Raw genomic sequence first — 57671 nt, 5'->3', positions numbered from 1 at the left:
GGCCACCACGAAAACGCCCAGCTACAGCATACGACAAATCAATAAAAAACTCGCCTGCTCCAGTCTCCTCAAGTAATACACCAAACAATATGAACAAGGCTACAAATGTTGCAGCTACGCCGAGTGGCGTCCCAAAAACACCTTCAGTCGTCCAAATCAAATTGTCTGATAGCGACGTCGCTGATACGCCCGTATGATATAAAATACCGGGTAAATAGGGACCAATAAATGCATAGCTCAGAAATACGGTTGCGATGATCGTCATCGCCCAACCTAGAACGAATTTAGTCGCAATGAGAATCAAAACAATTAAGGCCCATCCCTGAATAATTTCCATTTGAGAGGGTCCGATGACGCCTCGATCAAATTGGGCAGTTGGTGAAAACTGCGGCAGTGTAAGCATTGCAAGGACCAAGGTAACTACAAGTAATATCATATTGTACCATCGTATCTGTTTACCTTTGTAAGAATAAATCGAGAATGCTAGAAATAGTATAAGAAAAATGTGAATCCCTCGCTGCAACATCGGTGTGAAGTTGCCCATTACCCCTGTATAAATATGGAACAATGATAAACTAATTGCAGCGATGACGCCTATCCAACCTACGATTCTTACCAAAAGAATCCCTCCCGTACTTACACTGTTCATTCAGTTAGATGTACACTTATTAATTATATTCTGGTGGAATTAATTCCTCTGGAACGTCTACCCCTTTAGACTCATAGTACTCAACTGCTCCACTATGCAACGGGATCGTCAATCCTTCTAATGCGTTATCAAAACTAGTATCTGCTTGAACAGCTGCATGAGCATCAACCCATGAGCTTTCATTCTCCCAAAGAATTTCCATAATCTCATAGACTTGATCATGGCTTAACGTGCCATCATTCATCGTCACTAATATAATACGATTCGTAGGTGTCGGAACCGGCTCATCTTGTCCAGGATACGTGCCTGCTGGGACATCCATTACGTCAAAGTACGAATACTCTTCATAAAATGAAGGTTCATCGACAGGCAGTACTTGAATATCCTGAGTATTACTTAAATCCATTAATGTCGCGGAGTTGAGTGGATTCGTTAATAAAAAAGCATCGATCATCCCATCACTTAATCCCTCTGCCATTTCACTATCGGACAGATACTCTTCAGAAATGTCATCGTACGTGATCCCGTAAGAATTCAAGATCTTCCTTGCCGTATTTTCTCCACCACTGCCCGGAGCGCCGACTCCAATCCTACCCCCTGCCATATCTTCAATCGAATTTATTTCGCTATCTTCTTTCGTTATGGCAAGCGCCCATTGATTTATACTACCAAATAATGACCGCAGGTCTTCAACTTGATTCCCTTCGTATTGATCGATCCCCTCATAAGCGAAGTAAGCGATTTCAGAACTAGCAATCGCCATTCCTTGTTCTCCACTAATCATTTGGCGGATGTTCTCGATTGACCCACCCGATGTGATCGCAGACGATGAAAGTGAATCCGAATTGTTCGTGATTGTTTGGGCCATTTTTGTACCCATTGGAAACAGCGCCCCTCCTGAACCTGCTGTCCCGATATCAAATTCCCCTGATCCTGATGCTTGTTCCGTTGCTCCTGATGTTTCTTCTGAACTGTCCGAAGACCCCTCATCATTGCCACAGCCTGCAACGACGAGAGATAAACTTAGCCCTATACCCATTAATGTCTTTTTCATTCTCTTAACCCCTTTCAGATTTTCAAATATTTACTTGAAATTCATTGTTGCTGATCAATTGAACAAATGACGGTTTACTTTCTTCATCTTTTAATTGATAATCACTTCGAATAAAGCTTCCTCTTGTCTCTTTTCTCTGTATGGATACTTCAATATAGGCGAGTGATAACAACACCAGATTCTTACACTCACCCAACGCTAAACGCTGATCGATAGGAAGATCCAATATTTGGATGTTCAATAACTGTTCATATATCTCGCTTATCTCTTTGCGTGTATCCATTAGTCTTTCTTTATTTTTCGTAATTAAGATGTGATCCATCTTTTTTTGAACCCTTTTTTTAATATCGGGTACGTCCAAATCTAGCTTAAGTTGTTCTACCTTCATTTGTTCATTTTCATTTCCAGGGATCTTTTGTACTTCCTTTGCAAATGTTGCTGCAGAGGAACCTGATCTCGCTCCAAAAACAAGACCATCCATAACACCCGTTCCCATAAGCCTTTCAGCTCCGTGAAACCCTCCTGCTACTTCTCCTGCTGCAAACAGCCACGGAACACTTGTAGAGCCTGAACTATCAATTTGTACTCCTCCCAACAATTGATGGCAACCTGTACTCACTTCAACGGCTTCCTTTAGGAGATCTAAGCCACGTTCCTTTAGTTTTTTATAACTATTTGGAATTCTATTGACAATTTCCGCCTCTAAGTGCCTTCCATCCCAATAAACTCCATTATTTTCAGTTACATTATTCATATGAATTTGTTTTTGAATCCACATGCATGCATCCAATAATAGATACCCTTGTAGTTCCGCAGGCTCCATACTCTGATGACCAGAAGGATAACTCGGAATGTACTCTTCACCTAAAGAATTTTTCAAATAACCTTTTGTAAACACTGCACTTGTAAGATAGTAACCTTTAATTGGATTCACGATGAGAGGGAGAAAATGCAAGAATTCCAAGTTTGTAACCTTCGCCCCTAATTTCAGCGCCAACGCAACCCCATCCCCTGTCGATCCTCCAGGATTGGTACTAATTGAGAAAAGCCTTCCGCCACCACCTGTCGCAAGAACTAGGCTAGAGAATTGCATGCGCAGGTCAGTAACAATTCCTTTTGCCTTTAACCCTATGTATGCGATTCGACAGTCCTCTTCATCCTTTACATCATATAAGGTTGCGTTTTCTATGATGTTAACACCCTTTGTAATCGCTTCATTTTTTAATCGACTTAAGAGATTTTGACCAAAATGTCCAATGCCCTTAATTAACCTCGGTGCTCGGTGACTAGGGTATGTCTGGTCAATCTTTTCCATCGGAACGCCTAAAGCCTCGATATATTGATACTCTACATTTGAATTTGAAACAAACGTATTTACGAGATTTTCGTCATTAACATTCCTCCCAAAGTCAATTAAATCCTTCGCGTATAGCTTCTCATCGTTCTTCGTTTCACTAACACCGACGACTGTCAGTTCAATTAAATGATCAAGATACGCGGTTTCACTCCCAATTCCTATTGAGCCTTTATTTATTAACGTTACTTTTGCTCCTTCTACACTTGCTTGTATAGCAGCACGTAAACCACTAACCCCGCCGCCAACAACTAAAACATCCGTATGCACAAAACCCCTCCAGTTATTCACTAGGTGAACTTAAAGATTACTCTATGAACTATTGCTTCCATAATAGTAAATAAAAGAATAGAAGTCAATAAAAATGTTATCGCTTCCAAAAAATTAAAAAACCGCTCGTTTGGCGGTTTTTGAATTAGTTATTTAAGATTTTAGTAATCTCTTTAGCAAATTCCAACATTCTATTGATGATTTCCTTTTTTCTCTTCTCATCAATTTGGAACGATGGAAATAGAACACCGATACTCATCGTAAATTGCGCTCTAATAGGAACTGCAATGCCAGAAACACCTTGAGTGGTTTCGTTGATCATATATAAATAATCTTGATTTTTCACTTGCTGAATCTTTACATTTAAATGATCTATTTCCTCTTTATTTCGTACGAGGCTCAAGTGGTCAATCAACGTCTGCTGTTCATCGTCCGGCAGCGCTCCAATAATTGTCTTCCCTAATAATCCATAATCCGGCTCTCGAATCTTACCGACTTTTGAGCTGATTTTAAGTCCTTCTTCACTCTCTCTTTTATCCAAATAGATGAGCTGCTTGTCTCGTAGTGCCGCTAAAAGAATTGTATTCTTTGTTTCTTTAAAAAGCTCATCCATATATGGCGCTACTTGCTTTTGAATAGCAATATCCGAAGAGGCGATAATTCCCAATTGATAAAACTTAATCGATAATCGATACTTATCACTCGCCGGATCATATTGAATGTAATTCACGTCTTGCATGGTCTTTATAATACGGTACAGTGTTGCTCTGGAAAGATCCGTTTTCGCTACAAAATCTCCTATAGAAAGCTCACTTTCTTCTAACGAGAAACAGTTGAGCACTTGAAATGCCCTTTCGATGCTACGATTGGCTTTTACATTTAGCTCTTTCATAATACCCCTTTTGGCGATGTTTTCATTATTTCTAGGGTATACAAAATTATGCGATCAAGCAACTTTTTCTTTTCATACTACATGGTGCATTTTGAATAATTTACCATGAAACGAAGGGATTCACTCTAACACATACAGTCAGCATCCGTTTATCTTTATCTATTGCCTTAAATGAAATGTGGCATTGATCAAGTAACCTATTCTCTTAAAACAGAAAAAGACCCCCTTAAATTCTGGGACTTCCCTATTATACTCGTAAAGTCAGGGATTGCTACTGCGATTATTCCATCACTAATCGCAACTGCAGACGTATTAGGAGTTGCCATAACGTTTGGACAAATTCCACAAATGATTACGGACTAGATGGTCACCGTAACTGAAAATCCAATCGTATTTCTTCTATTGGCAATTGCATTTTTGCTCCTAATCGGTATGGTCATAGATAGGATAGCAGTACTAATCATTCTGACACAAATCCTTGCCCCCTTTGACTCTACATTCGGAATCGATCTCGTACACTTCGGGGTAATTATGTGTCTTGTTGTTGTAATTGGAAGTTTGACGCCACCTATCGGCACAGGACTTTTCATCGCCTCATCCGTAGGTGAGGTTAAGCTTGAACGACTCATTGTTACAATTATGCCACTCCTGCTTGTAGCTTTCATCGTAGCTTTGTTCATTACCTTTTTCCCTCAGGCTATTTTGTGGATACCGGAATGGGTAATGTCTTACTAGCGATTTCCATACAAATATACAACACGTCATACATCAACCTCCCATTTCAAGACATCTATTTCCATAAAAAGAGAAGCCGTCTTACCTCGGCTTCTCTTTTTATTCTCCGTCCCCACCTAATATTTCTGACATTTCCCGTCCTTTTCTTTGCAAATACTCTGCTAAATGATCATCTAGCGACGATGGAATTCGATCCTTAAACCCAACCATGATTACTGTACCGAGAAGCTGTGATCGAAAGTCTAAAATCGGTACAGCAAGTGATGAAACGCCGGGAGCAATCGGTTCATTTGCAAACGTTATTCTTTGTTGGATGATCTGAGGTTTTTGTTTCTTAAGCATACTTTGATCTTCTTTTGAGAGTTGTTTAAACTCGTATTCGACCCAATCATCCGCTTGTTCATTTTCATAGGCATAATATAACTTTCCACATGCTGACTTGAGTGGCAATAACGTACCGATTTGTGCCCCAATATTTAGCGTATGAGAACCACTTAAGAGCTTAACAACAATAGGACCGCGCTCGGCAGGAACCGCATATAACAGTGTTTCATTAGAGTAGTCGTTAATTTCCCTAAGATGCGGAGTTATGTGTTCTAAAATATTCTCCTGATTGATCGTTTGGTAGCCATATTCAGCTAGCTTAGGACCTAAAAAATACTTTAGTGAATACTCGTCCCGATACAGAATTCCGAGCATCGTTAATGTGTTTAAATACTTATATAAATTGTTTTTGGATAGCGATGTTTCACTTAGAATCTCATTATATTTTAGCGGGCGGTTTTTCTTTGATATTACTTCCACAATAGAAAGACCTACTTTTAATGACTGAATTGTCTCCGCTTTGCTCAATTCTTTTTTCTTACGCTCCATCTTTGAACAAATCCCCCTAACCTAATGTTCTCTCTTTTAAATTTAACACATATCAGCAGCCTGAGCATGACACGGCTTAAACGATAATTGATTATTGACAAAAAATTAAATCACAGATAATATTTTATAGTGAACTAATTACACTATTAATAAGAAAGAGGTCGTACCTATGAAAAAAGTAGCGCTTGTTTTCATGCCTCTATTGATATTATTAGCAAGCTGCCAATCTGGCGCTGTTGAAGTTGAGACTGACCTCAATAACAATAATGAAATTCAAGAACGAAACTTTGTAAGCGCTCACGTCGTTCCAGAAGGTCACGTCTGGCACCAAGCTCTCTTAAAGCTGGAAGAAGGAGCGGATGAGCGCACTGATGGAAAATGGACATTTGATTTCTATCCGCAAGGATCTTTAGGGCCGCAAAATGACATGTACCAACAACTGCAAGTCGGTTCCATTGACCTTGCCGTTCTCGTCGGACCCGAATTGAACAGTCACTCGGAAGCATTTGCATCCTGGGCAATGCCTTTTATTTTAAGAGATCATGAAGACGCTTTCAAGATGGGCGCAACCGAAGAAGCACACCAGCTTTTTGATACGTTGGACGGCGTAGCAGGACAAGGCTACTTCTTTGCAGGGATGCGTCACGTGCTTTCAAGCGAAACATCCCTTTCTTCGATTGAAGAATTTAACGGCCTGTCATTACGCATCAGTCCAAGCCCTGCAATCACTGACTTTTGGCAACAAGCGGGGGCTGGCCCAACGCCTGTTCCAGCAGCTGATTTGTATAGTTCCTTTCAAACCGGTGTTGTCGACGCAATTGACATCGACCTTGATTTAATGATGAACAATGGCTACTACGATATCGGCGACTATTTTACACCATTAAATCACATGAGCTGGGCAGCGCCAGTTTTATTAAATGAACAAGTGTATGAAAGCTTCACTAATAAAGAAAAAGAAATCTTCTCAGAATCACTGGAAGAGGCCATTGAACATAACAAACAGCTAGCAATGGAAAGAGAAGTGCAGCAGATGATTGATTTCGAAGAGCAAGGCGGAACGATCGTTGAAATTGAAGACCTTGACGAGTTTCATAACGTCGCTGAAAACATCCATGAACAATACAGTGAAGATCATGAATACATTGCTGATTTCATTGAGAAAGCTAAGGAAATTTCCGAATATGACAACTAGGGGGGCACGATGTGAGCGTACTTTCTAAATTCAATCACGGCATCACAAAAGTTGTTGAAATAGTATGCATGTTGAGTGTCATTGCCATCGCCATGATTACAATCTCAGCTTTCTTTTCCCGTTATGTGATTCAGCAGCCCCTTGTTGGGACGGACGAGTTGGCATTGTTTCTGCTCGTATGGGTCACGTTCCTCGGTGCAACGCTTAGCATTCGGAATCGAGACATGATCTCCTTAACATTCGTCATTGAACGGTTAAGCAGAAAAAGTTATTACATCGTTCAGATTTGTACGCAAGCTATTATTCTTAGTTTCTCCTTAATGGGGTTCTGGTTTGGTTGGAAATGGCTCGTGTCATCAAGCATTTGGGAAGCAACTTCCGTCTCTTTGGAGATGCCTTTATGGATGCCCATGATGATCTTCCCGGTGACGATGTTGATTATGACGCTATTTAGCATCGAAAGTATCGTATACACCGTCAAAAAACTGAATCGACCAGAGGAAGCGGGGGATTTATAATGATCATTTTTGTGGTTGTTTTTGCCATTTTGTTAATCATTGGGCTTCCTATCGCATACGTTTTGGGGGTATCGACCGTCTCTTACATCGTTGCGACTGATAATCTCCTACTGCTCGAATCCATCCCGCAACGAATGACGGGAGGTATTCAGAATTATGGTTTACTCGCCATCCCTCTTTTCGTCTTAGCCGGCGAGCTTATGAACAAAGGTGGAATTACGACGAGACTCTTGCAATTTGCTCGAGATTTAGTCGGACACTTCAGAGGGGGTTTGGCTTACGTCAATGTTATGACCAATATGTTTCTTGCATCAATTATCGCTCCGCCAATGCCCAGACAGCGATGATGAGCCGAATTATGGTTCCAGAAATGGAAAAGGAAGGCTATAAAAAAGAGTTTAGTGCCGCATTAACGTCCGCTTCGTCACTTCTCAGTCCCATTGTTCCTCCAAGTTTACTGTTTATCATTTACGGGGTCACGGCAGAAGTATCCATAGGAAACATGTTTATCAGCGGTGTTATACCAGGAATTTTGCTAGCGATTGGTTTTGTCATTTTAATTTCGTTTATTTCAATAAAAGAGAACTTCCCAAAACATGACCGAGTCAAAGCGAAGAAAGTCATGAAAGCTTTTTTTATTGCATTGCCTTCACTTTTCATTCCAATTCTAATCATCGTTGGTATTCTCGCAGGTCTAGTTACACCAACGGAGTCTGCTGCTGCAGCAAGCTTTCTAGCTTTGATCGTTGGAATGTTTCTGTACAAAGAGATTAAGCTATCTGACTTTCCAGGTATTCTACTCAACACTGCAAAGTTTACATCAATCGTTACGTTCATTATCGCAATGGCTACGATCTTCGGTTGGGTTCTCTCGTTCGAGCAAGTCCCTCAGCAACTGTCATCGATGATGGTTTCATTGACAGATAACGTATACGTATTCTTATTCCTCTGTATCGTTTTGTTATTAGTCATTGGTATGGTTATTGAAGGAATCGCTGCGATCATTATTCTCGTTCCAATCCTTCTACCCGTTGCAACAAGCTACGGTGTGGATCCGATTCAGTTTGGTATTATCATCTGTCTTACGATGGCGGTTGGCTTAATTACACCTCCTGTTGGTACTGCCTTATTTATCACATCGTCCATCACAGGGGTTCGCTTTGAAGTGCTCACGAGGTATGTTCTTCCGTTTATCGCGGTCGCCTTAATTGTGTTAATCATTGTCGCGTATATACCTACAATCACGCTGTGGCTGCCGAGTATTTGGCTCTAGTGTTGCATTTCCTAAGAATGGACGTAACGATTACGTCCGTTCTTTTTTGCATGAAAAAAGCATGGGACTCATCCTCCCACGCCATTCATTTACGCCATGGCACACTTTTCTTTTGATTTGATCACCGTGACCCAATATTCAATCGGCTGTATAAACGTTTGCACGTGCTCATAACACTCTGCTTTTTTCAACGTTTCGACGAGAAGATACACCGATTGATAATTAAGATCATTGACGAAAACATCCAACAAGGTCGCTTTCATATTCATATAGTCTTCATAATCATTAGTAACGGCCAGCTTTTTATTGAGCGGCGGCATGTATTTTTGAAAGTCATCCGCAGCCCGGTTAAGCTCCTCGGTTGTTTTACATTGTGCCGCTGCTATATTTAATTCGTCAATAAAGTGAAGGTATTCTTCATGCTGATTTCGTTTCACAGATTCACTGAGTATGTTCTTAAACGTTGTATGATCCATTTCTTACAAACCCCTTTCCTTTATTTCATTCGTGTTCTGACGCTCGAGGAACCTAACTAGTGTCACTCCCATCGTATCCAAATTTCACGCCTGCTAATTCACGTCTGTTCCCAACCGCATCTTCAGCCTACACCTTCTTTGCTCTCCACCCTACTTGCAATGCTCACTAATAAAAATGATTTGACGAATTCTCCATTAACCTATATATTGTTTGTAAATAGTGAACAAAGTTATCTATATATGAATTATAACTAAGGAGTGATGGATCTGTCTACGTTTATTGTATGGATTGAAAGAAAACCCTCCTTCTCCGGTGATACCATTGCCGGACACCGTGATTTCATATCACAGCTCAAAGAAAACGGCTTATTAGTTTTTGCGGGACCTTTTTCTGATCAAACTGGCGGCGCTTATGTGATTAAAGCAGCGTCTCTTGAGTCCGTGAAATCGCTAATCGGAAATGATCCGATGAACAATGAGGATTGCATTTATGAAGTCAAAGAGTGGAACTACTCATCATGAACTTAATTTTGAAAGGGGTATCATAAACCATGAAACTCGTTACATTTATTTATAACAATGAATCAAGAATCGGAGCACTTACAGAAGACAAAAGAGTCGTCGATCTGAATTATGCCTACAAAGCGCTGTTGGAAAGCGAAGGCAAAGTGCGTTCAGAATTAATAGCTGAAGCCTACATTCCAGCCGATATGGAAGGATTTATTGAAGGTTCTGATGACAGCCTCTCGAAAGCTCAAGAATCTATCACGTATGCATTGTCTAAAGATGCGGCGTATAAACATCCTCTTATCCATGCGTTCGACAGTGTAAAGATTGACGCACCGGTACGAAAGCCCGGAAAAATCATCTGTGTTGGGCACAACTATCGCGAACATATTAAAGAAATGGGTCGTGAACTTCCAGAAAACCCCGTCGTGTTTGCAAAGTTCGCAAACACAATTACAGGACCTCAAGACGACATTCCTCACTACCCGATTTCAGATCAACTCGATTACGAAGCAGAATTCGCGTTCGTTGTCGGCAAGAAAGCTAGAAATGTATCGAGGGAAGATGCACTCGAACACGTAGCTGGATACACCATTGCCAATGATGTGACGTATCGTGACATTCAACGTCGCACCCTTGAGTGGCTTCAAGGTAAAACGGTTGAAGGAAGCCTACCACTTGGTCCTTGGCTCGTCACTTCAGACGAATTGGATAACCCATCAGGATTGGACGTTCGTCTAACCGTAAACGGAGAAGAACGACAAAAAACAAATACGTCGAACTTCGTGTTTGATGTTCAAGAACTCATTGAGTTCCTTTCTAACTTAATGACGCTAGAACCAGGCGATGTCGTGCTAACCGGAACTCCTGGAGGTGTAGGCGTTGCACGCGATCCACAAACCTTCTTGACTGACGGAGACGTCGTTCGAATTGAAATTGATAAAGTCGGGGTTCTCGAGAATAAAGTCGCAAAAACGGAGTTGGCAAACCATGACAATAAAGTCCATTCATAATCAAGTGATGAACATCCAAGATGTGATTAATCAAATCGTCAATATTTCTGGCGAACTTGATGAAAAGACGATCCGCTGGAACCCAAGCGAAGAAGAATGGTCCATTATGCAAGTCTTGTCACATTTAGCCGAGGCAATCCCCTATTGGGTCAATGAAGTTGATCGTGTCGTCGAGAAACCAGGCAGCGAATGGGGCCGAGGTTTACAAGACCCCGCGCGCTTAAAAGCTGTCGAAAATACCGGTCAATTATCTGTACAAAAGACGCTTGGTGAAGTCGAAGCCTTGAAGACAATGGTAGAAAAGCTATCCACCATAAGTGAAAAACAGCTTCACGCAGAAAATCCACACCGAAACTTTCAGAAGTTCGGCAACAAACCTGTATCTTTTATCATCGGTCACTTCATTGAAGAACATGTTGAAAAGCACCTTAGTCAGATCAAGCGCAACCTCAGTAAATTAGACTAATTATACTTTTATAATGAGAGGCGGATGTTGAAATGGCAGAAAAGGCAGCATATTTAGAAGACCAAGATGTGAAAGACTTCACGAAAGAAATTCAAGAGCACAGCCTGGGACCCCTTTGGGAAGCGATTCCCGCTTTAATGAACAAAACACCGAAACCACATGCAGTTCCTTACCTTTGGTCGGATGAGCTCATGAAACAAAAGCTGCATGAAGCATCGCAAATATTCACCCCTGATCGCGGTGGTGAACGACGGGCCATTTACTTCCAAAACCCTGGCTTAACCTACCGTAAGCCGTGGGGTTGGGCATCGACAACGCAAACGTTGTATGCCGCAGTTCAACTGCTTTTGCCAGGGGAAGTTGCACCGTCACATCGGCATTCACAAAGTGCATTGCGGTTCATCACAGACGGCGAAGGCGCGTATACAATTGTTGAAGGTGAGCGAATTTTCATGCAAGAAGGAGATTTCCTCATTACGCCAAAGAACCTTTGGCACGGTCACGGGCATGTTGGTGATGAGCCGATGATCTGGATGGATGCACTCGACATACCAACGATCTACTCAATGGGAGGGACGTTCTTCGAACCTTACCCGGACCAAATTGAAACACCAACGAAACCAGATAACTTCTCTGAGCAACGGTACAGCGGCGGCATGGTCCGCCCAATTCACGATCGGCATTCAACAGTAGCACCACTCGCAAATTATAAATGGGGTGGCACTGAACAAGCATTAAAGGTTTGCAGCGATTTGAACCGGACCCGTTTGAAGGATATGCCGTGGAATACATTAATCCTTCAAATGGCAAGACTGCAAACCCAACGATGGGATCTTGGATGCAACTACTGCCAAAAGGATTTCATACTAAAGCACATCGCCACACGCACTCAGTCATCTATCAAGTTCATAAAGGCTCAGGGTATACAGTCATTGATGGCGTTCGTTTTGATTGGAAAAAAGGCGATTACTTCGCCATCCCAAACTGGGCTTGGCACGAACATGTCGCAAGTGAAGAATCTTACTTGTTCACAGTGAACGACATCCCTATCATGGATCGCTTCGATTTAGAACAATCCCAGGCTCTTGACGTAAATAACGGACACCAGAAAGTAATTAATGAGTTTATAGCATATCGTTAAGGACTCGTGCCCCCTTAATCGTAAGGGGGCTAACAAATTGATTACCATTTTATGAAAGCGTTTATCTATACGAGGAGGGGCTACTATGGCTCAAACAACAGAGACTCCATTGCTAGTTATTGGTGGAGGAATTGGTGGGTTAGCGACGGCACTTGGTATCGCTCAGTCTGGACGAAAGCTAAAAGTATTGGAACAAGCACCCGAATTTGGGGAGGTTGGAGCAGGCATACAGCTAGCAGCAAATGCAACAAACGTACTTCAGCGGTTAGGTGTCATGGAGGAAATCAAGAAAGTCTCTGTATTCCCTAAGAGACTCGTAATGATGGATGCCTTTAGTGGTGAAGAGCTTTCTGCACTAAACCTTGGTAAAACCTATGAAGAGCGTTACGGGGCTCCTTATATCGTCTTGCATCGCTCAGACTTACACCGTGTACTTTTAGACGCCTGTATCGAACACCCAAATGTAGCGTTAGAAACCAATCAGAAAGTAACAAATGTGGAAGATTACAATGATGGAGTAACGGTTACAACTGCAAGTGGCAGCAAACATCACGGAGAAGCGTTAGTAGGTGCTGATGGTATCTGGTCCGAAGTTCGTCGTTTGTTTAGCGATGATCAGCCGATCTGCTCTGCCTATGTAGCATATCGCGGAGCTATTCCTATTAATGAGGTCAAACAATCGGTCGCGAACATGGATGATGTATTCATGTGGATTGGTCCAAATCTTCACTTAGTACAATACCCTGTAAGAAAAGGGGAGCTTTATAACCAAGTTGTTGTATTTAAAAGTGAGAGTTATCGACCTGAAATTGAACACACGTATAACTGGGGCACCCCCGAAGAGATGGACAAGGTTTTTGATGGGGCCTGCGAAAAAGTCAAAAAAGCGATTTCCTTTATTTCTCGTCAGCGACGGTGGCCCATGTACGATCGAGAGCCGATAACAAATTGGACAAAAGGGAATGTTACGCTCTTAGGAGATTCTGCTCACGCAATGCTACAGTACTTAGCCCAAGGTGCTTGTCAGGCTTTAGAAGACGCAGATTGCTTAAAGGATATGTTTGAAGAACATGATGACGTAAATATAGCTTTTATTGAATACGAGAAAGAACGCATCCCTCGTACCACTTATGTGCAACAATCCGCAAGAACTTGGGGAGAAATTATTCACAGCACACAACCAGAAAGCATTTTGTTACGAGACACCATTATGAAAAAGAGAGCAGCTACTGACTTTGAGTTTATTGACCAATACCATGGACATCATCGATTTGTTAAAGTTTAAGGTATAGTGTATGAAGATGGTGTGGCTAACTCTTTTGCCTCGAGTGAAATACTGCACTAAGAGCGTTTCTAGATAAACTGTCCAATCTACAATTAGACGCTCAACCCTCTCATATAGAATAGAGGCACGGTATGATCGTTAAAAGCGCGTGAGCATTTCAAGTGTACTACTAATTACACTCCTTTTCGTACAGAGGTTTGTTTTCTATCACATGCTGCTTCTAAGTATGATATGTAGGGATAGCACTCACCAACTTGTCCCCCATCCCCAGCAAATAAAAAAGGATTGCCCAAAAATTGGGCAATCCTCACACGTTAGTTAATATTTAGACGTCCTTCTGCAGTCTCTCTCGTTTCATTTCCGTCAGCATCTGTTACTTTCACTTCGATTTCAGCGCCTTGAACGGAAAGGTTTCTTATGGCGGTCCAATAGCCGACATATTGTCCAGGCGAGCTCTCCCACATCGGCAATTCAGTAGGCGGTTGTGACTGACTTGTGAGCGGCAGGCGGATAGAGAACACCGCATTCAAGCCGGGGTCACTATCAAACGCAATTCTTACGGATTCACCTGCTGCAAGCGTCATATTTTCAGCTGGTTGCAAGTTGCGGATGAGCCCTTCTTCTGGTGGATCAACAGGTTCTCCTAGGTGGTCGTCGTCAGCATGAGGGGCACGTTCTCCTCCAACGCCTACACCGATATAAGCAAAGTCATTTACTGCACCTGGCGTGCTGTGTGAAAATCCTACGTGGCCTCCGTACATGTTGTCTTCGGTTGTGACGATTTGCCAACTGTCTGGCTCGTCTTCACCATCTGGCCAAACTTTGAGTTGCAAGGCCGCTGCATCTCTTTGAAGTAATACACGGTACCATTCATCTTCAGATACTTCAAAACCTGGCTCGCGATGCCAAGGGTTGTACTTGAGCCCCCGCTTCGTTGCATAATTCGGACGGTTCCGTTCTCGTACTCATCGTCTGGGAGCCGTGCATCTGCATAAATGCCATTCTCACTTCCTGGCGACCCAGACATATGGAATCCAAGTTCAAATACGTGGTTTTGAATGTTCGAGCCTTGAACGAGTGCGAAGATTTCTGTACTTCCATAAAGTTCTCCTACCGCATCCGCTGTAAAGCCTCTCACACCTGAACGAGCGGTATGCTCCAAGCGCAGTGGTTCATCAGCAATGGTAAGCTGCTCGTCTTCACCTTGCCAAATCGGTGACCACTCGTCAGGCTGTTCACCAACGACTTCATCGGTGAAATCAAACACATGTTGCTCAGGATCGCTCACTGGAGGCGTATCCGGCCAGTACTTCGGAATATCATAAAATGCATCGCCATCAAGCTCGTGCACTGAGCCATCCGTCATCGACTCCGCAATTCCCCAAAGACCTGCTGTAACCTTATCAATGAGTTCTTGATCATAAGGAACTTGAGGTTGTTGTCCTGCCATTTCAAATAATACCGCTCCGCTTCCGTTCAAACCGAATGCACCTAACGCAATGCCAGAAAGGTCAAAGGTTGACGGGTACGTGTACCGAGCCAGTCCCGCTTCATGGCCATCGTCTGCATGAGCATGAATGCCTTCTGCCGCTGCTAAATTATAGCGGCGCGACTTGTCTTGATCCATTCTGGGTAATCCTCCGCGTATTTAGGGTTGTTGTCTGGTCCTAGCGGCGGGTGGCTAAGCGCAATCGACACATCCTGATCCGTGCCTTCAAGTTGCGGCGTGCCCATATGGTGCAAATTCACATACGATTCAACAATGCCAAACTCTTCTTGTAGTTCTTGATATAAATCAGCAAGAGCGCGAGCTTCATTCGTTAAGTAGAATCCGTAATGAGCACTCGTTCCAGGCAAATCATCTGCCTCTGCTTCAAAGTCCAAGTCCGGATGGAAATCACGGTTAATATCAAAACCGTTACGGCTTTCATTATGATACCAAGCAGGTTCAGCGCCCTCTAAGTGGGGATGATATTCAAGGACTTCTTCCCAAGAGATGTCATTTTGACGTTTTACGAGTTCAGAGCCATCAGGGTTGAGCTTAGGAACGGTGACAATCGTTACTTCCTCTAGTATATGATCTCTTTCACCCGCTGCAAGTTCGTCCAACATATCGATAATGGCTTCTGTGCCTGATTTTTCGTTGCCATGAATCTCACTATCAATGAGTAACACTTGATCGCCATCGCCCATTCTCGTCGCATAAATGTCACGACCGTGATGGGATTCGCCTATCACATCTAATTCCAAAAGACCTTCACTCATCTCTTCGATACGGAAAAGCTCTTCAACCATTTCTTCGTAATTCGTCCAACGTTCATCTAACGCTTCAATTGATTGGGCACTCGGTTCTTCATACTCTTCCTCTTCAAGTAGAGCAAAAGATTCCGTTGGTTGCCACAGTGAAAGAAGCAGTACGAATGACAGTGAATATTTCCAAGCTGATGTTTTCAAATAAAAGCCCTCCTCCATTTATTTAGTCACCCTAAGTAATTTGAATACTAGCACAAAAATTCACTAAATTTAATTAACTAATTCGAATAAACTAAAAATAAACATTTATACTTATCTCCTCTACACAATTGATGCAGGTCGATGTTATCGGGTTTAGGACATTACACATGTAGCACCGCCCAATCCATCAACGAACTGGGCGGTTTAATTACAATTTTTATGCGTTAACGAAATGTCAATCTTCTCATCATTCCGTGAGCAAGCGCCAAACACGCACGCAGGAAATTCGGCTCGGTAATGTCATGTGTTCGTTTGTCGCGATCATCACCTTGCACTTCAGCTCTCCAATCAGAGTCGATCGCGTGTTCAATAGATGTATTGAAGCCGTCCACATCTGGATAATAATCTTTAATAAACCCATCCCACCAATCTTGAAATGGCTGGTCACCTTTCACATCTCCCGTATTCATCACAGGAATTTGACGACTGTAGTCGATGATTTGTCCCCCGTCATCAGCGATGTGCGTCGGCAGAGAAGAAAAGTCTTCCTCTCTTCTCACCGTCGTGTCTGGACTCAGCTGATTTGGAACCACCCCATGAACGTCAACAAGAACACGGAACCCTTCAGCAAGCTCATGCGCACCCGCTTGAAATCCACCTTCAACTGCCTCATAAAATTTTCTTTCATGGTTGCTTTTAAGCCATATTCCAGCATCCCTAAATGCATGCCCGTCCAAGACGTATACCCTGCGATAAGCACTGGCCGCCCTGCTCCTGTAAGATGCTGTTTCCCTGCAGTGAGATTCTTCGAAAATTGACTCACATCATAATTGATTTCCTGAATGTATGTGCCCATATTCTTGAATCTTCGGGCTGTTCTTCCATAAGGTTGGTCATACACTTGACCGTTGTGATTAAGGTAGCTGTCCATCGCCATTGCATAGGCATACCACATTACGCCATTCATCGGATAGCGCGCATTTGGAAAGGATTGCTCATCATCAACAATCAAATTATCGACCATATACTCAATGGTATGATCATCCATAAACGACCACGTATGTTCACGGTAATGGCGATCACTCCAATCCCAACACTGGTCAAGCATATCCTCCACCCGCTCTTTAACGTTATCGCAAAGATTCCCATTCAGTCCTTTAATAAAGACGAGGCTCGCCGTTAGTGCACTAATGCCAGGTGTACCACCATCCATTGGACCGTCTCTTAAATACCCTTCCATCTCGCCACCTTCACTTGTTTCATCGAAGATCGCATCGATGGCTTTCGATAACTCGCCGCCTACTTCAACAGCCAAACTGTCTTCTTTATGAACTTCTCTAGCCTCATATTCGAGTTGCGAGAGAAAAATCATAAACGAAGCCATGCGGTAATACCGTCCTCCCATATAAATTGGCGCATATTCTGGGTTTGACACTGATCCCCGGTTGTATTCCTTAACTCCTGGTGTAACCGCTGTTCCAACATGATTACGCTTTAAGAAATACTCCTCAAATACTCGTTTACTCACTTCATATGCATTTGTCATAAAATCACCTCTTTTTTCGTGTCTATCCCTTAAAGAGTGGTTTGTCTATAAAATTCAACATGAATGCCAGTATTTTTTGTCGGTCCAATTTTGTGCTGATCATCAGTGCAACATTCACACCCAATGAATGCGCTTTCAGGTTTTGAAAAAGACTATACTAAAATAGAAAGGAGGCATAGACATGCAAGATCAGCGGGCGGCTTCTCTGTTGCATTTTCTCACGACGCATCGAGCGATGACGATGAAACAATTGGAGACGGCTTTAAAATTCTCGAGAAGGCAAATCCAATACGATATCCAGAAAATTAATGCGTGGTTGAAAGATGAGAATCTACCTGAAATTTTCGTTGATCGAAATCGCGGGATTATTGTAGATGAAGCGGTCAAAGAAGCAATGATTGCACAGTTACACGCATTCAACAAGCGGGCGTATATTGCGTCACCAGAAGAACGCGTCGACCTGCTGCTGATCCAGACATTTATGTCACCGAAAGATTTATCTGTGAACCATTACACGTCGTTACTACAGGTCAGTCGAAATACGGCATTAACGACCGTCACTCAGGCGCGCATTAAAGCGAATGAAGCACGCGTTGCCTTAAGTTACTCCCGTGCGGACGGTTATCAATTGACGGGAGAAACGCGTGATGTTCGTCAGCTCATTATGACCGGTATCTCTCATTTCATGCACTATCGAGAAGGAAAAGAGATGCTCGCGGAGCTCTACGAGACACAGAGTCAGCAATCGTTTGATGCGACGCTTGCCAGCTATCGGCAAGTGTTGTCAGCTGTTGAGCGTCAACTTCACGTTGCATTTGTAGAAGAAAAAGCCCGGGATATGGCCGCCTTTCTTCTCATTCTTAGACAACGTACAGCTACGAAAACGACGATTACGTATGACGAAGATACGAAAGTAATCATTCGGGGCTGGACAGAATATCAGGCGATTGCACCGTATATAAACGAACTTGGCTTTAATGTTGAAAAAACCGATGAGCACTATTATGCAGCAGTTGCGCTGCTCGGGCTGCAAATTCAGGGAGACACTGAACTAAATGAGCCGAATACGCACAAGGATTTGTACGAATTGACGAAAGCGATTGTACAGGAATTTGAACTACAGGCGTGTGTGTCATTGCCTGACAAAACTGCTGTTATTCACTCCTTGTATGCACACATTAGGCCAGCCTACTACCGGATGCTTTTTCAAATACCAATTGTCAATCCGCTTTTACCGAGGATCAAGAAAGAATATCCTGAGCTTTTTAAGCTCGTAAAACGGTCGCTCAAGCTATTATCTGAGTATGTAAAGCATTCGATCCCGGATGAGGAGACAGGCTATATTACGCTACACTTCGGCTCTCTTATGGAAGAAGAGAACCTGCACATTACCAAAAAGCGTGCCCTAATCATTTGCCCGAATGGTGTCGGCGCCTCAAATATGCTGAGATACCAAATTGAAAAACTCATACCAGAAATTAATATCGTCGCTGTACAATCTCTAAATGACTATGATTTTAAAAAAGAAACCGACATTGATGTACTGTTTTCGACGGTAGCCATTCAGACAGAGCTTCCGCTCATTATCGTTAATCCCATTCTGTCTGCCCTAGATAAAGCACGCATTATACAAGAAGTTGATGATTTATTTATAGGTAAAAGAGGCGCAAACTTGCCTGGAACACGAAAAATTATGGAGATTGTACAGGCTCACGCGAGTATACACGACGAGTTGAAACTCCAACAGGCACTGTCGGCGTTGCTGGCGGAATCCGCCGTCGTACAAAACAGGAGGTATTCACCAGTGCTTTCAGATTTATTAAAGATAGAGATGATACAAGTACAAGACGGCATAAGCGACTGGCAAGCGGCCATTACGAAGGCGGCTGAGCCACTGCTTACAATTCAAGCAATTGAGCCTCACTATATTGACGCGATGATTAACAATGTTCAGGAACTGGGGCCTTACATCGTGATGGCACCAAACGTGGCGATTCCTCATGCCAGGCCAGAGGACGGCGTGAAAAAGCTAAGCATGAGCCTGTTAAAGCTCAATGAACCCGTTTCATTCTCACCAGGAGATGCGAACAAGGATGCCCAGCTTGTATTCGTGCTCGCAGCCGTGGACAATGAATCGCATTTAAAAGCGCTCAGTCAATTGACAGAGCTATTAGAAGAAGAATCACGCATCGATAAAATGCTCGAATTTCAAACAGCCGAATCATTTCTGCCGATGATTCAAACATTTAGCCAGGATTAAGAAGGGATGAGGCATAATGATTTCAATTGTGACCGTATGCGGGAACGGCATTGGCAGTAGCTAATGCTAAAAATGAAAATCGAAGAAATCTGTGAGGAACTAGGCATTGATGCCAGTGTCGAATCCTCTGACTTCAACGGTGCAAAAGGGAAAATTTGCGATTTAATCGTCACCGTCGATGAGCTAGCTAGTCAGTTTGATCAATCAACGCAAGCCATCGGCGTTGTGCGAAGCTACATTAACAAGAAGAAAATCAAAGCTGACGTTGGTCACTTGCTTCAGGAAGTCGCTAGCAAAAAATAAGGCATGTGTAAACAGGGGGAAACACTATGAATTTTTTAGTGGGCTTATTGGAATTTCTCAGAGACGTCTTTTCTGAGCCTGCGTTACTCATTGGTTTAATGGCGTTCGTTGGACTCGTCGCTTGAAACGACCGCTGCACAAAATATTTACCGGGACGCTCGGTCCAATTCTTGGGTATATCATGCTGAGCGCCGGCGCAGCCTTTATTGTCGCAAACCTTGAGCCACTTGGGGAAATGATTGAAGAAGGCTTCAATATACAAGGGGTCGTCCCTAACAACGAGGCCATCGTTGCAACGGCCCAGGCCGTACTAGGCGTCGAAACAATGTCCATTCTCGTTTTAGGTCTTATATTAAATATCGTCATTGCACGCATCACTAAATATAAATATGTATTCTTAACGGGTCACCACAGCTTTTTCATGGCTTGTTTACTATCCGCTGTACTCGGTGCAACCGGTATGTCAGGCATTCAGCTAATCCTAATTGGTGGTTTTATTCTCGGTGCGTGGAGCGCAATCTCTCCCGCAATCGGGCAGCGCTACACGAACAAAGTGACCGACGAAGACGGCATTGCTATGGGTCACTTCGGAAGTGTCGGTTACTACCTCTCTGCATGGGTCGGTAAGTTCGTCGGTAAGCCGGAGGACAGCACAGAAAAAATCGTTATTCCAGAACGTTGGTCATTTTTACGTAATACGACGATCTCTACCGCTTTAACGATGATGATCATTTATCTTATCGCAGCAATTGCTGCGGGCTCAGAATTCGTCGGTACACTTTCAGACGGGCAATCTCCATATTTGTTTGCGATTATGAGTGCCTACAGTTCGCCATTGGAGTAGCCATCGTTTATAACGGTGTGCGTATGATTCTCGCTGACTTAATTCCTGCATTCCAAGGAATTGCGACGAAAATTATTCCAAACTCAGTGCCAGCGGTTGACTGTGCGGTCTTCTTTCCGTACGCACAAACCGCGGTAATCATCGGTTTCGTTTGTAGTTTCGCAGGAGGCATCGTCGGGATGTTCATTCTTGGTGCAGCAGGTGCTGTCCTAATTATACCGGGTCTCGTGCCGCACTTCTTCACAGGAGCGACGGCTGGGATTTACGGTAACGCCACCGGTGGACGCCGCGGTGCAATTGTCGGCTCGTTTGTGAACGGTCTTGCTCTTGCCTTCCTTCCAGCGCTATTACTACCGGTACTTGGCAATCTCGGATTTTCCAACACGACGTTCGGTGATACAGACTTTGCTGTGCTCGGGATTCTCATCGGTCAGGCAGGCGAAGCCTTAAATGTTGCTGGAATTTATGCAATTGTAGCTTTACTCGTCCTTGTGTTGTTCATTCCTAACTTTGTAAAGACAAAATCAGTGACACTTAACCACATCGTAGACGATGAGGAATAAAAGTTTCGGAGGTAAGGATTAATGGAGAATTTAAACGTAAAGATTTATGCAGACGGCGCTGTACTCAGCGACATGCTGTCAGCATACGAATCAGGACAGATCAAAGGCTTTACAACGAATCCATCATTGATGAAGAAAGCTGGCATTAAGAACTATGAGCAATTCGCGAAGGAAGTTCTTGCGAAAATTACGGACTACTCCATCTCCTTTGAAGTGTTCTCCGATGATTTTGATATTATGGAAAAAGAAGCGGATCGCATTAACAGCTGGGGGGATAACGTCTATATAAAAATACCGATTACAAATTCTCTAGGCGAATCTTCGATTCCTCTCATTAAAAAACTATCTAAAGCAGGCATGAAGCTCAACATTACTGCGATCTTGACGCTTGATCAAGTCAGAGCGACGGTTGACGCATTGGCACCAGGTACAGAAAATATTGTTTCGGTCTTCGCAGGTCGTATCGCTGACACGGGTGTTGATCCAATGCCGGTAATGAAGGAATCAGCGAAGATTTGTGCCGAGAAGCCAGGTACTGAGCTGCTTTGGGCGAGCTCCCGAGAGCTGCTCAACATCTTCCAGGCCGAAGAATGCGGCGCGCATATCATTACGTGCTCACCTGACATCATTAACAAGCTCGGGAATGTTGGCAAAGATCTCGAACAATTCTCACTTGACACCGTGAAAGCTTTTAATAAAGACATTCAGGCACTCGGTTACTCGGTACTGTAAGACGCGAACAGACTGAACCGCATCGGTTCAGTCTGTTCTTGCTTTTCAGAAACTAGGTCTATATAGTAGCCAATGATTAGATTACCGCGGGCGTCATCTCAGCTTTCGCGCTGGCAATCAAGGACCTTCCGCAAATGATCATACAGCAGGCGACTCAGCCACACTAGCCAATTTTTTATCCTTGTATTATCTGCTTAGCTTGCTATGCTCGATGTAGATGTTTTTGAAGAGATTTTAAGTGGCTTAGTCACTTCGTGAAATTGATAATTTCTCGACAATCTGAACGAAGCTGGGACATAACTAGTCTCTGATACAAAAAGATCCTCGTCACTAATTTATCGGTGACGAAGATCTTTTTTGCTCCTTTGGGATTGAAAGTTGTTGGAGTTTGCCTTATTCTGGCGGTGAACTTCCTTATGTTCACCGCCATGAACGCGAAGCCTAATTCATTTCTCACGTTCTCTTGACCTCTTACCGAGACACGAGTGAAACGCAAATTCGCCTTCAAAATCATAAGACGGGTTTCACATCGATTTTACGTTTGCCTTAGAGTTCGCCGGTTTCTTTTTCGGCAAGGAACTGTTTCGTATACGCTTTTTGTTGTTCCCAACGCTCGTTGTCATAGATCTTTCGATGATTCCCATCTTTTGCTTTTGTACATTGAGCACGGAAGGGACATGACGAACAATCGTCACATTCGTACACTCGGTAATTGCGAAGAAACCCGGCTTTGTCGCGGCGTTCGGAAAGATAGTGAAACGGTAGTTTTTGATCATTTAGGCACGTGAAAAAATCACATTCGGCATCGTACGTCCTGATAGACAACTTAAAAAGGATCTTGTTTATATTTCTTTTGTTTCTCTTTTCGGTATTGAGTATAGGGAATCAGAGAGATACGTTTCCGTTCCCGATCACATCGTCGTAATTTGTTCACTGCCATACCCGGCATTTCCAACAATACAGGCAGGCAGCTCAAAGAAGTCCTGTTTAATCATATCCAGGAAAGCAATAAATGTTCTTGTATCGGTAAGGTTTGGAAACACCTCAGAAGCTCGGGCATACTGACCATCGGTCGCAAGCTGCACATTGTGGCCAGGCTTGAGCTGGCCGCTTTTCATATAATCGTCTTTCATGCACATAAAGGTAACGTCCGGATCCGTCTTAGAATAGCTGTTCCTGTTTCCGAAGATTTCCATATCTTTTTCGTATTTCCTCTTGGGAGCGATAAAATTGAGCCATTGCTTACGATGCTGTTTCGGTCCCTTGCTTTCAGCGCGCAGTTGCTTTCGTTCTACCACATCCTCACTTGCCGAAATTGGACGATCGTACGCCTTGCTACATACGACCACTGCTCTTTAACATGCAAATGGTTTAAAGGGTGAGTGTACTATATGAACTAAATAAAAATGATTCATTTCTATACAAATTGTATAAAATAACACTGTAAAACTATTAAGAGATTAAAATATGTCCAAAAAAGCAACCCGCACCACATAATAGTAGGAGCTGCTTTCTTACTTTCTTTATCAATTATATGGAGGTAAAACCAAGTAACGTAAAGCACAATTACAGCTTGTTTTTCTGTAAGAAAGCGCGAAGTCGAGCGAGGTATAATTCGTTCTCTTCATGATGAGGAGAATGTCCACTCTGTTCAAAAATGTGATATTCATGGTTTGGAATATGACTCGCTATCTCATCCGAGCTTTCCACTGGTGTAATCCAATCGTGTCTGCCAACAGTAATAAATACAGGGACTTTGATGCTTGGCAACTGATCAACAATATTATAATTAGGTTTATTGTATTTGAACGCCGCGTTATGTGTTTCATATCGGTAATAGATACTGTCCATCTTCTTTTTAACGGCGATTTCATCGTATTCAACGGTGTATAATGGCTGAATAGCGGAAAACACGCGTTTAAATTCCTCGTTTGATGCGACCTCCCCTGCGAAGAGACGGATGAGTTCGTCTTCGCTCACATCGGTAAGATTCGCATCTTTTGCCGCTTGAACAGAATCTTGATCGAAGCGTTTACTCGCCGCAGTATCACGGAGTAGTACTGCTCGGACAGATTCTGGATAGCGTAGTACATATTCTAGTGCAAGAAACCCGCCGTACGATCCACCTAATATAATAATCGGTTCATCGACGAGTTCTTTTCTCACCGACTCAATATCTTCAGTCCATTGTTCATGTGTGAAAGGCGGCTTACCTTCAGAACGACCCGACCCCCTCATATCCATGAAGATTAACCGATAATCGACACCCAGATCTGAAAATGCTTTAATGTCATTCCGACAGTCTCCAAGACCAGGCGCCCCGTGAATGAAAAAGATGGCTTTTCCATTTGGATTTCCATGTTCTTCAATGTATAGTTCATTTCCATTAATCAATCGTTTCATGCTAAACTCCTTCCTACTTTGTGTTTTTTGGGTCTAGTGCGTCTCGTAAGCCATCACCAAGAAAATTGTAGGCAAGAACAATAAGCGTAATTGCGATTCCCGGTAAAAAACCGAGCATTGGGGCTGTCCAAATGTACTGCTGGGCATTTTGCAACATGTTCCCCCATGTTGGTGTTGGTGGTTGAATCCCAAGACCAAGATAACTAATGGCACTTTCGGTGAGAATGGCTCCCGCTATACAGAGCGTTGCCGCAACAATTATCGACGGTGTGACTTGTGGCAGTACGTACCTTAGGAGCACCCTCATTTTTGTTGCCCCAGACGCAATCGCAGCCTCGACAAACTCATACTCTTTCCATTTAAGGGTTTCACCGTACACCACTCTAGCAATCTCCATCCACGTCGTGAACGCAATAACGAGAATGACCATTGTTGGCGATGTTCCGAGAACGGTTAGAGCAACAAGGACGAAAAAGTAGTTCGGTATTGCCATCATCGCCTCTGTAAAGCGCATAAGCACAGCTTCTATACTCTTACCGAAAAAGCCAGCCACTGCCCCGACAAGTACGCCGATAATAATGGAACAAATCATCGCGGCTAGCCCGACGAGCAATGTCACCTGCCCCCCGTGAAGGAGGCGGGCAAATACATCGCGACCCAGTTCATCTGTTCCAAATGGATGTGTGAGTGACCAACTTGCATGAATACCGATCTCTGCAATCCGATCTGGGTGATGTGGCCACACTAGAGGAACCAAAAATACAACAAGATGAAGCAATACGATAAAACAAAGGGAAAGGAAAGCTAGTTTATTTTGATATAGGCGCTGCATCAAACTCAATTTGGCTGGAGCGCTAACAGCAATCGGCCGGCCGTTCAGCCCAGTTACGTTCTCCATCGTTATTCATCTCCTAAATCTATGAAATATTCTTAACGCGTGGGTCTATTTTTGAGTAAACAAGATCAACGATTAAATTGGATAGAATGACGACAGAAGTAATAATAACTGTGACACCCATGACCAAAGGATAATCACGGCTTTGAGCCGCTTCCAAAATCAAGGTGCCAATTCCCGGCCAGCCGAAAATTGCCTCGGTGATTACGGCCCCACTCAACAGTCGAGGGATGAGCACTCCGATCATCGTAATCACCGGGATCAACGCATTTCTTAGCGCATGAACATAAATGACAGTACGCTCTCCTGCCCCTTTTGCACGTACAGTGCGAATATATTGCTGAGAGATCACTTCTAGCATTGAAGAGCGTGTGAATCTTACAATGTTCGGTAAGATCGTTGTCGACAAAATCAATACAGGCAACAACAAATGTGAAAGCCAGTTTAATAGATCAAAGTTTTCTCCTCGTGCACCAACACCTGAGGATGGGAGCCAACCAAGCTGAATAGAAAACCATTGAATAAGCATCAATGCCAACCAAAATGCAGGTACAGATAACCCGATAACACTAATAAAGTTAATCGAATAATCTGCAATAGTTCCACGCTTGATTGCTGAAATAACACCAAGGACGATTCCAATGGATATCGCGAGTGCGAGCGTGAATAAACTTAGCTCAATTGTATAAGGAATTCTTTCTAATACACGTTCAACTACGGGCTGGTTACTCGAGAAAGACGTCCCAAAATCTCCTTGAACAGCATTGAAGATCCACTCTCCATAACGAACAACCACAGGATCGTCAAGACCGTAACGCTCAATCATCGCTTGCCTCTCTGATTCAGAGGCATCCATTCTCATTACACCTGAAGGTCCACCAGGTGCAAGGTTGATAAGAAAGAACGTGATGACGGTAACAATGAATAACAAAATAACACTTTGACCAGCTCGGTTAAGTAAGAAACGTAACATCGGAATAGCCCCCCCTCTAATCAGGGTTAGTTTATTTTAAGCCCGCCCTTTACGGGCGGGATGTATCACTGTTCTAAATACCATTCATTAATGTAATGCAATGAATCTCCGAATGCGAGATCTGGCACACCTTGCAAAGCGTCTACCTTCACTTGCGCTTCCTGTGGATACCATAAAAAGTTATAAGGCTGTTCTGTTGCCATTAATTGTTGTGCTTCATTGTAGATTTCTTGCCTTTCAGACATATCACTTGTTTGCGCGCCTGCTTCAAGCAGTTGGTCCATTTCCTCGTTTTGGTAGCCAGGAATGTTATTGCCACTTCCAGCATTTTCAGAATGAATATATGGCTGTAAATCAGGGTCGCTTGCATAACGCCACCAGTTTAGCGTTACATCATAATCACGGTTAATAACAACTTGATCAATCATCGTGTTCCATTCCATCGTCTGAAGTTCAACATTAAAGCCGACCTCAATTAAATATTGTTGAATTAATTGAGCAATCTGCTCCAAATCACCTTGAATTCCGATTTCAAAATTGATGTCGAACGTTTCTCCATCTTTTTCGAATATGCCATTGTCATTTTGTTCCCAGCCTGCTTCGCTCATAAGAGAGACGGCTTCGTCTGGATCATACGCCAATGTTTCTACATCATCACGGTAATACTCCTCAAGTGCCGGTGATATCCCGTGATCTGCAATGGTTCCATATCCTTGTAAGACCGTATCAATGATGTTTTCGCGGTTAATCGCGTGTGTAATGGCTTGGCGAACGATCGGGTCTTGGTACTTTTCATGTTCTTGATTGAGGGATAACCAATAAAACTGTGTCGTTTCCCGAGGGTACACATCAACCCATCTTGCTGCTCAATCCGCTCAATGGATGCAGTATCCTCTAATGAAAAGATTGATAACTCGCCACTTAAAATTTGCGCAACGTGTGTATTGCTGTCTGCCAACACTTTATATTCCACTTCATCTAATAGAGCGGTATCTCCAAAGTAATCTTCATTTCTTTCAAGAACTACGGATTGACCGGAAGTGTATGTCGACATTTTGAACGGCCCGGTTCCTACGGCATTATCCTTATTAAAGGAACTCAAGTCCCACGGGTCTTCCCCGTTAAAAATATGCTCTGGGAGAATCTCTGAGTTAAACCCAAGGTAAGCGGGTAGTGCTGCTACAGGATTGGACAGCTTGAACGTGACTGTATACTCATCATCTGCGACCACTTCGTCTACATCACCGAAGAATGACGCCCCGTTTGCCCCTAATTCCTCATTGAGTACAATTTCGTTAAATGTATACGAGACATCCTCAGAATCAAAAGTTTCTCCATCGTGCCAAAGTACATCTTCGCGAAGTTGGAATGTCCACTCCAGTTCATCTTCCGAAGTCTCCCACGACTCCGCCAAGCTTGGTGCAGGAACTAAGTCTTCACCTGGTTTTGTTAACCCTGAAAATAGGACACGGTTCACGACATTCGATTCAGCATACGCGTTCGGGTGCCACGGGTTAAATGTCGGGTCAGCAACGATAGGAATGGAAACTTTCCCTCCTGATTGCCCACCACTTCCTTCTTCAGCTTCTTCTCCGGATTCTTCAACTGTCTCCCCACTTGAATGACCATCATCACCGGACGAATCTTCTGAACCATACGCACACGCTGATAAAATACCAAGACTAGCTACGATAAGTAAGCCTGATCTCGCTAACTTCTTCATGCCCCTACCCCCTCCTGCTTATTATTTTGCCCACGTTTCTTCAAGCACTCTGAATATGTTCTTTCCAATGACTTTGCGAATATCTTCACGTGAATACCCACGTTTCACGAGCCAGCGCACGATGTTCGGGAAGCATTCTGCTGGGTTCTCCAACCCTTTTACATAGTCAACCTTTACCATGTCAGATTTTTGCGCGGATTTAATCGATAATCTTGAAGCTAACAATTCATGTAACTTCACATGATCGCCAAACAGTGTATCTGGTCCAAAAGCAACGTGGTCAATTCCGACTAGGTTTGCTGTGTACTCAAAGTGCTCCATAAATGATTCAATGTTATGTTCTGGATGGTTGCTCGTAATCGTAGAGTGCGGTGCTGCCTCAATTGCGATAACGCCTCCACGCGCCGCACAAGCTTTAATCACTTCATCTGGTTTCATACGCTTTGAATCCCATAACGATCTTGCACCTGCATGGTTTATCGTGACCGGCTTCTCACTCGTTTCAATCGTATCCAGTGATGTTTTGTCACCTGCATGAGAGATGTCTACGGTAATCCCTAATTTGTTCATTCTACGTACAGCTTGCTTTCCAAAAACACTAAGCCCGCTATCGTTCGGCTCACGAAGTCCTGATCCTAAAGCATTTGCTTCAGAATATACGACACCCATCGTTCGAATTCCGAGCCCGTGCAATACGTCTAGGCGATCTAGCTCGTTCTCAATCATTGAGCAAGACTCTAAAGCACCTACAAATGCAATTTTTCCTTCCTTTTTTGCACGGTATAAATCTTCTGTTCGCTCTGCCTTGATGACCATATCTTGATGAGCAATGTCGCTGTACCGAATTCCGATATCGTGAATGACATCTGACCACTTCCAACCAGCTTGGGATGTGATCATCGCTGTGCCGTCCATAAAATTCTCAAAAATTACATCAAGACCAGAACGGCTTAACGCTTCAAAGCCTGTCCAATCTCGGCCCTGATGACGAAACTCATAAAATTGCGACAAGTCTTTAGGGGCGACAAACGTATGCTCATGCATGGAGACAATATGGTCTTCGTTTAAAATTTGTGTCGCTAGCTCTTCTTCCTCACTACTTACTGGGTATTCGTACTTCTCTACGCGAGTATCTTCCTCAGAAAGCTCATATACCTTATAATCTTCCCCTGCGTCAAGATACTGAAATGATTTGTACCCGTCATAGTTTTTAGGATTTGCAATTTCTTTTTTTGTTTGCATACATCATGCTCCTTCTTGATTTTGTTTTTTTATGGCGTCTTGCAGTGTTTCATATGGTTGTAGTGGATAATGACAGGCAACAAAATGACCTGGTGTCATTTCTGTTAGATCTGGTATCTCCTGTTTGCATAGGTTTGTTGCTAAAGGACAACGAGTTTGGAAACGACAGCCTCTAGGAGGGTTGGCAGGTGAAGGAACCTCTCCTCTTAAGATAATTCTTTCTTTTTTTACGTGGTTCGCTTCTGGGACAGTGGAGAGTAATGCCGCTGTGTACGGGTGCGCGGGTGAATCAAACACTTGATCCGTATGTGCCAACTCCACGAGTTTTCCAAGATACATAACACCGACACGATCAGAGATATGCCGGACTACGTTTAATCCGTGTGCAATAAACAGCAACGTTAACCCTAGCTCTTTTTTTAATCGCATGAGTAGATTAATAATTTGTGATTGCACAGAAACATCTAATGCTGATACGGGTTCGTCAGCAACAATAAATTTAGGATTCAATGCTAACGCCCTTGCAATACCTACCCTTTGTCTTTGCCCCCCAGAAAACTCATGTGGGTAATGATTCATTCTAGTAGGGTCTAACCCGACATACTCAAGCAACTCTTGAATTTTTTGTTCCTTTTCTTTCCCTTTATACAATTGATGAATATCATACATTTCACCGATGGATTGACCAATGCTAAATCTTGGATTAAGTGAGCCAAATGGATCTTGATAGATCATCTGCATATCTTTTCTTAGGTTTCGTAGATCTCGATTGGATAACGACACGACATCTTGGTTATCAAAAGTTACGGTTCCTTCCGTCGGCTCTTGCAATCGCAAAATGTTCCTTCCAAGCGTCGACTTTCCACAACCTGATTCGCCAACAAGCCCTAGTGTTTCGCCTTCATAAATATCAAAGCTAACACCATCAACCGCACGTAGTATTTTTGGTTTTGCAAACCCCTCTTTAATGCGAAAGTGCTTTTTAGATGGGAAACTTTCACAAGGGGTTTTGCGTCTGCTGCACTCATACCGTCACCTCACTCTTTGCCACTTTTTCTGAGTGCCAACATGCTACACTGCCAACTGCTGTCTCTTCCATCGATGCTCAGTCTGGATACATTTATCCGTGACGAAATCACAGCGAGAGGCAAAGCGACAACCGACAGGCATATCATGTAAACTTGGGATACTACCAGGGATTGAATAAAGAGGTACGCCTCGCTCCCCGTCCATTGAAGGTACCGATCGAAGTAATGCTTTCGTGTACGGGTGATGAGGGGTGTCAAAAATGTCTGATGTCTTCCCCTCTTCTACAATTTTCCCAGCGTACATAATGATCAGCCTGTCCGACATTTCATAAGCGACACCAATATCATGGGTAATGAGCATAAGAGACATCTTTCGCTCTTCTCTAAGGCTACGTAGAAGCTCCAGAATTTGCGCTTCAATCGTTACATCCAACGCCGTTGTTGGCTCATCGGCGATGAGCAATTTCGGCTCACAGGCGAGTGCGATTGCAATCATCACCCTCTGCCTCATCCCTCCAGATAGCTCATGCGGATACTGCTTGAGTCTTGTCTTAGCATCAGACAAACCGACTTGAGCGAGCAGCTTTTCCGCTCTCGTCATTGCCTCTGCTTTTGTTACTTTTTCATGAAAGTGAATAGCCTCTGTAATTTGTTTGCCTATCGTAAATACGGGATTCAATGCAGTCAATGGTTCTTGGAAGATCATCGACATTTCCTTGCCCCGAATTTTCCTCATTTCACTTCCTTTTTTCTTAGCCAAATCTTCACCTAAGAATTGAACATCACCTTCAATTCGGCCATTCTCAAATTCAACAAGTCGCATCACGCTTAAAGAAGTGACACTCTTTCCGCTACCGGACTCACCAACGATGCAAATCGATTCTCCCTCATCAACATGAAATGAAACGCCATCCACAACTTTTGTCACCCGGTCTTTGCTTTTATACGATGTTCTCAGGTTTTCAACTTCCAATATCCTTGTAATCGTTCCCCCTCCTCACCTTCAATTGACATAAAGTTCCGATAATTCACTGGGGCTCATTTTAATGATTGGTTGAATTTCCTTTTGGTATCGGAACAAGATGTGCGCATTTTTCATCGCATATTCTTCTGAGATTCGATACGGCGGCCCGGCAATTCCCAATGAACCAATCACTCTTGCGTCTCGATCAAATATTGGGACAGCCATTGCTGCGACATCTTCAAACGTTTCACTCGCGCTATACGCATAGCCTTGTTCACGGATAACCTTCAACGCCTCATGGAGTTGATTTGGAGACTGTATAAACTTCTCTTCAACAGCTCGTTCACCTACCCGAGCAATGGCGTCCTCTGGTAGGTACGACAATATGGACTTGTGTGTAGCTCCTAAATACAACGGTGAACGTCTGCCGATAGAATCAGCAAACCGGACAATATTACTACCTTCTGCAATGTTTATAAACACACCGTAGTCATGATCCCTTAACGTAAAAACACTACTCTCACCTGTCTCCATGGCTAGTTTCTGCATTGTAGATTGTATTTGTTCCGATAGCTTAAACTTTTCCTGCGCTACATGACTTAGCTCCAACAATTTAAAACCGACTTCATATTTTCCAGAGTCTTCATTTTTCGTTAAATACCCTCGGTCTTCAAAAGTCGATAAAAAACGATGAACGACTGTATGGTTCATATCAAGTTCTCTAGCCAATTCACGCAAACCCCAAGCTGGTTGTTCGACCGTGAATTTCTCTAAAACGGTTAACGATTTATGCACTGTTTTGGAAGTCAACAGCATCCCCCTTAGTAAATACGTTCATAGATTGGTTCTATATATGAACCAGTGTTTCTATTTTTAATTTTCGTACAAATAGCATAATCACGATTTACAATAACGTCAATAGAACATTAGTCATGCATACAAGCGCATTAGATGAATTGTTCAGAATTAAAAAACTATAACGTGTACATTTGAACATACAAAAAAAACCGCAGTCGCGGCATGAATGTTCGTTTTTTCTCTTTTCTCTAACTCGGTTTCTAGTACAGGTGTCCTCGGTATATTTGTAGATCTCACTATAAAGCAGCAAAGATACTCCCTCAAATTTCTGGTCGGTATTCTTCCTAGTTGCCGCACTATACAATGTTAAGTCTGAGCGGACTTAGCATCGGCGGGGTGTGTGGGGGCGAAAACCTTATCATAGAACGATCTATGGTGAGATTCTCGTTATTTTTATGAAGTGTATTTTTGAAAATTAGTGATTTCACTATAAGACGGAAGTGCCTCTGCTGGCCGTCCGTGGCATAGTATCAACATAGTTACCGTAGAAAAAGTGCTTATACTTGTTCATTTACGATGTTGAAGACCTTGTGTCCTCCACAGCAAGGATGTTCGTCTGCTTCAATGTCCGAACCGCACCTTTCATGTGGCACCACACAATCACATCTACGTCGTTCAAACGATAGACAGTAACGTCCCGTTGTGTTAGCTTTCCGCTCTTCGCTTGATAGATGATTTGAACTCGTCTTCTTTTCTCTAGAGATTGCCTCAATGCATACAGCATGAACTCACCTCGTTCGCATTTTTATACATCATATACGAACATATGTTTCTTTTCAACGGTTGATTCGAACTGTTGTTCGTGTATAATGAAATTAAGAACTCACTGGAGGTGCGATGTGGAAGATCTTGAACAGATGAAACGAGTGTTAGTGAAGTCGATTGCACAAGGGCCCAATATCGTCACACTCACGTATCGAAATGGGCGCAATACGACACAAGTAACCGGTAGGTTATATAAGCTTAGCGACGGGGACGAAGAGGTCATCGTTCAGGAAGAGGGGCACTTTTACGTTGTTCGTTACAATGATCTTGTAGATGCGTCCATCACGACGAATAAAAAGAAAACCGTTTAATTTACCGCTTTCTTCTTCGTTTTTTGCATACCATAGAACACGTAGCTGTAATCGTTTGGATGATCATGAAACAATTCGATCTCCATCTGTATCATTTCAATCACTTCTAATGCTTCAGGGACGTCGATGTACAACTCGGTCATTTCGTCGAGCTTACGTGCAAGCGGTCCGTAATAGTTCTCGGTCCAGTCTTCATAGGGCAATACGTACGAGAATGAGAACTCGTAACCTTTTTCTGTAATTTGACTCACCTTATTCGCTACAGTATCAATCTCTGGATACCCTTCTTCCCAAAAGGATCGGCTCGCTGAAGATGGAAATGAATGAAGCCAAGAAATTTCACTGCAAACAAGCTGTCCGCCTGGTTTTAACAATGCTTTCCACGCGCTCAATCCTTGTTGAAAGCCGATAATGTAAATCGACCCTTCCGCCCAGATGAGATCAAAATATTCATGTGGAAAATCCAACGCCAACATCGATTGATTGTGTACTTGAATTCTTTCTTCCAGTCCGAGTCTTTCAACACGGCAAAGTAACTCATCCAAATACGGCTGATGTGTATCTACTGCAATGATTTGGGCGTTCGGAAAGAGGTCTGCAAGAAGAAATGTGTGCACTCCATTTCCGCAACCGATGTCTAAGATTTTCATGTTGTTTGTTGATTTCTTAACGAGCGATGCTGCCTTTCTCGTTGATGCATCACTTCCTGGTGCCAGACGGCTTAAGTCTTCAAATGCTTCATAGAAATAGCTCTCCAATGCTAATCACTCCTGCTTATGATGATGAGGGTGGGTTCACTTCAAAAACCGTTCCTTCTTTTCGATACCCTAGCTTCTCATAATACTCATCCACGTCTGACATGACAAACACGGTATGATTTGGATACTTTTCATAAATGGCGGCCATAAGTTTTTCGCCATACCCGTTCCCACGCTTTTCTTGATGTACAAGCAAGTCGCATACGTATACATCAAACTCACCGTCAACAATTGACCTAGAGTATCCACAAAGCTCTTCGCCCTCATAAGCGAGAAGCGTTAATGAGCCTGCTAACGTCTTTTTATAGTTCTCGCGCCCTTCTTCAGTAAGATAGTCGTTCCACTCCTCACCTTCTGATTCAATCAATTGGAATAAGTCATTTTCGTCCTGTTTTCCATACCGCCTAAGGTTCAACATGCACATCCTTCACTTTTTACATTATGCTACTACGCCACATCAACTCATGGCAATAAAAAAGCCGCGACCCTTCAGGGAAGGGCCATGGCTCCATTTAACGCTCGATAGTTATTCTTCCTTCTGCAACGTCCCGATACTCTTCTCCTTTATCATTCACTGCGCGAATTTCAATCTGCGCGCCGTCAACGCTTAAGTTATTTGTCGCTGTCCAATATCCCTCATACACGCCTTCTTCAGCTTCTCTCATCATCACTTCTGTTGGCGGTGCACTTCTTGTAAATAACGGAACTCGAATTGAAAATGCTGCCTCTAGTCCAGGCTCCCCTTCAAAGGACACTTTCACGGATTCACCCGCTCGAAGTGTAACATCTTCAGCCGGTTTCACATTGCGTATCGGAGAGGAATCGTCGTCACCACCGTCACCTTCCGCACTATATTCTGCCAGCCTTACCGCGATTTCGTTCTCAACGCTCGTTGGGGAACTGCCCTTATAGTTGTTGAACAGCATGGCAAAGATCAGCTCATGGCCATCTGCATCTGTCACATAACCAGATAGAGAGGACTTAGATGTGAGGCTTCCCGTCTTCGCAGTAACGTTGCCCTCCGCCGCTGTATCTACCATTCTTGTGCGTAGCGTCCCACCAACATAGTGGTCTGGTTCACCTGCGACAGGCAAAGAGTCATAGAAAACCTCGTACCAATCTTCTGTCTGCACATGACTGAGCAGCTGTGTCATCTGTTCTGCCGGAATGGCATTCAGATGAGACATTCCAGAGCCGTCTCTTAGCTGGACAACGTCCATGTCCACGCCCGCTGAATCAAGATATTCTTCAACAACAGCTAATCCAGCATCCCAGCTACCTTCGTCTTCAACGACTTTTCCTAACGTTTTCGTCAAGTGTTCTGAATGATTATTTTGACTGAACTTCATAAAAGGAATCATTAATTGTTCCAACGTCATTGACTGTTTATGCGCCAGTTGTTCGGCATCTTCAGGGGTTTCTCCAAGTACGAGTTCTCCGTGCACTTCAATGTTTTCATCGCCTAAACCGTCGTGGAATAGATTGAGCACAAGCTCCGTCGGTTCCCAAATTGAGACGTATTGTGTAAATGGATTGGCTCCAACAGGAATTGTCCCGTCAAAATGAATGTCATTCGTTCCGTGCGCTCGGTCCCAGCTCGTTAACGCTCGTTCTCCACCTTCTTCAACCGTTGTCATCTGATTATCGATCGTAAAATAATCGGACTCAGGCGTGACACGAATATCTGCCGCATCACCCACTTCCTCTCCTGGATGAACTTCAACATAAATGGAACCGGTGTTGTAGCGATCAAGAGCGAGATCTGAGATGAGGGTAGCATCGGGAGCAACGCTAAGCGCTGATACTTGTGCACCGACATGACCACGTTGATTTGCCCACGATAAATCCAAAGATAATCGCCGATCATCAAAGTAAGAGTCATCAGCGATAATATCGCCGTGAATCTGTTCAATTCCAGCTTCACGTAACGCTTGGGCAAATTGTTCATAATCATCAGGAAGCATCGTCGGATCACCACCCCCTTTTATGTACACATTGCCGTGCAATTCATTTCCTTGTAAATCACCGTCGGTGTATACACCTGTCTCGAATGTGAAGTCCGGACCGAGAACGTCTAGCGCCGTTGCCCCTACAAGTAGCTTTTGTCCTGACGCTGGTGCCAAGCTCGTATGGCTTTGATGGGAAAACAACTCCTCTCCTGTTTCAGCATATTGAACATGAACCCCTGCTAACGCACTATGTAACTGTTCTTCGTCAAGAATGCTCAAGAGGTCTTTTCTGAGTTCAATTTCTGGGCTCACCTCATCCTGGCCGTGTAAATCCGTACCGGAACCTGCCGCTACCGTACCGACAATCATGACGCCGACAAGGGACCATTTGAACGTTTGACTCGCGTTTGCCATACACATTCCCCCTTCAAATTTTCACCATCGTAGCACTAATAGACTGATTATTCTATATTTTAAAGCTGATATAGGCTCTTACTCTATGTAATAAGGAATGATGGCCTTATTCTTATGCGAGAAGAACGAGACCATCTTCCTGAAATTTACAGATTTAAGGGATTAGGCAGATCTTTGCAGAATGGTTTTATACAAGCACCAATCTCACATTGGTGAAATTCAAGAAATAAGGAGCGAGTATCATGAAAAAAGGACGATCTTTGTTCACGTACGGCGTTATCGGAATTGCCGCAATATCAATGCCTGCATCCGCTCTTGGCGGAGAACACGGTACACCGGATGTCCAACAGCTCATCGATCAGATGTCTCCAGAAGAAAAAATCGGACAACTTGTTATGCCTTCTACACATGACAACGATGCACAGATGCCAAATGAAGACACAGAAATGTTGATTCGAGAGTATAAAGCTGGGTCTGTCATTATTTATGGAGACCGGGACGCAGAAACAACAGCAGCATACAATAACCAACTGCAAGAATGGGCATTAGAGACCGAGCAGCAAATTCCTTTGTTCTCCACGGCCGATTTGGAATACGGCACAAACCAGCATGTGACGGACGGAACAGCTTTCCCTAGGCAAATGGGGATCGGGGCGACGAGAGACCTTCAGGCAACTGAAGACATGGCAAGAGTTACCGCCGATGAAATGATTGCCACCGGTTTCAACTGGAACTATTCCCCTTTGGCAGACGTAAATACAAATCCGAATAATCCAGTTATCGGTGTACGCGCCTTTGGAGAAGATACCGAACTCGTTTCAGATATGACTGTTGCCCAAGTGATGGGCTACCAAGACAACGGTGTACTCTCAACACCGAAACACTTTCCCGGTCACGGAGATACGAGCGAAGACTCTCACTATGACCTGCCCGTTGTCACATATGATAGAGAGACGTTAGATAACGTTCATCTACACCATTTGTTGCTGCCATCGATGCCGGTGCAGACTCCATTATGACCTCACATGTCATCATTGAAGCGATCGATCCGGATCTGCCCGCAACCTTGTCGGAAGACGTCTTAACCGGACTGCTTCGTGAAGAGATGGGATTTGACGGACTGATAGTGACCGATGCCATGTCGATGGATGCTATTGATGATCGTTGGGGCGCAGGAGAGGCCGGAGTCATGACCATTAATGCCGGTGCCGACATCGTCATGGCAACAGGTTCGCTCGACCAGCAAATCGAGACATTCGAAACGATGGTTGAAGCTTTAGAATCTGGAGATTTAACAGAAGAACGCGTCGATGAATCTCTAGAGCGCATTCTACAAACGAAAGAAAACTACAACTTAGATGAGCGCCGCTTCGTTGACCCAGAAACCGCAACGGATGTCGTTAACGATGAAGCACATCAACAGCTAGCCAACCGTATGGCTCAAGACTCCATTACGCTTGTGAAAAACGAAGACGTGCTGCCGTTTGATGCCGATGAAGAAGCGAGCACCCTCGTCGTCGGACCGGAAATTTACAATCAATCGTACTACATTGAAGACATCGCCGCAGCTGTAGATGCAAAAAGCAGCGGTAACGTAGAATATATCGTTACATCAAATGATCCAAATGCTGATGAAATTGAAGAAGCAGTCACTTCTACGTCCGAAGCCGATCGTGTAATCGTACCGACGTTCTCTGCCGATGTATTGCCTGAAGGACAGCAAGATTTAGTACTCGCCCTTTCCTCCACAGATGTTCCCGTCGCAACAGTTTCATTAGGGCTGCCCTATGACATCGGGAACTACCCAGATGTGGATGCCCATTTGTCCTCTTACGCCATTGAGCGCTGGGGGTCCCCTGTCCCGGTTTCTTGGGAAGCTGCGTTCATGTGATGTTCGGTGCTGAACCTGGCGGGAAGTTGCCAGTAACGATTGGCGATGACTATGAATTCGGTCACGGCTTAAGTTATGAATCCGATGATTCTGGAGCCATCGAAAACTTACAACCAGCAGAAGACCTCAGCCTTCAAGCAGGTGAGTCAGTGAAGATTTCTTTTGATAGTGAACCTGGAATGGATGCGTCTTTCGCGTTACGTGCACCGCTCTTTAACCCACTCAGTGCACCTACAGAAATGCCGATGACTGAGGTTGAAAACGGCCATTACGTCGGGTATTGGACAGCAACCAACAACTTATCTGTTGCAGGAGCAGAAATTGAAGTCATCATTGCCGATGAATTCGGAAACGTAGAAAGAGACATTGCAGAAGGACGCTTGTTTATTAATCAATAATAGAAAAGGAACACGGGCACAGAGAGTGCCCGTGTTCCTTCCCCATATAAACTGGCTGTTTTACGAAGGTGAGCAAAAAACTTGTTTTACCCTAAAACACCAAACATACCTGTCGTATACAGCACAATCACAACCACGAGCAGAAAAGCGACTTGCGAGAGCGTATGCAAATAACGGTTTTTCTCCGGATCATGTTTCCATTCAAAATAGGCACGAACAACATCAAGTAAGAGAAACGATATAATAAAAATATACATCCAGTTATGGACGAACCAAGGAAGGGGTTCAGGGTTTTCATAAGCATACGCGAGCCCGATAACTATTAAGACGATGAACGTAATCCGTATTCCCCAATCAATGATACTGTGTGTCCGATTGACAGACTTCATGAGAAAATGGCTTCTTTTTTCCACATTCAGCACCTTACGCATAATTAGATTAAAGATGAATAGCAACACTAAAACTCCACTGAGAATTAAAAGTAAGTTCATATCAATCCCCTTCCTGAATGATTAGAATGGCAACTCATCAACCGGTAGCGGCGTAGGCGTATCCTTTCCCCAATCTCTTCGTATAAAGGCGTAGCAAAGGCAATCCTCCAGGGAGCCATCACTATTTTCCCACGCATCTCGAAAGTACCCTTCCTTCACATAGCCACACGCATGAAACGTTTTTCTTATGGCAATGTTCGCCACTTTCGTGTGCCCTTCGATGCGGTACTTTTTTTGTGGCAACTGGAAAATGTAATCGGTTGCCCAATGAAGACACTGTTTACCAAGCCCTTGACCCCGAAAACGTTCAGCTAACCTCATATCGATAAATGGAATGTCATCGTTAATGTCTTCAATAACTAAGAGCCCAACCTTTTCGGTATCATTCTCTATCCAAAACGCCTGATTGTTTCTGTTCATATAAAACGATTGAAACACTTTTCGATACTCCTCGTCTGAGGAAGATACCGAACTATGAAACGGCCAGGTGCTCGCTAAAAGAAATGTGATCACCTCGTTTTCATCTTCTTCGTTATGTATTGGTGTCATCTTCACCTGCTTCATCTCCTTTAATGTCAGTAGATAACTGTGGGTCAACATCCACACTTGGATGGATGCGCTCGATATGCGCGATAAACCCACTCTGATCTTTCGGTGAAACGATGATCGGCATTTGCCATCCCGACCGTTCCAGTTCCAGGCGATCTTTTATACTCGCCGCCGGAGCACTGATTAGGCTACGCGTCGGTCGAATCGCTTGAATTTCTTGAAGGGGAATGGATTTTGCTCGTATAAAAAAACAAAAATAAATGTGTAGCTGGTTATCTGTCAATTTGTAATGAATAATGAAAAAGCCCACAATCAAAAGAATAGTAAACCCGATAATCGCAAACCCCACCGGGTGAGGACTGATGAACAACGGGATGATCGCAGGAATGAGCACGATTATAATAAAGGTATTCATCCCAATCGAATAACTCGTTCGTGTTTTCATGAATTCGATCACCTCCCTAATGAGCGAATACACCCCCTACGACGTCTCTCGAACCGAAGCAATTACTCGTGCCAACACTTCATCGTACTTTAGAAGAATCTCCTTAACAGAAACGACACAAAAGCCAGGGGCCCAACGACAGTAGACAGCTCCACATCATCATAAATGATTCCCAAGCTTACTGCTCGATCTCCGACCTCTTGTTGATTCACGTCGTCATATAACGTATGGATTGCATCTGAAAGTGATCTTTCTAGCGCAAAGCCTCCTGCAAAACTTTCCCACCAATGTTGAAAGCCTCGTTCGGTTAGTCGGTAATGCTCCCCTCCTTTTGCTGAAGGGCAGAACAGGTGGTGCCGAACTCGTTCGTTCATCGTTTCATATAACAATGAATCACTGTTCAAGTCTTCTGCAAGCTGAACAACTGCAGATTTCCAAAGATCCGCAAAACCTTCTTCAAACGGTTCTAGAAAATATGCTCTCGAAAGTTCAACGTATGGAAATCTTCCCTCGCGATTTCCGTATGTATGATGTAAATACGTGTTTTTTAAATAAACGTAATAATTTAATATTTTAGATGCGTCGCTGACGAGCCTCATAATTCCCACTCCTCATGTCTACGATTCAAAAAGAGTCATATTCAAAACAACGACGAAAAAAGCAAGCTCCCCTGCACTGAACATCTCGTCTTCATGAACGTACACCGTCTTCTTAAATCTCAGTTTCTTTGTGTACGATGTGACTACGCTAGCTATACGTTGTTGATGACCAATTCCATAATAACCCCCAAAAACTGAATCATTATAATTTTACCGCAACAAACTTCTTACGTCGAATGCATCTATATAGAATGAACTTAACATTTTCCTAATTGCGCAGTTTGTTGTTGTTTTCCACTGCAGGCGGATACTTGAACTCCAGAGCATAAGAGCAACACGGTTCACGTTTCTGGTCTACTGGTCACGGTGTGGAAAGAAGCTAAATGCCCTATATATTCATTTAAGTGACAATTGAGAAAGAAAAATCACCATTTTAAACGTGGATGCTCACATAAACGGAGTCAACGGTCACAAAACGCGATATATGTGACCGTTGAGGGCTGAAAGTGCACGGTTTGAAAGCTGGATTGTCACATAAGTGACAGGAGATCACACGCTTGCGCCAGGTGGTGACCAGCGGTCACGTCTTTTTACCATTCAGCAAACGTCTTCCGTGTTGCCCACAACCCTTGCAGTAACGAACAACGATCGACTTCGAAGTGAGATGAACTTCAACAGACGATCGGTAGGCGTTTGGCTGTAAAGACCGATCTCGGTCATCGGATTCAGTGAAATTCTTTCGTTCAACTTATCTAGACACCAAAAAGCATGCACTTCTCCGAGTACATGCCAACGTTTATTATTTGATGCGCTTCAGTCCACTCCAAGAAGCGAGCATATGCGCATATACTTTTGTCACTTTCTTCACGCTCTCAAGATCAACCCACTCGTCAATTTCGTGAAAGTTCCCGCCGTCTGGTCCGTAGCAGATGGCATCCATATCATAATACAGATGGAAAAAGCGGGCATCCGTCGTTGAAGGTAGAGACCGGCGCTCTGGATACGTACCTGTGACGGCTTCATGAGAAGCGTCTAGCACTTTGAATAGCGGCGTTTGATCATCACTCACCGTAGCCTCAGCGTGAAACCCGTAAAACTCAACTTCGGGAGGTTGGTCATTGAACCAGTCATCTTTGGCAAATGTTTGTTGGATATATTCACGAAGCTGGTCTTTTCGCTCATTTACCGTCTCATTAGGCAATAATGCTATTCGGCCTTCAATCTTACCTGTCACCGGTTCATTCGATTCAAAATCCCCAACTTCCAGTACGCCGAGATTCATATCAAGAGGGTTATCCTGGTCAGCGAACGCTGGGTGTGTGACAGATTCGCTTAATTGTTTTTCAAAGTTTTTTAAAGCAGCAATGACCTGCTGGCTTTTCTCAATTGCGTTGGCTTGTACGTTGCCATGCTTCGTCTTTTTCACCGTCCGAAACTTCACCCGAAACCACAGACTACCTACTTGCGCAACCGCCGCTTTCATTCCGAACGGTTCTGGAATGAGTGCCCCTTTCGCAGTATAACCTTCATGTAACGCTGCCAACGCCCCATTCCCTGTCCGTTCTTCATCCGGTACAAACTGCAACATCACATTTGATTTCGGCTCAAATCCTGCACGGACGATCGCTCGGTACGCAAAGATCATGGCAGCCAGTCCACCCTTCATGTCAGCCGCTCCTCGACCATACAGCTTCCCATCAGTGACTACAGGTTCGTACGGCGGGCTTGACCATAAACCGACAGGCTCCGGACTCACAACGTCGGTATGCCCTTGTAAAATTAGACTGTTCTTCTCTTGTTCCTCTCCAAAATGTTGACCGATAACGATGTCACTATTTTCATAATCCCATTCAACTGGAGAAAACCCTGGATGGTTTTTGATTTTGTCAATGTTTGGTTGGAAACGATCGACCTTCATGTCGAGTTCTTTCTCGAGATAATTTGCGATCATTTTTTGAGCAGGTTTCTCTTCACCACTGATCGATGGGTAACGGACGAGATCCTTTAAAAATGCAACTTCGTCTTCCCAAGACGCATCGATCTCTTTCTCAATGTGTGTCATTACTTCGTCTGCGATGGTTGCCACAACTGTTCCTCCTTCACACGTATCCATAAATCATTTCCTATAATAAATTCCCGCCAAGTTCATCTAAATAAACTTCCTTTTAAAGGGAAAACTACGTCAGCTTCCGATTATCTATGTATGGTATGTGGAATTCAACTATAAGAGACAGTTGTTAGACGAAGCGCGGAGGGACACCTCGGTATTTCTTCGGCACCGAAGGTGCCGATGGACGCTCGCCCTTGAGGATTATGTGGGTAAACAGATGTGAACTGTATACTCTGTAGTCCTCCTTATTCCTCCTCTATATGTGGCAATCGGCCGCTCAAAAGGGACCATCTAAAGGGCCAACTGCCTCAACTATTTTTATTTGTGACAGTTGGCGAAGTTTGTGTGACAATCCATACGAAGAAAGAACGGTTTCGCTTAATCAAATGCCTCAAAAACTCATATATGTGGCAATTTGACCCTCATCTGTTTCGTTCGAAGCGGTTTGAGCCGCTGTCTCCCTTGTCTTTCGAACGGCGTAATAGCACCGTGGCTGGCATTTGGCCACCGATGTTTCCCTTTAGCACTGGAGCATTAAGAAAACACGGTGGGCGCCCTGCGACCACCGATGTGGCACTTATAGTTTGGACGAAAAGCATTTGCCAACAGGACAATCAGGAACATCTATAGTCCAACGTATATTGATCATAAAAATGCGGTATCCTTTACTGCCACCTAGTCTAAGTTGCCGGTTCGATCTAATACCGATGCCAGCTGTTCGCGTGTGACGAAGTGTTTCGGTCGTTCACCGTTTAACACTTGTTTGTTTTCTGCTTTTTTCCACGCAGCTTGGTGTGCGGATGAGACGGTCGTTGGTGGCTCTTGTTGCATCGCTTTGAAGAGTGTTCCGATTAAGTCCTCATACGGAAGCGTGCCCTCTTCCAACCGCTTCTCCATATCACTCACGCCGTGACGACGTACAAGGTCTCGTATCGCGCGGTTGTTACTTTCAAACAATGTTTTTTGCAAGTCCACGAATCTCCCTCCTATTCTTTTTAATCGATTCATCGTTTCAGGTCCGGGAACACCGTAAAAGGAACCGCCGGGGCTACTAATTCCATGTTTTCGTTGAAATGACTGAACCGCCCGTAACGTCTCATCTCCAAACTGACCATCTGCTCCGCCTGGGAGTGACTCTCCAGCTTTTAACAACAATTCTTGCAACTCGCGAACGTCCCCACCAGACCTCCCATACCAACTATTTCCGCTATTAGATGTACTACTGCCAATTCCGCGGACAAACGTTTGAAAACCTTCTCGCAGTAAGCGAGCCGGACAATTTTTCCCAGTCTCTTGTTGATGTGTCGTAATGTTTGTGATGCCTAATGTCCGTAAGTGGGCAATAAGCGCTCCGGCATTCGCTTTCGTCCTTTGCCAGTTCCCATCGGCGTTTACACATAGTTCAATGCCAACACTGTTCACGTTGCCGCTGCCAGCATGCCAACCCCGCTCGTTAATCGGTAAATGCTGCAGAATTTCAGTATCGTCTACCGTAAAGTGCCAAGACACTGACCTGGTGCGAGCATCTTGCCCGCGAATGTAACGACTATGCATCGCAGCATTTGCCCCGTTTGCGGTATTTGCTGTTTCATGAACGACAATCTTGGTTGGATTTTGTCGAGTGCCAGGGCGATTGGAAGCCGACCTTGGAATTAAATCACTTCTAATGGTCACCATCCACTACACCTCCACACCTTCCAAGTCTCCCTTTTCATGCACGCGATGTTTTTGTTGCATTTGTTGCCAGCCGTGTTGAATTTGCACGCGAATGATTTCATCAGAAACTGGGATTTTGTATTGTTCAATTAACTTTGCAGCATAAGACGTTGCCTCTTCAAACTTCCTCGCCCCCGTCTCACCTGAATATTCCTCTTCCACCCATTCCACCGCACAATGGCTTAATGAAGAGATGATGCTGAGGTTGTCTCGATCCGCGATAATATTGAGCATTCGTTTCACCCGAGGAGTGAAATAGGCCAATACACTTGCCACGAGAACCCCGAGAATGGTTAATACCCAATCTAAAATTGACGCTTGAAGTAGTTCAAGCACACAATCACCTCTTTTGTAAATATGACTCCTTTACACTGTATTTCTTACGTCTTGACTACATACCACCATAACTTATATTAGAAATAACTTTTGGCACACAAAAAGTGGAGGGACAAGGACTATTGAATGCTTATTAATTGAAAATAATGGCATGTTTAAGGTAAAATTGTCTATACTGAGGTGTTTTATGAGTGTATATACGATTGATCATCATAACAAGTTAATACACAAGTCTGTCTCTATGAATGATCTTTGCAGACACAAAATGATGCTGGAACAAAACCATAAATATTCACTCTCTCCGGCACACATTACAGGGCTTGCCCACGTCAAATACATTTTATGCCCGTATTGCAATCGTTAATGAACACAGCTCCCAACGACGAGGAGCTGTGTTTTTTAAGTGTGCACATCTTTTAGAATTTTCGCTGCTCGCCCTTCTAACGGTGAAGGCAGTTGGTCGTATGAGAAATAACCAAGCTCTAGGCTTTCGTCATCATTTATAGCCAAAGTGCCTGACGTATTGTCTGTGAGGTACAATGCAATTACGTTATACACCTCATCACCGTTAGGATACTTATAGTAATAGTCTCTTCCTGATTTTACAGCGACGAGTTGCAACGTCTCTGCGCGCAACCCTGTTTCTTCATACAATTCTCTTTTAGCCGTTTCTTCTAGACTCTCCCCCATTTCCATTGCACCGCCAGGCAAACCCCAATCATTCGAATCAGATCTTTTTTGCATGAGAATTTCTCCTCTACGATTTTTCACAATAACCGTTGCTCCAGTCACAATGAGTGGTTGCTGACCTACTTTTTCACGCAACTGTTTCAAGTAGTTCATATGCTTCGTCCCCTCCATCAATGAGTTTTACGTTTGCCGAGTCGGCATAACGGATATACACGATATTATAGGTGTCAACCTTTACATTTGGGGTGAGTATCTATGTCAGATTCAGAGCGGGCCATGTTCCAACGGGATCTCTACTTCCTTAAAGATGTGAAGAAGAAGATTTATCAACCGGAGTGTCAATTCCGAGACGTTGTCGATGATCAGATCGAACATTTAGAATGGATACTCAAGGAACAAACGCCAAAAGATTAGCGTTGTGGGGTGGTTCATTCATGTGCGCTCCACCCTACATACCTGCCTGTGTTCTGGGTCATGGAGCATACATAATGTGTGCTCTTTTTTTGTGGATTTAAAAGCGGTCAAAAAGGGTAAAGCTTAAGTGGAGGGTAGTTGTTTAATACCTGGATAGGACATAGACGAGTGCTGCCTTCCACTAACGGACTTTAACGATAAGAGACACCCCCTCATACATGTATGAGGGGGTTGATATTGCCACGATTATCACTTTTAGAATTTGCTCATCCACGCTTCAAACGAGTCTAAAAACCGTTTTGTATGTTTTCTTGTTCGCTCATCATCCATTTGCTCGGTTTGTTCGTTCACTTTTTCATGGGCACGGCTGACGAGCATTTTTGGACCAGGCATGACGACGGCGTTCATCGTCAGTAAAGTTTGACGAACTTGCGCTTGAGATTGCGCCGTCCCACCACCGCCAGGGGATGCGCCAGCGACGGCAAATGGCTTATCAATAAGTACCGACGTTTTCGTCGGGCGTGAAGCCCAGTCCAGTGCATTCTTAAGTACGGCCGGTGTGCCGCTGTTATATTCAGGGGTAATGAGAATCACACCATCGGCACCTTGAATGACTTGTTTCATGTGGGTTACGACCTCTGGATCTCCATCGATTTCAATGTCTTGATTGTAAAAAGGCAACTCACCAATAGCAACCTCCTCAACCGACCAATGACTTGGTATTTCCTCTTGTAAAAGCTTCATGAGCTTACGATTGAGAGAATCTTTTCGTAGACTTCCAACAATCATCGTTACTTTTCGACTTGCTTGACTCATCCGAGTAGCCCCTCCCATTATCCTTTAATCTTATTTTACAAAAAACTGATCAGAATGGTCAAAAAATACAAAAAACGCCCCTCACATGGAGAGACGCTTGGACTTAACTTACAGCTGGATCCCATACGTTGTTAATTTCACGTATTACGATGTATAGTAGATTTCCATCGCTATAACTATCATCGATTTCAATGACGATATATTCCTTTGCAACTTCAACGAGTAACCCATCGACCATATTGTTATCAGTCGTCACTTCGATGCGGTTTCCCACCCGCTCTCGCAACTCTTTTCGTAACCACAGTCGGAACATTCTCATACCCCCTTTAGATTTCGTTAATCATTTCGATCTTCCATAGATTCGTGAGCACTTCCCGGTCATCAGCATCGATTTGAACGACATAATCCCCTCGAACAGCCACAACCGTGCCGCTCACGACGCCAAACGGTGTAAATACCTGAACTTGTTTCCCTACTTTTTTATACAGCAACCCTTTAAGTGTTTGCGGTCGAAAGCAAAAACATTTCAATAACCAGCGGATCAATTGAATACCCCCTTTAATCAACTTCTCTTACAGTTAATTCAAAGAATGATATTCTGATTGTAGTACAACCTAATTCTTTGCCCTTTTTTGTAAGAATCAATCATTGCCTATGAAAAAACACCATGATCGAGGGATATGTTCCCCCGATCATGGCGCTCTCATGTTTACATATTTATTTTTGTTCCATCATGGAATAGAATTTCGATTTCAATATATTGCTCGTTAGAATCCAACTGAAATACACGTTCAACTTCGGCTTGAATTTCCTCTCGTGTGCTTCCTTGTTCAATCGCCAGTTCAGGAAGCAAGGACGCTAGCTGATCAAGGGCAGCTTGTCCTTCAAGCTCAATTTGCGGGGTTTGCCTTTCATCTTCAATATCAGCTTCAGGTACACCATCATCATAATCAAAATCGACCTCATACTTGCCAGAAGCTCCACTCGCATCAAGCTCAAAATCTTGAAATGATAATTGGTCATACCACGCTGTACCCTCACCTTGCTCGGTCGGTTGTTGTACCGGAGACGCATTCTCTTGTGTAGAAGGTTCGGAATTCATCGAGACGTTCGCTTCTCCTGAATCTTGACAGCCGGCTACACCCATCAGACAGATCACACCTATCGACAGCAACCCGCTACGCTTCACGCCATTCACCTCGTTGGGATTTTTTTAATGTTCTCTTTGATTCTAGCACAATTGATGAAAGAAAATTATTTATTTTCGTGGAAAGATTCTGTATAATAGTTACATAATTTTTCTTTATTCAGAATACTCGAGGGGGCGCACAATCATGCGATTCATTAAAATAGATTTTTGCACACAATTTCATCGATTTGCGCCAATTAACAGTGATTGTTGTTCTTCTCCTTTCATTTTCGGCGCTTACAATCAGCGCCTTGTATACGTACGTGAAAGCTTTAACGTTGCAGCTATGCTGCAGCGTTTTTTATTTGGACAGAAAGATGTGATGTGTGATGTTAAAAATTCTCGTTCGACTCGCTTGGTTTTTCAACGTCCATAAGTGGCGGTATTTGTTTGCGATTTTCATCCTCATTATTGCAAGCATCTTAGAACTTGTTCCTGCTTTTTTAATCGGTTCAGCCATTGATTTGTTTCAGCGGGGCTCACTTGGGATTGATGAAGCAATTCAACTCACGACTGTACTTATCACCGTTATCGTTCTCGGATATGCACTCAATTACATCTGGATGCGCAGTCTGTTAGGAGGCGCGTATTTGTTAGAACGCACGTTACGCTCACGATTTATGCGCCACCTGTATCTAATGGACCCACCATTTTTTGAGAAAAGATCGACCGGGGATTTGCTCGCACGAGGAACAAACGACATGAAAGCCATCTCCATGACTGCTGGTATTGGCATTTTGACACTTGTGGATGCTGTTATTTTTATGGGGTTAATTCTCGGTGCCATGGTGATCGTCATTGATTGGCGACTCACGCTCGCAGCCGCACTCCCTTTGCCGATCATTGCCATTACCGTAACGATTCTCGGCAAAATGATTCATACGCGCTTCTCAAGTGCCCAAGCTGCTTTTGGAAAACTGAACGACCGGGTCTTGCAGTCGGTAGCAGGTATGCGCGTCATCCGGGCCTTTCGCAAAGAAAAAGCAGACGAGCAACAATTTGAAGCACAAAGTAAAGGCGTCTTTGATCGCTTTGTGCGCGTCGCACGTGTAGAGTCTTTTTTTGATCCGATCGTCAATATCGTCGTTGGGCTCAGTTATGTGATTGGTCTTGGTTATGGTGCGTACCTTGTGTTCCAGCAACAGCTCACACTCGGCCAACTCATCACATTTAATCTGTATTTGGGCATGCTCATTTGGCCGATGTTCGCAATTGGTGAACTCGTAAACATTATGCAACAAGGCAGCGCTTCATATGAACGGGTACACGATACGATGGGTACGAAAAAAAGTGTGCCTGAGCCTCATGCGCCTGTACCTTTGAAGAGCCATGCACCGATCGTATTTCAAGATGTCTGTTTCTCCTATCCGTCTACTTCACAAAACCAGCTTGACCGAATTTCCTTTACCGTGAATCGCGGAGAAACGATCGGAGTCGTTGGTCGAACAGGCAGTGGTAAATCGACACTTGTTAAACAACTGTTAAAGTATTATCCGAGCGGGAGTGGTGAGATGACCATCGGTGGAGTACCGATAAGAGAACTATCACAACAAGACATGCGGTCGTTAATCGGCTACGTCCCACAAGACCATCTGCTATTCTCACTCACTGTACGAGAGAATCTGCTTTTTTCAACTCCCAATGCAACAGATGCCCAAATCAACGACGCCATCCAGTCTGCAGCATTTACGGAAGATGTACGTTTCCTACCAGATGGGCTGGAAACTCGTGTCGGCGAAAATGGCGTGAGCTTATCTGGAGGGCAAAAGCAACGGATTTCAATCGCCCGAGCACTGCTCACCGATCCCGAAATTCTTATCCTTGATGACTCCTTGTCTGCTGTAGATGCCAAAACTGAAGCACAGATCGTCCAAAACATCGCGCAAGAAAGAAAGCATAAAACGACTTTCATTACGGCACATCGCCTGAGTGCTGTAGAACAGGCTGACCTCATCCTCGTGCTAGATGAAGGAAAGATTACAGAACACGGCACACACGAACAATTGATCCAACAAAACGGCTGGTACAAAGCGCAAGCGACAAAACAATCATTGCGAAATCAGGGGTGATGAAAATGACAACAGGCAAGCGGCTCATACGATATGCTTTGAATCAAAAACGAATGATTATTTGGGCGCTCCTCATGTTGACCATTGCCGTCGCTGCGGAATTAGCAGGACCATTCATTGCCAAACACGTCATTGATCGTCATCTGACAGGCATTGAAGATCCGTGGTACGAGTCTGTTGAATTCGGCCATTCTGTAGCATTTGGCGATTCGTATTATACGAGAGATGTTTATTTGCCTGACGGGGCTCCTAGAGATGAAGAAGTACAAATTTTGCAAATCGGTACTCGCTTCTTCTTTACTGAGACCCGCTTCCAACGACAGGGGAAAGAAATTACAATGATGGTACACTGTCAGTTGAGTATAATTACACGACGTATACGAGTGAAGCGACCGAGTTAGGGGCGGCTGATGTACTCGCCTTTTATTCCCCAGAAGTTACTCATATCGTCCGCTGGTTGCTTTTGTATTTAGGGCTTATTGTGTTTGCCTCATTTTTTCAGTACGGGCAAAGCTTTTACTTAAAGAAATCAGCGCACCTCATCGTGAGACAAATGCGAAATGATGTGTTTCAACATCTATCAAAGCTGCCGGTCCGATTTTTTGATCATCATCCTGCTGGGAAAATTGTCGCACGGGTGACGAATGACACCGAAGCTGTACGTGAGTTGTACATGACTGTTCTGGCTACATTCTTTTCTGGCATCGTTTATCTAACGGGAATTTACATCGCTTTATTCATTCTTGATGTGCGACTCGCACTGCTCACGCTCGTGCTTATTCCGTTATTTTATGCTTGGATCCAGTTATACCACCGCTTTGCGGCTGGATTAAATCGGAGAATTCGTGATAAAAATGCGGATATTAATGCGGCCATGAACGAAAATATTCATGGCATGTCGATTATCCAAGCGTTTAATCAAGAATCGAGCTCACAAAAGCAGTTTGAACAGTTCAATGATGAGCATTATCGAGCGCAAACAAAATTATTAAATTTGAATTCACTCACGTCTCATAATCTCACATTCGTTCTGAAAAACATCTTATTTACGGGCTTGATTTGGACGATTAGTGGTGGAGGTGGAGGGATTTTCTCAATTGGGGTTTTGTATGCATTTGTCGATTTGGTCAATCGTCTCTTTGAACCGTTATCACAAATGGTGAGTCAACTTGCCAAACTGGAACAAGCACGCGCCGCTGGGCAACGAGTCTTTGAGCTAATGGATGAACAGGGAGAGGCGCCCAGCGATGACACGATCATCCGACCTAAAGGCGACGTGCAGTTTGATTCTGTTCATTTTTCTTATGAGAAGGAAAAACGAGTACTGAAAGACCTCACCTTTCAAGCGAATGCTGGCCAAACGATTGCGCTTGTCGGACATACCGGCTCTGGGAAAAGTTCAATTATGAATCTATTGTTCCGCTTCTATGACCCAGACGAAGGGACGATCACGATCGACGGCTTGAATACGAAGGATATGAGCGCAGGAGCGTTGCGAGAGCACATGGGAATTGTCCTTCAAGAACCTTACTTGTTTACCGGTACGGTTGCAGAAAATATCTCGTATGGTCGACCGGAAGCTACTAGAGATGAAGTGAAACGCGTCGTGCGTTTGGTCGGTGGCGAAACGATCATTGGACCGATTCTCGACGAACCTGTAACCGAACGTGGAGCCACGCTGTCGAGTGGCGAGCGGCAACTCATCAGCTTTGCTCGTGCGCTTCTCGTTGACCCTGCTATTCTCGTTCTTGATGAAGCGACTTCCAATGTTGATACAGAAACAGAAGCTCATATTCAACAAGGGATGAACGCCTTAAAAAATGGACGCACGACGTTTGTGATTGCCCATCGTCTATCGACGATCATTGATGCAGACCAAATTCTCGTTCTTGACCGAGGTCAGATCGTGGAGCGTGGCACTCACGACGATCTTCTAAAAAGAAACGGCACGTATCGAAGGATGTATGAATTGCAACAAGGGACAGACGCCAGTTGAAACGCCGCTCAGAGCGGGCGTTTCATGTAATCAAATGTTTGTTTAACGTCTATATAAGTTAATCAAATCTTTTAACGCTGCACTCGCGGCGCCTAGCGTACTGGACGCCCCGCCAGATACTGTAATCACTCCCATTTCAACTGTGTGCAACGTAATCGCTTTGTTTGTCCCTCGAATCGCTGCAAGCGGATGATCCGGTGAAAGTGCTTTTGGCTTCACAGTTAATTGCACAGTGTTGTCCTCACGTTTATACGCAGAAGCCACTAAACGAACGACACGATCTTTATCCGTAGAGCCGGCGAGTTGTTCAATGCCTTCCAAGTCTACATCTTGTTTCCTTGCCTTCGCCCCTAAAAGTGCATTCGATAATAGGACAATCTTTGCAGCACTATCCGCACCAGATACGTCAAGCGTAGGATCTGGTTCAGCAATCCCTTGCTCTTTTGCTGTTGCAATTGCTTGTTCATATGAAATGCCTCGCTCTTGCATCTCGGTGAGTACATAATTGCTCGTTCCATTCAACACCCCTTCAAATCCGAGCAATTCTGCCCCAGCCATGCTGTGCTCGCCGATATCAAGCGCTGGCAACGCGGCCGCTGTTGCACCGCTGTATTTAATCTTCAGTCCTTTTTCTGCTGCACTATTCATCAACTCATCGTAATGATGAAGCAGGGCGCCTTTCGAAATGCTCACAACGTGCATCCCCATCTGCAAAGCCTTCTTTATATACGTGTATCCTGGTTCTCCGTGGGATTCATACGTTGGGGTGCAGTCCACTAAAACATCTGCATGTACTTGCCACTCCTTCGTCCACTCAAGATTTTCACCTTTCGCTAGTTGTTCAAGTTTTTCATATCGCAATAGGGTGCGCACATCAAAACCCTCTTCACATACTAGCGCACCGTTTCGCCCGATCAGACCGACGATCTTTACTCGTAACCCGTAATGTACGTTTAGTAATTCACGTTTTTGATCGAGCAATTCAATCCACTGACGCCCAATACGTCCAAACCCAGAAAGGTAAACATTCATAAAAGTAAGCTCCTTTCATACAATCCATGTTTTTAAATTGCGAAGCTAGGGTAAACTATAGAGGAACGATTCAGATGATACAAAGGGGAGCAGACGATGCTAAATGCCACCGAAAAGCTGTTGTTTAGCCGTGAGTTAGAGCGCCTACGCCTAGAAGCCGATGGAGCCCCTAAAGAATATAGTACGTATCGCCATTATTTAACTAAACAAATTGCACTATTAGAAACCGTACTAAACAATGAACTAAAAAGCTAAAAAAAGCATCAGGATCAACACCCTGTTGCTTTTTTTCTGCTCATAATAAAGCGTTAGCCCTTTGTACAACCATTCAAAAAGCAACGATTGACCGCGAACTACTTTTGTTTGAGCACAATGATTAAGAACAAAGCGTAGCTTGCCATTAAGATCATACCGCCTGCAATGAATACGATGAGCGTAACCACAGAACCGATGCTATTATTCAACCACATCCCAAATACAAGACCGATCGTACCAATAATGGCTGTCCACGTGTGAGCCGTTCCAAGCCAGCCTTTGACGGTGAACAGTTGATAGTATACACCCCAACTAAACAGAGATAGCCAACCAACAACGAGCATATGCGCATGAATGGCACTTAGCGCATAACTTCCAGCACCTGCTAAATGACCACCCATAAACACACCGAACAACCCAAAAAAAGCAGACGCAAGCATCAGTGGCTTTACATGTTGTTTCAAAATCGTACCTCCTATTCTTTCCTTAGTGTAGCATGATGACGATCGACCATGCATGTAAGGAGCTCTACCGGTGTTTTCAAAAAAAGTTCTGCAAATCCTTTAGATTTGCAGAACTGACGAGCCATTATGAGAATTGCCTCATGAGTACAGGTGCAATTTGTTTTTTACGAGATACAACCCCTTTTAGCAGAGCGGTATGGTTCTCGATTTTAACGTCAAATGCACGTTCAACCTTTTCGTCCTCACCACCAGCAACCAAAATGGTCGAGTCGTTATTTAAGATGTCAGTAATCACAAACAAGAATAGTTTAAGTCCTTTATCCTTGACGATCACGTCCAACGTATCTTCAATCGCTTGTTTCTGCTCGAGCAATCCGTTCACATCAACCGTGTTCACTTGCGCAATTTCAAGCTTGTGCTCGCCAACCTCGAACTCTTTTGCATCCATCGTAACAAGTTCGTTTATGCTCTTGTCCGTTAAGTCTGCACCTGCTTTAAGCATGTCCAATCCATAAACGTTTGCGTCAACACCAGCAATCTCACTTAATGCTTTTGCAGCTTGAAAATCTTCATCAGTGCACGTAGGCGATTTAAACAATAAAGAGTCGGATATGATCGCACTTAGCATCAACCCTGCCATTTGTTTTGGCACTTCTACATTGTACTCTTTGAAAAGTTTCAAAAGAATCGTCGCTGTACAACCGACGGGCTCCGCTCGATAATACAGCGGGTCCATCGTTTCGAAGTTTGCAATTCGATGATGATCGATCACTTCAGTAATCTTAAACTTCTCTATGTGTTCGATGCTTTGCTGACGCTCGTTATGGTCAACTAAAATCAGCTCTTCGGCTTGTTCTACAATATTGTCATCAACAAGTACCGGTGCATCCACATTAAAATAGGAAAGTGCATGTTCCGTTTCTTTATTCATTTCTCCCAATCGTATCGGAAGAACATCTATGCCACGCTGCTTTTTAAAGTAGGAATAAACAATGGCAGAAGTAATCGAATCAGTATCTGGATTACGGTGACCGGTCACTATGATTTTTGACATTTGACATGCCCTCCTAAAATATCGCTTCTCACAAGTAAAAGAGTAACATTTTTCGCTTACAAACTACAAATTTAATTCGCCATCTCCTCAACTCGACATGAAACAAAAGTCACACTTTTGATGTTTCAATCAAAATAAAGCTGGGTATATAAAAAGCAACGGAGGTGAGGCCATGAATCGTTTCACCCAATTCATTATTGGGCTAAACAGCTTTCTTACACTGTTATTGATTACAGCATTTGTCTTGCTCGCTTTTAATGTGTACGATATCTTTTTACAAATTGAAATGTGGCCTAACTCAGAGCAATGGTTTTGGGTTCTCATCGGAATCCTGGCGTTTATGGCTCTAGTGAGCTTCATCCTGTTTGTAGCAAGCTTTCGAACCGGTGAGTCTTCTTCTCCTCGATCTCGAGGCAATCTTGATGTACGAACACCGACGGGTACTTTATCGATCTCAAAACAAACAATTGATTCGACGATTTATCGAATCGTCAAGAGTTTTGAAGGGATTCGAACCGTGCAAGTGAAGTCGTTCATCGATAGTGAAGAAGAAAAGATTGATATAGAAATTAGCTATGCCGTTTTCGGTAAAGAACCGGTTCAGCAGATGGCGGACCGCATTCAAAGAACCGTAAAAGAAGACGTAGAGCAATTTCTTGAAGTTGCTGTCGACAATATTAAAGTAAATGTTAAAGAGCCCGATTCTGACCAAACACAGCGTGAACGCGTAGTATAAGGAGGGAGGGAATATGGAGAATACAGAAGTATTTGCTCGTTATCGTGGAAGAATTATTGGTATTCTAGCGGCGATATTGTTCAGTGTCCTCTTTTTCTATGCTAGCGTATCTGTCGCAATTACAGTATTCATCTTTCTATTTGTCGGCTACATACTCGGAAAGTGGGTCGATGGTGACCTTAATGTTGCCGGGTATATTAATGCACTTTTCCAAAGAAGGCGTTAATACATTTTGATTCTATATAAAGGAGAGGTTAAACATGGCACAATCACAAGCAGCTAAAGCAGAAAGAACTGAACCAAAGAAAGAAAGCGTAAAAGCAGAAGAAGAACGTCAAGAGGAATTGGAGCAAGTAGATCGCTTCAAACTTACGTTTGACGACGAAGTCGTAAAAAAAGTGACGGCCATCGCAACGAGACAAACAGAAGGTATCCTCGGTATGAGTGGGAGTATTTTCCAAGGTTTAACAGAACGCTTTGGCGGCACTGAAAATATCTCTAAAGGCATCTCAGCAGAAGTTGGAGAAAAGCAAGTCGCACTTGATATTGAAGTCATCATCGAGTACGGTAAAAGCATTCCGAACATCTACGATACCGTCAAGACAAACGTAAGTGACGCCATCCATGAAATGACAGGTCTTGAAGTAGTTGAGTTCAACATGCACGTAGAAGACGTTTTAACACGAAAAGAATATGAAGAGAAAGAAAGCCGTGGAACTTCACAATCACCAAATACTGATCGCGTAGAGTAGTACCTTTCCTTTAAAGGGGCATAACTCCCCTTTACTTACATCATTTAGCCCTAGGCCGTTAATTACGGCCTAGGGCTAAATTTTTTTGCATATCACACACTCCTACCCTTATTAATCACTACCCAATCCCATTGCAGACCACCTGAAGCCATAGATATAACCGGCAATAAATTTCATTTAGTCGTTTGACCATTAGTTCGTCTTATCTTGGGAAGAACCCCTCATGCTTCATCTAATGGTTTTCTGTACAGCAAGAAACCACCGACTTGCACTGTTCTTATTCAAGTACATCTTTATGATAGGTCGGCTCACTTGCCAATCGAACCTATCTCCAACGATACTTTATGCTTATCGGTACGTTACCCATTGTCCGACTAATGAACAGCTTTGGGGTCGATGTTAGGTGGTCTATGGGGGGACTCCGGCACAGACGGGACCATGTGATCGTCGTAATCCCTAACGCATTGGGATAATTTTCTCCCATCCGGGAGCTGATGTGGCTAAAATCGCCCCATAAATCCATTAATGAGGCGATTTCCGGTTTCTATGGGTTGATTTGCACCAACGAAACGCGGCACAGAAGACAAACCTTCCCATAGGAGAGCTATGGGCAAGTTTCGCACCGCGCCCGGCCTCGGTGCGTGGGCTATGGAGGGATTTGGACGATCTTCCCCCGCGATTCAATGCCAAATCCATCGTAAGCGTAGTCATGGGGGGATTTCGCGTTCTTATGTGGGGATTTGGACAGAGAACGGCCCGAGCGCACCTCACTATTCCCACATAGACGTTTTTACGAGGGGATTCGCATATGGGATGAACTTCAATTTTCCTGTGATCGCGTGTTTTGCTTCCAAAGCGCTTGGATTGGAACCAGAATCCCCCTTCGATGCCCTTTTTCCTTCATTCTGCTTCCAATCCATGGACGTCTGCTTCCAAACAGGCGTTTATGGAACCAGATCGAGCGTTTTACAGAGAATGCACGA

61 protein-coding genes and 5 pseudogenes (1 of these 66 running past the window's edge) are annotated in these 57671 nt (G+C 43.8%); 26 read left to right on the top strand and 40 right to left on the bottom strand.

The window, feature by feature from the left end:
* The 4 genes from JCM19039_RS08785 to JCM19039_RS08770 all read right to left on the bottom strand — a co-directional run.
* Positions 1–619, bottom strand: partial view of a TRAP transporter permease gene (locus tag JCM19039_RS08785; RefSeq protein WP_052398644.1) — the start only. The gene continues 1268 nt to the left of window position 1, outside the view; the window shows 619 of its 1887 coding nt (coding positions 1–619); the start codon lies at positions 617–619; the stop codon falls past the left edge of the window.
* Between the two features lie 49 nt (positions 620–668).
* Positions 669–1703, bottom strand: a complete 1035-nt coding sequence (locus JCM19039_RS08780) for a TAXI family TRAP transporter solute-binding subunit (protein WP_052398643.1) — start codon at positions 1701–1703, stop codon at positions 669–671.
* Positions 1704–1725: 22 nt separating this feature from the next.
* Positions 1726–3327: an FAD-binding protein gene (locus tag JCM19039_RS08775; protein ID WP_042426107.1), complete on the bottom strand. Its 1602-nt coding sequence runs from the start codon at positions 3325–3327 to the stop codon at positions 1726–1728.
* A 145-nt stretch (positions 3328–3472) separates the two neighbouring features.
* Positions 3473–4219, bottom strand: a complete 747-nt coding sequence (locus tag JCM19039_RS08770; protein ID WP_042426105.1) for an IclR family transcriptional regulator — start codon at positions 4217–4219, stop codon at positions 3473–3475.
* A gap of 363 nt (positions 4220–4582) precedes the next feature.
* Here JCM19039_RS08770 and JCM19039_RS27885 point away from each other — a divergent pair, with 363 nt between their 5' ends.
* Positions 4583–4954: a TRAP transporter large permease subunit gene (locus JCM19039_RS27885; RefSeq protein ID WP_052398642.1), complete on the top strand. Its 372-nt coding sequence runs from the start codon at positions 4583–4585 to the stop codon at positions 4952–4954.
* 99 nt (positions 4955–5053) lie between these two features.
* Here the strand turns inward: JCM19039_RS27885 and JCM19039_RS08760 are convergent, their stop codons facing one another.
* Positions 5054–5827 carry an IclR family transcriptional regulator gene (locus tag JCM19039_RS08760; RefSeq protein ID WP_042426102.1) on the bottom strand — a complete coding sequence of 258 codons (774 nt, stop codon included), beginning with the start codon at positions 5825–5827 and terminating at the stop codon, positions 5054–5056.
* 169 nt (positions 5828–5996) lie between these two features.
* Here JCM19039_RS08760 and JCM19039_RS08755 point away from each other — a divergent pair, with 169 nt between their 5' ends.
* The 4 genes from JCM19039_RS08755 to JCM19039_RS08745 are packed head-to-tail and all read left to right on the top strand — an operon-like array spanning position 5997 to position 8813.
* On the top strand, positions 5997–7022 hold the full coding sequence (locus JCM19039_RS08755; protein WP_042426100.1) for a TRAP transporter substrate-binding protein: 1026 nt from the start codon (positions 5997–5999) through the stop codon (positions 7020–7022).
* Between the two features lie 11 nt (positions 7023–7033).
* Positions 7034–7540 carry a TRAP transporter small permease gene (locus tag JCM19039_RS08750; protein WP_042426097.1) on the top strand — a complete coding sequence of 169 codons (507 nt, stop codon included), beginning with the start codon at positions 7034–7036 and terminating at the stop codon, positions 7538–7540.
* Positions 7540–7887: a TRAP transporter large permease subunit gene (locus tag JCM19039_RS27255; RefSeq protein WP_307190213.1), complete on the top strand. Its 348-nt coding sequence runs from the start codon at positions 7540–7542 to the stop codon at positions 7885–7887. The genes JCM19039_RS08750 and JCM19039_RS27255 overlap by 1 nt, the downstream gene beginning before the upstream one ends.
* Before the next feature lie 11 nt (positions 7888–7898).
* Entirely contained in the window at positions 7899–8813 is a 915-nt protein-coding gene (locus JCM19039_RS08745; protein ID WP_307190212.1) for a TRAP transporter large permease, read from the top strand.
* A gap of 89 nt (positions 8814–8902) precedes the next feature.
* Here JCM19039_RS08745 and JCM19039_RS08740 read toward each other — a convergent pair whose 3' ends face one another.
* A complete protein-coding gene (locus tag JCM19039_RS08740) occupies positions 8903–9289 on the bottom strand; it encodes a hypothetical protein (RefSeq protein ID WP_042426095.1) in 387 nt (128 codons plus the stop codon).
* A gap of 261 nt (positions 9290–9550) precedes the next feature.
* On the opposite strand from JCM19039_RS08740, the gene JCM19039_RS08735 reads away from it, so the two are divergent.
* From JCM19039_RS08735 to JCM19039_RS08715, 5 genes and pseudogenes are all read left to right on the top strand, one after another.
* Positions 9551–9811, top strand: a complete 261-nt coding sequence (locus tag JCM19039_RS08735; protein WP_052398641.1) for a YciI family protein — start codon at positions 9551–9553, stop codon at positions 9809–9811.
* 29 nt (positions 9812–9840) lie between these two features.
* Complete coding sequence (locus JCM19039_RS08730; RefSeq protein WP_042426091.1) at positions 9841–10809, top strand: fumarylacetoacetate hydrolase family protein; 969 nt, start codon at positions 9841–9843, stop codon at positions 10807–10809.
* Positions 10787–11275 (top strand): DinB family protein, encoded by a 489-nt coding sequence (locus JCM19039_RS08725; RefSeq protein ID WP_042426088.1) that lies wholly within the window; start codon positions 10787–10789, stop codon positions 11273–11275. Before JCM19039_RS08730 ends, JCM19039_RS08725 begins: the two co-directional genes overlap by 23 nt.
* Before the next feature lie 32 nt (positions 11276–11307).
* Positions 11308–12416 (top strand): annotated as a pseudogene (locus JCM19039_RS08720) (cupin domain-containing protein).
* 85 nt (positions 12417–12501) lie between these two features.
* Positions 12502–13701: an FAD-dependent monooxygenase gene (locus JCM19039_RS08715; protein WP_042426085.1), complete on the top strand. Its 1200-nt coding sequence runs from the start codon at positions 12502–12504 to the stop codon at positions 13699–13701.
* A gap of 314 nt (positions 13702–14015) precedes the next feature.
* Here JCM19039_RS08715 and JCM19039_RS08710 read toward each other — a convergent pair whose 3' ends face one another.
* The 5 genes from JCM19039_RS08710 to JCM19039_RS08695 form a co-directional block, all read right to left on the bottom strand.
* Positions 14016–14534, bottom strand: a complete 519-nt coding sequence (locus JCM19039_RS08710; RefSeq protein WP_152550144.1) for a hypothetical protein — start codon at positions 14532–14534, stop codon at positions 14016–14018.
* Positions 14444–15328: a hypothetical protein gene (locus JCM19039_RS21880; RefSeq protein ID WP_052398640.1), complete on the bottom strand. Its 885-nt coding sequence runs from the start codon at positions 15326–15328 to the stop codon at positions 14444–14446. The genes JCM19039_RS08710 and JCM19039_RS21880 overlap by 91 nt, the downstream gene beginning before the upstream one ends.
* Positions 15295–16155, bottom strand: coding sequence for a M14 family zinc carboxypeptidase (locus JCM19039_RS08705; protein ID WP_052398639.1), 861 nt, complete (start codon positions 16153–16155; stop codon positions 15295–15297). The genes JCM19039_RS21880 and JCM19039_RS08705 overlap by 34 nt, the downstream gene beginning before the upstream one ends.
* Before the next feature lie 224 nt (positions 16156–16379).
* Entirely contained in the window at positions 16380–16748 is a 369-nt protein-coding gene (locus tag JCM19039_RS08700) for a hypothetical protein (protein WP_042426080.1), read from the bottom strand.
* Complete coding sequence (locus JCM19039_RS08695; protein WP_042426076.1) at positions 16730–17701, bottom strand: hypothetical protein; 972 nt, start codon at positions 17699–17701, stop codon at positions 16730–16732. Before JCM19039_RS08695 ends, JCM19039_RS08700 begins: the two co-directional genes overlap by 19 nt.
* A 181-nt stretch (positions 17702–17882) precedes the next feature.
* Here JCM19039_RS08695 and JCM19039_RS08690 point away from each other — a divergent pair, with 181 nt between their 5' ends.
* The 4 genes and pseudogenes from JCM19039_RS08690 to JCM19039_RS08675 all read left to right on the top strand — a co-directional run bounded on the left by JCM19039_RS08690 (position 17883) and on the right by JCM19039_RS08675 (position 22403).
* Positions 17883–19961 carry a BglG family transcription antiterminator gene (locus JCM19039_RS08690; RefSeq protein ID WP_042426074.1) on the top strand — a complete coding sequence of 693 codons (2079 nt, stop codon included), beginning with the start codon at positions 17883–17885 and terminating at the stop codon, positions 19959–19961.
* A gap of 63 nt (positions 19962–20024) precedes the next feature.
* Positions 20025–20264 carry a PTS maltose transporter subunit IIBC gene (locus JCM19039_RS08685; RefSeq protein WP_202963193.1) on the top strand — a complete coding sequence of 80 codons (240 nt, stop codon included), beginning with the start codon at positions 20025–20027 and terminating at the stop codon, positions 20262–20264.
* Between the two features lie 26 nt (positions 20265–20290).
* Positions 20291–21671: pseudogene (locus JCM19039_RS08680) on the top strand (PTS ascorbate transporter subunit IIC).
* A 21-nt stretch (positions 21672–21692) separates the two neighbouring features.
* The gene (locus JCM19039_RS08675; protein ID WP_042426071.1) at positions 21693–22403 is read left to right on the top strand and encodes a transaldolase; all 711 of its coding nucleotides are present in this window, start codon (positions 21693–21695) and stop codon (positions 22401–22403) included.
* A gap of 247 nt (positions 22404–22650) precedes the next feature.
* Here JCM19039_RS08675 and JCM19039_RS25355 read toward each other — a convergent pair.
* From JCM19039_RS25355 to JCM19039_RS08625, 11 genes and pseudogenes are all read right to left on the bottom strand, one after another.
* Positions 22651–23728, bottom strand: a pseudogene (locus JCM19039_RS25355) (transposase); the annotation flags it as partial.
* A gap of 241 nt (positions 23729–23969) precedes the next feature.
* Positions 23970–24806 (bottom strand): alpha/beta fold hydrolase, encoded by an 837-nt coding sequence (locus tag JCM19039_RS08665; RefSeq protein ID WP_042426068.1) that lies wholly within the window; start codon positions 24804–24806, stop codon positions 23970–23972.
* Positions 24807–24819: 13 nt separating this feature from the next.
* Positions 24820–25704, bottom strand: coding sequence for an ABC transporter permease (locus tag JCM19039_RS08660; protein ID WP_052398635.1), 885 nt, complete (start codon positions 25702–25704; stop codon positions 24820–24822).
* 19 nt (positions 25705–25723) lie between these two features.
* The gene (locus JCM19039_RS08655; RefSeq protein WP_042426065.1) at positions 25724–26674 is read right to left on the bottom strand and encodes an ABC transporter permease; all 951 of its coding nucleotides are present in this window, start codon (positions 26672–26674) and stop codon (positions 25724–25726) included.
* A gap of 65 nt (positions 26675–26739) precedes the next feature.
* On the bottom strand, positions 26740–27522 hold the full coding sequence (locus JCM19039_RS26455) for an ABC transporter substrate-binding protein (RefSeq protein ID WP_255343647.1): 783 nt from the start codon (positions 27520–27522) through the stop codon (positions 26740–26742).
* 62 nt (positions 27523–27584) lie between these two features.
* A pseudogene (locus tag JCM19039_RS26450) lies at positions 27585–28397 on the bottom strand (ABC transporter substrate-binding protein); the annotation flags it as partial.
* Positions 28398–28418: 21 nt separating this feature from the next.
* Positions 28419–29639, bottom strand: coding sequence for a dipeptidase (locus tag JCM19039_RS08645; RefSeq protein WP_042426063.1), 1221 nt, complete (start codon positions 29637–29639; stop codon positions 28419–28421).
* Positions 29640–29642: 3 nt separating this feature from the next.
* Positions 29643–30608 carry an ABC transporter ATP-binding protein gene (locus JCM19039_RS08640; protein ID WP_042426060.1) on the bottom strand — a complete coding sequence of 322 codons (966 nt, stop codon included), beginning with the start codon at positions 30606–30608 and terminating at the stop codon, positions 29643–29645.
* Between the two features lie 102 nt (positions 30609–30710).
* Complete coding sequence (locus JCM19039_RS08635; RefSeq protein WP_238544977.1) at positions 30711–31583, bottom strand: ABC transporter ATP-binding protein; 873 nt, start codon at positions 31581–31583, stop codon at positions 30711–30713.
* An 87-nt stretch (positions 31584–31670) separates the two neighbouring features.
* The gene (locus JCM19039_RS08630) at positions 31671–32441 is read right to left on the bottom strand and encodes an IclR family transcriptional regulator (protein WP_052398634.1); all 771 of its coding nucleotides are present in this window, start codon (positions 32439–32441) and stop codon (positions 31671–31673) included.
* A gap of 559 nt (positions 32442–33000) precedes the next feature.
* Positions 33001–33213, bottom strand: a complete 213-nt coding sequence (locus JCM19039_RS08625) for a WYL domain-containing protein (RefSeq protein WP_042426053.1) — start codon at positions 33211–33213, stop codon at positions 33001–33003.
* 115 nt (positions 33214–33328) lie between these two features.
* Between JCM19039_RS08625 and JCM19039_RS08620 the strand changes: the two genes are divergently transcribed.
* Positions 33329–33565 (top strand): hypothetical protein, encoded by a 237-nt coding sequence (locus JCM19039_RS08620; protein WP_042426048.1) that lies wholly within the window; start codon positions 33329–33331, stop codon positions 33563–33565.
* On the opposite strand, the gene JCM19039_RS08615 is transcribed toward JCM19039_RS08620, so the two are convergent.
* From JCM19039_RS08615 to dacB, 3 genes are all read right to left on the bottom strand, one after another.
* Complete coding sequence (locus JCM19039_RS08615; RefSeq protein ID WP_042426045.1) at positions 33562–34323, bottom strand: class I SAM-dependent methyltransferase; 762 nt, start codon at positions 34321–34323, stop codon at positions 33562–33564. The two genes, JCM19039_RS08620 and JCM19039_RS08615, sit on opposite strands and share 4 nt — an antisense overlap.
* 16 nt (positions 34324–34339) lie before the next feature.
* Positions 34340–34738, bottom strand: coding sequence for a GNAT family N-acetyltransferase (locus tag JCM19039_RS08610; protein ID WP_042426372.1), 399 nt, complete (start codon positions 34736–34738; stop codon positions 34340–34342).
* A gap of 97 nt (positions 34739–34835) precedes the next feature.
* Positions 34836–36686, bottom strand: coding sequence for a D-alanyl-D-alanine carboxypeptidase/D-alanyl-D-alanine-endopeptidase (gene dacB / locus JCM19039_RS08605; RefSeq protein ID WP_052398632.1), 1851 nt, complete (start codon positions 36684–36686; stop codon positions 34836–34838).
* 242 nt (positions 36687–36928) lie between these two features.
* Here dacB and JCM19039_RS25350 point away from each other — a divergent pair.
* Positions 36929–38577 (top strand): annotated as a pseudogene (locus tag JCM19039_RS25350) (glycoside hydrolase family 3 protein).
* Positions 38574–38975 (top strand): hypothetical protein, encoded by a 402-nt coding sequence (locus JCM19039_RS21850; RefSeq protein ID WP_052398629.1) that lies wholly within the window; start codon positions 38574–38576, stop codon positions 38973–38975. The pseudogene JCM19039_RS25350 and the gene JCM19039_RS21850 overlap by 4 nt, the downstream one beginning before the upstream one ends.
* An 86-nt stretch (positions 38976–39061) precedes the next feature.
* Here JCM19039_RS21850 and JCM19039_RS08595 read toward each other — a convergent pair whose 3' ends face one another.
* The 4 genes from JCM19039_RS08595 to JCM19039_RS08580 all read right to left on the bottom strand — a co-directional run bounded on the left by JCM19039_RS08595 (position 39062) and on the right by JCM19039_RS08580 (position 41059).
* Positions 39062–39466, bottom strand: a complete 405-nt coding sequence (locus tag JCM19039_RS08595; protein ID WP_042426042.1) for a DUF4181 domain-containing protein — start codon at positions 39464–39466, stop codon at positions 39062–39064.
* A gap of 21 nt (positions 39467–39487) precedes the next feature.
* Entirely contained in the window at positions 39488–40015 is a 528-nt protein-coding gene (locus JCM19039_RS08590; RefSeq protein ID WP_238544989.1) for a GNAT family N-acetyltransferase, read from the bottom strand.
* On the bottom strand, positions 39999–40460 hold the full coding sequence (locus tag JCM19039_RS08585; protein WP_042426036.1) for a PH domain-containing protein: 462 nt from the start codon (positions 40458–40460) through the stop codon (positions 39999–40001). Before JCM19039_RS08585 ends, JCM19039_RS08590 begins: the two co-directional genes overlap by 17 nt.
* An 89-nt stretch (positions 40461–40549) precedes the next feature.
* Positions 40550–41059: a hypothetical protein gene (locus tag JCM19039_RS08580; RefSeq protein WP_042426033.1), complete on the bottom strand. Its 510-nt coding sequence runs from the start codon at positions 41057–41059 to the stop codon at positions 40550–40552.
* A gap of 538 nt (positions 41060–41597) precedes the next feature.
* Here JCM19039_RS08580 and JCM19039_RS24320 point away from each other — a divergent pair.
* On the top strand, positions 41598–41762 hold the full coding sequence (locus tag JCM19039_RS24320) for a hypothetical protein (RefSeq protein WP_193744183.1): 165 nt from the start codon (positions 41598–41600) through the stop codon (positions 41760–41762).
* A gap of 96 nt (positions 41763–41858) precedes the next feature.
* Here the strand turns inward: JCM19039_RS24320 and JCM19039_RS08575 are convergent, their stop codons facing one another.
* The 4 genes from JCM19039_RS08575 to JCM19039_RS08560 form a co-directional block, all read right to left on the bottom strand.
* Complete coding sequence (locus JCM19039_RS08575; RefSeq protein WP_052398627.1) at positions 41859–43145, bottom strand: ArgE/DapE family deacylase; 1287 nt, start codon at positions 43143–43145, stop codon at positions 41859–41861.
* A 699-nt stretch (positions 43146–43844) separates the two neighbouring features.
* On the bottom strand, positions 43845–44846 hold the full coding sequence (locus tag JCM19039_RS21845) for an N-acetylmuramoyl-L-alanine amidase (RefSeq protein WP_052398626.1): 1002 nt from the start codon (positions 44844–44846) through the stop codon (positions 43845–43847).
* A gap of 3 nt (positions 44847–44849) precedes the next feature.
* A complete protein-coding gene (locus JCM19039_RS08565) occupies positions 44850–45221 on the bottom strand; it encodes a phage holin (RefSeq protein WP_042426031.1) in 372 nt (123 codons plus the stop codon).
* Between the two features lie 399 nt (positions 45222–45620).
* Positions 45621–46064: an NUDIX hydrolase gene (locus tag JCM19039_RS08560; protein ID WP_042426028.1), complete on the bottom strand. Its 444-nt coding sequence runs from the start codon at positions 46062–46064 to the stop codon at positions 45621–45623.
* A gap of 102 nt (positions 46065–46166) precedes the next feature.
* Here JCM19039_RS08560 and JCM19039_RS24315 point away from each other — a divergent pair, with 102 nt between their 5' ends.
* Complete coding sequence (locus tag JCM19039_RS24315; RefSeq protein ID WP_193744182.1) at positions 46167–46325, top strand: hypothetical protein; 159 nt, start codon at positions 46167–46169, stop codon at positions 46323–46325.
* Between the two features lie 255 nt (positions 46326–46580).
* On the opposite strand, the gene JCM19039_RS08555 is transcribed toward JCM19039_RS24315, so the two are convergent.
* From JCM19039_RS08555 to JCM19039_RS08540, 4 genes are all read right to left on the bottom strand, one after another.
* On the bottom strand, positions 46581–47141 hold the full coding sequence (locus tag JCM19039_RS08555) for an NADPH-dependent FMN reductase (RefSeq protein WP_042426025.1): 561 nt from the start codon (positions 47139–47141) through the stop codon (positions 46581–46583).
* 103 nt (positions 47142–47244) lie between these two features.
* Positions 47245–47454 carry a DUF2642 domain-containing protein gene (locus JCM19039_RS08550; protein ID WP_042426022.1) on the bottom strand — a complete coding sequence of 70 codons (210 nt, stop codon included), beginning with the start codon at positions 47452–47454 and terminating at the stop codon, positions 47245–47247.
* A gap of 13 nt (positions 47455–47467) precedes the next feature.
* Positions 47468–47686, bottom strand: a complete 219-nt coding sequence (locus JCM19039_RS08545; RefSeq protein WP_042426019.1) for a hypothetical protein — start codon at positions 47684–47686, stop codon at positions 47468–47470.
* A gap of 164 nt (positions 47687–47850) precedes the next feature.
* The gene (locus JCM19039_RS08540) at positions 47851–48330 is read right to left on the bottom strand and encodes a YusW family protein (RefSeq protein WP_152550141.1); all 480 of its coding nucleotides are present in this window, start codon (positions 48328–48330) and stop codon (positions 47851–47853) included.
* A gap of 329 nt (positions 48331–48659) precedes the next feature.
* Between JCM19039_RS08540 and JCM19039_RS08535 the strand changes: the two genes are divergently transcribed.
* From JCM19039_RS08535 to JCM19039_RS08530, 3 genes are all read left to right on the top strand, one after another.
* On the top strand, positions 48660–50399 hold the full coding sequence (locus tag JCM19039_RS08535) for an ABC transporter ATP-binding protein (RefSeq protein ID WP_042426014.1): 1740 nt from the start codon (positions 48660–48662) through the stop codon (positions 50397–50399).
* Positions 50400–50404: 5 nt separating this feature from the next.
* Positions 50405–50800, top strand: a complete 396-nt coding sequence (locus JCM19039_RS27250; protein ID WP_307190209.1) for a hypothetical protein — start codon at positions 50405–50407, stop codon at positions 50798–50800.
* Positions 50801–50862: 62 nt separating this feature from the next.
* A complete protein-coding gene (locus JCM19039_RS08530) occupies positions 50863–52395 on the top strand; it encodes an ABC transporter ATP-binding protein (RefSeq protein WP_307190208.1) in 1533 nt (510 codons plus the stop codon).
* Between the two features lie 42 nt (positions 52396–52437).
* Here the strand turns inward: JCM19039_RS08530 and JCM19039_RS08525 are convergent, their stop codons facing one another.
* Positions 52438–53427: a homoserine dehydrogenase gene (locus tag JCM19039_RS08525; RefSeq protein WP_042426011.1), complete on the bottom strand. Its 990-nt coding sequence runs from the start codon at positions 53425–53427 to the stop codon at positions 52438–52440.
* Positions 53428–53523: 96 nt separating this feature from the next.
* Here JCM19039_RS08525 and JCM19039_RS24310 point away from each other — a divergent pair, with 96 nt between their 5' ends.
* Positions 53524–53682 (top strand): hypothetical protein, encoded by a 159-nt coding sequence (locus JCM19039_RS24310; protein WP_193744181.1) that lies wholly within the window; start codon positions 53524–53526, stop codon positions 53680–53682.
* Positions 53683–53780: 98 nt separating this feature from the next.
* On the opposite strand, the gene JCM19039_RS08520 is transcribed toward JCM19039_RS24310, so the two are convergent.
* On the bottom strand, positions 53781–54146 hold the full coding sequence (locus JCM19039_RS08520; protein WP_238544976.1) for a hypothetical protein: 366 nt from the start codon (positions 54144–54146) through the stop codon (positions 53781–53783).
* A gap of 124 nt (positions 54147–54270) precedes the next feature.
* Positions 54271–55200 (bottom strand): manganese-dependent inorganic pyrophosphatase, encoded by a 930-nt coding sequence (locus JCM19039_RS08515; RefSeq protein ID WP_042426008.1) that lies wholly within the window; start codon positions 55198–55200, stop codon positions 54271–54273.
* Between the two features lie 172 nt (positions 55201–55372).
* Between JCM19039_RS08515 and amaP the strand changes: the two genes are divergently transcribed.
* The 3 genes from amaP to JCM19039_RS08500 are packed head-to-tail and all read left to right on the top strand — an operon-like array spanning position 55373 to position 56688.
* The gene (gene amaP / locus JCM19039_RS08510; RefSeq protein WP_042404398.1) at positions 55373–55936 is read left to right on the top strand and encodes an alkaline shock response membrane anchor protein AmaP; all 564 of its coding nucleotides are present in this window, start codon (positions 55373–55375) and stop codon (positions 55934–55936) included.
* Positions 55937–55949: 13 nt separating this feature from the next.
* On the top strand, positions 55950–56162 hold the full coding sequence (locus JCM19039_RS08505; protein ID WP_042404396.1) for a DUF2273 domain-containing protein: 213 nt from the start codon (positions 55950–55952) through the stop codon (positions 56160–56162).
* 34 nt (positions 56163–56196) lie between these two features.
* Entirely contained in the window at positions 56197–56688 is a 492-nt protein-coding gene (locus JCM19039_RS08500) for an Asp23/Gls24 family envelope stress response protein (RefSeq protein ID WP_081834413.1), read from the top strand.
* Positions 56689–57671 lie beyond the last annotated feature (983 nt).

Source organism: Geomicrobium sp. JCM 19039 (assembly GCF_000698145.1).
GTDB lineage: Bacteria > Bacillota > Bacilli > Bacillales > Marinococcaceae > Geomicrobium_A.
This window is presented reverse-complemented; position numbering and strand designations above follow the sequence as displayed.

Bases quoted from the DNA above. Each gene is read 5' to 3' on its own strand.
- JCM19039_RS08780 (WP_052398643.1), bottom strand. From the start codon at position 1,703: ATGAAAAAGACATTAATGGGTATAGGGCTAAGTTTATCTCTCGTCGTT.
- JCM19039_RS08770 (WP_042426105.1), bottom strand. From the start codon at position 4,219: ATGAAAGAGCTAAATGTAAAAGCCAATCGTAGCATCGAAAGGGCATTT.
- JCM19039_RS27885 (WP_052398642.1), top strand. From the start codon at position 4,583: ATGGTCACCGTAACTGAAAATCCAATCGTATTTCTTCTATTGGCAATT.
- JCM19039_RS08760 (WP_042426102.1), bottom strand. From the start codon at position 5,827: ATGGAGCGTAAGAAAAAAGAATTGAGCAAAGCGGAGACAATTCAGTCA.
- JCM19039_RS08755 (WP_042426100.1), top strand. From the start codon at position 5,997: ATGAAAAAAGTAGCGCTTGTTTTCATGCCTCTATTGATATTATTAGCA.
- JCM19039_RS27255 (WP_307190213.1), top strand. From the start codon at position 7,540: ATGATCATTTTTGTGGTTGTTTTTGCCATTTTGTTAATCATTGGGCTT.
- JCM19039_RS08745 (WP_307190212.1), top strand. From the start codon at position 7,899: ATGGTTCCAGAAATGGAAAAGGAAGGCTATAAAAAAGAGTTTAGTGCC.
- JCM19039_RS08740 (WP_042426095.1), bottom strand. From the start codon at position 9,289: ATGGATCATACAACGTTTAAGAACATACTCAGTGAATCTGTGAAACGA.
- JCM19039_RS08735 (WP_052398641.1), top strand. From the start codon at position 9,551: ATGGATCTGTCTACGTTTATTGTATGGATTGAAAGAAAACCCTCCTTC.
- JCM19039_RS08730 (WP_042426091.1), top strand. From the start codon at position 9,841: ATGAAACTCGTTACATTTATTTATAACAATGAATCAAGAATCGGAGCA.
- JCM19039_RS08725 (WP_042426088.1), top strand. From the start codon at position 10,787: ATGACAATAAAGTCCATTCATAATCAAGTGATGAACATCCAAGATGTG.
- JCM19039_RS08715 (WP_042426085.1), top strand. From the start codon at position 12,502: ATGGCTCAAACAACAGAGACTCCATTGCTAGTTATTGGTGGAGGAATT.
- JCM19039_RS21880 (WP_052398640.1), bottom strand. From the start codon at position 15,328: ATGGATCAAGACAAGTCGCGCCGCTATAATTTAGCAGCGGCAGAAGGC.
- JCM19039_RS08695 (WP_042426076.1), bottom strand. From the start codon at position 17,701: ATGACAAATGCATATGAAGTGAGTAAACGAGTATTTGAGGAGTATTTC.
- JCM19039_RS08690 (WP_042426074.1), top strand. From the start codon at position 17,883: ATGCAAGATCAGCGGGCGGCTTCTCTGTTGCATTTTCTCACGACGCAT.
- JCM19039_RS08685 (WP_202963193.1), top strand. From the start codon at position 20,025: ATGCTAAAAATGAAAATCGAAGAAATCTGTGAGGAACTAGGCATTGAT.
- JCM19039_RS08675 (WP_042426071.1), top strand. From the start codon at position 21,693: ATGGAGAATTTAAACGTAAAGATTTATGCAGACGGCGCTGTACTCAGC.
- JCM19039_RS08665 (WP_042426068.1), bottom strand. From the start codon at position 24,806: ATGAAACGATTGATTAATGGAAATGAACTATACATTGAAGAACATGGA.
- JCM19039_RS08660 (WP_052398635.1), bottom strand. From the start codon at position 25,704: ATGGAGAACGTAACTGGGCTGAACGGCCGGCCGATTGCTGTTAGCGCT.
- JCM19039_RS08655 (WP_042426065.1), bottom strand. From the start codon at position 26,674: ATGTTACGTTTCTTACTTAACCGAGCTGGTCAAAGTGTTATTTTGTTA.
- JCM19039_RS08645 (WP_042426063.1), bottom strand. From the start codon at position 29,639: ATGCAAACAAAAAAAGAAATTGCAAATCCTAAAAACTATGACGGGTAC.
- JCM19039_RS08625 (WP_042426053.1), bottom strand. From the start codon at position 33,213: ATGCTGTATGCATTGAGGCAATCTCTAGAGAAAAGAAGACGAGTTCAA.
- dacB (WP_052398632.1), bottom strand. From the start codon at position 36,686: ATGGCAAACGCGAGTCAAACGTTCAAATGGTCCCTTGTCGGCGTCATG.
- JCM19039_RS08595 (WP_042426042.1), bottom strand. From the start codon at position 39,466: ATGAACTTACTTTTAATTCTCAGTGGAGTTTTAGTGTTGCTATTCATC.
- JCM19039_RS08590 (WP_238544989.1), bottom strand. From the start codon at position 40,015: ATGACACCAATACATAACGAAGAAGATGAAAACGAGGTGATCACATTT.
- JCM19039_RS08585 (WP_042426036.1), bottom strand. From the start codon at position 40,460: ATGAAAACACGAACGAGTTATTCGATTGGGATGAATACCTTTATTATA.
- JCM19039_RS08580 (WP_042426033.1), bottom strand. From the start codon at position 41,059: ATGAGGCTCGTCAGCGACGCATCTAAAATATTAAATTATTACGTTTAT.
- JCM19039_RS21845 (WP_052398626.1), bottom strand. From the start codon at position 44,846: ATGGTGACCATTAGAAGTGATTTAATTCCAAGGTCGGCTTCCAATCGC.
- JCM19039_RS08560 (WP_042426028.1), bottom strand. From the start codon at position 46,064: ATGAACTACTTGAAACAGTTGCGTGAAAAAGTAGGTCAGCAACCACTC.
- JCM19039_RS24315 (WP_193744182.1), top strand. From the start codon at position 46,167: ATGTCAGATTCAGAGCGGGCCATGTTCCAACGGGATCTCTACTTCCTT.
- JCM19039_RS08555 (WP_042426025.1), bottom strand. From the start codon at position 47,141: ATGAGTCAAGCAAGTCGAAAAGTAACGATGATTGTTGGAAGTCTACGA.
- JCM19039_RS08550 (WP_042426022.1), bottom strand. From the start codon at position 47,454: ATGTTCCGACTGTGGTTACGAAAAGAGTTGCGAGAGCGGGTGGGAAAC.
- JCM19039_RS08535 (WP_042426014.1), top strand. From the start codon at position 48,660: ATGTTAAAAATTCTCGTTCGACTCGCTTGGTTTTTCAACGTCCATAAG.
- JCM19039_RS27250 (WP_307190209.1), top strand. From the start codon at position 50,405: ATGACAACAGGCAAGCGGCTCATACGATATGCTTTGAATCAAAAACGA.
- JCM19039_RS08525 (WP_042426011.1), bottom strand. From the start codon at position 53,427: ATGAATGTTTACCTTTCTGGGTTTGGACGTATTGGGCGTCAGTGGATT.
- JCM19039_RS24310 (WP_193744181.1), top strand. From the start codon at position 53,524: ATGCTAAATGCCACCGAAAAGCTGTTGTTTAGCCGTGAGTTAGAGCGC.
- JCM19039_RS08515 (WP_042426008.1), bottom strand. From the start codon at position 55,200: ATGTCAAAAATCATAGTGACCGGTCACCGTAATCCAGATACTGATTCG.
- amaP (WP_042404398.1), top strand. From the start codon at position 55,373: ATGAATCGTTTCACCCAATTCATTATTGGGCTAAACAGCTTTCTTACA.
- JCM19039_RS08505 (WP_042404396.1), top strand. From the start codon at position 55,950: ATGGAGAATACAGAAGTATTTGCTCGTTATCGTGGAAGAATTATTGGT.
- JCM19039_RS08500 (WP_081834413.1), top strand. From the start codon at position 56,197: ATGGCACAATCACAAGCAGCTAAAGCAGAAAGAACTGAACCAAAGAAA.